Source organism: Fructobacillus sp. EFB-N1, assembly GCF_001038455.1.
Classification (GTDB): domain Bacteria; phylum Bacillota; class Bacilli; order Lactobacillales; family Lactobacillaceae; genus Fructobacillus; species Fructobacillus cardui.
On the sequence record NZ_LDUY01000010.1, the window covers coordinates 1 to 47,578 of the forward strand.

36 protein-coding genes and 1 tRNA gene are annotated in these 47,578 nt (G+C 45.9%); 33 read left to right on the forward strand and 4 right to left on the reverse strand.

The window, feature by feature from the left end:
• The 3 genes from FEFB_RS03240 to FEFB_RS03250 all read left to right on the forward strand — a co-directional run.
• On the forward strand, window positions 1–527 hold a 527-nt coding region (locus FEFB_RS03240), incomplete at its 5' end, for an IS30 family transposase (protein ID WP_047974818.1).
• A gap of 200 nt (window positions 528–727) precedes the next feature.
• Window positions 728–9,874, forward strand: coding sequence for a DUF1542 domain-containing protein (locus FEFB_RS03245; protein ID WP_047974819.1), 9,147 nt, complete (start codon window positions 728–730; stop codon window positions 9,872–9,874).
• A 283-nt stretch (window positions 9,875–10,157) separates the two neighbouring features.
• Complete coding sequence (locus FEFB_RS03250; RefSeq protein ID WP_181014001.1) at window positions 10,158–10,682, forward strand: GNAT family N-acetyltransferase; 525 nt, start codon at window positions 10,158–10,160, stop codon at window positions 10,680–10,682.
• 85 nt (window positions 10,683–10,767) lie between these two features.
• On the opposite strand, the gene FEFB_RS03255 is transcribed toward FEFB_RS03250, so the two are convergent.
• Window positions 10,768–11,154 (reverse strand): RNase H family protein, encoded by a 387-nt coding sequence (locus FEFB_RS03255; protein ID WP_047974821.1) that lies wholly within the window; start codon window positions 11,152–11,154, stop codon window positions 10,768–10,770.
• Window positions 11,155–11,258: 104 nt separating this feature from the next.
• Between FEFB_RS03255 and FEFB_RS03260 the strand changes: the two genes are divergently transcribed.
• The 6 genes from FEFB_RS03260 to FEFB_RS03285 all read left to right on the forward strand — a co-directional run bounded on the left by FEFB_RS03260 (window position 11,259) and on the right by FEFB_RS03285 (window position 17,102).
• Window positions 11,259–11,636, forward strand: coding sequence for an EbsA family protein (locus FEFB_RS03260; protein WP_047974822.1), 378 nt, complete (start codon window positions 11,259–11,261; stop codon window positions 11,634–11,636).
• On the forward strand, window positions 11,637–12,563 hold the full coding sequence (locus FEFB_RS03265; RefSeq protein WP_082131901.1) for an RluA family pseudouridine synthase: 927 nt from the start codon (window positions 11,637–11,639) through the stop codon (window positions 12,561–12,563).
• Window positions 12,564–12,614: 51 nt separating this feature from the next.
• Complete coding sequence (pyrR, locus tag FEFB_RS03270; RefSeq protein ID WP_047974823.1) at window positions 12,615–13,142, forward strand: bifunctional pyr operon transcriptional regulator/uracil phosphoribosyltransferase PyrR; 528 nt, start codon at window positions 12,615–12,617, stop codon at window positions 13,140–13,142.
• Window positions 13,143–13,230: 88 nt separating this feature from the next.
• A complete protein-coding gene (locus tag FEFB_RS03275) occupies window positions 13,231–14,310 on the forward strand; it encodes a carbamoyl phosphate synthase small subunit (RefSeq protein WP_047974824.1) in 1,080 nt (359 codons plus the stop codon).
• Entirely contained in the window at window positions 14,291–16,825 is a 2,535-nt protein-coding gene (locus tag FEFB_RS03280) for an ATP-grasp domain-containing protein (protein ID WP_047974825.1), read from the forward strand. Before FEFB_RS03275 ends, FEFB_RS03280 begins: the two co-directional genes overlap by 20 nt.
• A complete protein-coding gene (locus tag FEFB_RS03285) occupies window positions 16,812–17,102 on the forward strand; it encodes a hypothetical protein (protein ID WP_047974826.1) in 291 nt (96 codons plus the stop codon). The genes FEFB_RS03280 and FEFB_RS03285 overlap by 14 nt, the downstream gene beginning before the upstream one ends.
• Before the next feature lie 68 nt (window positions 17,103–17,170).
• Here the strand turns inward: FEFB_RS03285 and FEFB_RS03290 are convergent, their stop codons facing one another.
• Entirely contained in the window at window positions 17,171–18,397 is a 1,227-nt protein-coding gene (locus FEFB_RS03290) for an MFS transporter (RefSeq protein ID WP_047974827.1), read from the reverse strand.
• Window positions 18,398–18,804: 407 nt separating this feature from the next.
• On the opposite strand from FEFB_RS03290, the gene FEFB_RS03295 reads away from it, so the two are divergent.
• A complete protein-coding gene (locus FEFB_RS03295; RefSeq protein ID WP_047974828.1) occupies window positions 18,805–21,051 on the forward strand; it encodes a bifunctional (p)ppGpp synthetase/guanosine-3',5'-bis(diphosphate) 3'-pyrophosphohydrolase in 2,247 nt (748 codons plus the stop codon).
• Window positions 21,052–21,219: 168 nt separating this feature from the next.
• Here FEFB_RS03295 and plsY read toward each other — a convergent pair whose 3' ends face one another.
• Entirely contained in the window at window positions 21,220–21,834 is a 615-nt protein-coding gene (gene plsY / locus FEFB_RS03300; protein WP_047974829.1) for a glycerol-3-phosphate 1-O-acyltransferase PlsY, read from the reverse strand.
• 274 nt (window positions 21,835–22,108) lie between these two features.
• Between plsY and parE the strand changes: the two genes are divergently transcribed.
• The 19 genes from parE (at window position 22,109) to FEFB_RS03395 (ending at window position 43,385) form a co-directional block, all read left to right on the forward strand.
• Window positions 22,109–24,226 carry a DNA topoisomerase IV subunit B gene (gene parE, locus FEFB_RS03305; protein WP_304413443.1) on the forward strand — a complete coding sequence of 706 codons (2,118 nt, stop codon included), beginning with the start codon at window positions 22,109–22,111 and terminating at the stop codon, window positions 24,224–24,226.
• A 31-nt stretch (window positions 24,227–24,257) separates the two neighbouring features.
• Entirely contained in the window at window positions 24,258–26,690 is a 2,433-nt protein-coding gene (parC, locus tag FEFB_RS03310; protein ID WP_047974830.1) for a DNA topoisomerase IV subunit A, read from the forward strand.
• A gap of 77 nt (window positions 26,691–26,767) precedes the next feature.
• Complete coding sequence (locus FEFB_RS03315) at window positions 26,768–27,673, forward strand: manganese-dependent inorganic pyrophosphatase (protein ID WP_047974831.1); 906 nt, start codon at window positions 26,768–26,770, stop codon at window positions 27,671–27,673.
• Window positions 27,674–27,801: 128 nt separating this feature from the next.
• Window positions 27,802–27,951, forward strand: coding sequence for a 50S ribosomal protein L33 (gene rpmG / locus FEFB_RS03320; RefSeq protein ID WP_002815032.1), 150 nt, complete (start codon window positions 27,802–27,804; stop codon window positions 27,949–27,951).
• Entirely contained in the window at window positions 27,951–28,220 is a 270-nt protein-coding gene (gene rpsN, locus FEFB_RS03325; protein WP_047974832.1) for a 30S ribosomal protein S14, read from the forward strand. Before rpmG ends, rpsN begins: the two co-directional genes overlap by 1 nt.
• A 176-nt stretch (window positions 28,221–28,396) precedes the next feature.
• The gene (rimP, locus tag FEFB_RS03330) at window positions 28,397–28,873 is read left to right on the forward strand and encodes a ribosome maturation factor RimP (protein ID WP_047974851.1); all 477 of its coding nucleotides are present in this window, start codon (window positions 28,397–28,399) and stop codon (window positions 28,871–28,873) included.
• Between the two features lie 24 nt (window positions 28,874–28,897).
• The gene (gene nusA, locus FEFB_RS03335) at window positions 28,898–30,070 is read left to right on the forward strand and encodes a transcription termination factor NusA (protein WP_047974833.1); all 1,173 of its coding nucleotides are present in this window, start codon (window positions 28,898–28,900) and stop codon (window positions 30,068–30,070) included.
• A 20-nt stretch (window positions 30,071–30,090) separates the two neighbouring features.
• Window positions 30,091–30,390 carry an RNase P modulator RnpM gene (rnpM, locus tag FEFB_RS03340; RefSeq protein ID WP_047974834.1) on the forward strand — a complete coding sequence of 100 codons (300 nt, stop codon included), beginning with the start codon at window positions 30,091–30,093 and terminating at the stop codon, window positions 30,388–30,390.
• Window positions 30,380–30,700, forward strand: coding sequence for a ribosomal L7Ae/L30e/S12e/Gadd45 family protein (locus FEFB_RS03345; RefSeq protein WP_047974835.1), 321 nt, complete (start codon window positions 30,380–30,382; stop codon window positions 30,698–30,700). The genes rnpM and FEFB_RS03345 overlap by 11 nt, the downstream gene beginning before the upstream one ends.
• Window positions 30,700–33,165 (forward strand): translation initiation factor IF-2, encoded by a 2,466-nt coding sequence (infB, locus tag FEFB_RS03350; protein ID WP_047974836.1) that lies wholly within the window; start codon window positions 30,700–30,702, stop codon window positions 33,163–33,165. The genes FEFB_RS03345 and infB overlap by 1 nt, the downstream gene beginning before the upstream one ends.
• 22 nt (window positions 33,166–33,187) lie before the next feature.
• Window positions 33,188–33,541 carry a 30S ribosome-binding factor RbfA gene (gene rbfA, locus FEFB_RS03355; RefSeq protein ID WP_047974837.1) on the forward strand — a complete coding sequence of 118 codons (354 nt, stop codon included), beginning with the start codon at window positions 33,188–33,190 and terminating at the stop codon, window positions 33,539–33,541.
• Between the two features lie 314 nt (window positions 33,542–33,855).
• Window positions 33,856–35,079 carry an aminotransferase class I/II-fold pyridoxal phosphate-dependent enzyme gene (locus FEFB_RS03360; RefSeq protein WP_047974838.1) on the forward strand — a complete coding sequence of 408 codons (1,224 nt, stop codon included), beginning with the start codon at window positions 33,856–33,858 and terminating at the stop codon, window positions 35,077–35,079.
• A gap of 278 nt (window positions 35,080–35,357) precedes the next feature.
• Window positions 35,358–36,545: an aminotransferase class I/II-fold pyridoxal phosphate-dependent enzyme gene (locus FEFB_RS03365; RefSeq protein ID WP_047974839.1), complete on the forward strand. Its 1,188-nt coding sequence runs from the start codon at window positions 35,358–35,360 to the stop codon at window positions 36,543–36,545.
• A 117-nt stretch (window positions 36,546–36,662) separates the two neighbouring features.
• Window positions 36,663–37,592, forward strand: a complete 930-nt coding sequence (truB, locus tag FEFB_RS03370) for a tRNA pseudouridine(55) synthase TruB (RefSeq protein ID WP_369795898.1) — start codon at window positions 36,663–36,665, stop codon at window positions 37,590–37,592.
• 47 nt (window positions 37,593–37,639) lie between these two features.
• Window positions 37,640–38,596 carry a riboflavin biosynthesis protein RibF gene (ribF, locus tag FEFB_RS03375; RefSeq protein WP_082131902.1) on the forward strand — a complete coding sequence of 319 codons (957 nt, stop codon included), beginning with the start codon at window positions 37,640–37,642 and terminating at the stop codon, window positions 38,594–38,596.
• A gap of 193 nt (window positions 38,597–38,789) precedes the next feature.
• Entirely contained in the window at window positions 38,790–39,821 is a 1,032-nt protein-coding gene (hrcA, locus tag FEFB_RS03380) for a heat-inducible transcriptional repressor HrcA (RefSeq protein ID WP_047974842.1), read from the forward strand.
• A gap of 45 nt (window positions 39,822–39,866) precedes the next feature.
• Entirely contained in the window at window positions 39,867–40,445 is a 579-nt protein-coding gene (gene grpE / locus FEFB_RS03385) for a nucleotide exchange factor GrpE (protein ID WP_369795899.1), read from the forward strand.
• 99 nt (window positions 40,446–40,544) lie between these two features.
• Window positions 40,545–42,392 (forward strand): molecular chaperone DnaK, encoded by a 1,848-nt coding sequence (gene dnaK, locus FEFB_RS03390; protein ID WP_047974844.1) that lies wholly within the window; start codon window positions 40,545–40,547, stop codon window positions 42,390–42,392.
• Window positions 42,393–42,473: 81 nt separating this feature from the next.
• On the forward strand, window positions 42,474–43,385 hold the full coding sequence (locus FEFB_RS03395; protein ID WP_047974845.1) for a DnaJ C-terminal domain-containing protein: 912 nt from the start codon (window positions 42,474–42,476) through the stop codon (window positions 43,383–43,385).
• Window positions 43,386–43,481: 96 nt separating this feature from the next.
• On the opposite strand, the gene def is transcribed toward FEFB_RS03395, so the two are convergent.
• Window positions 43,482–44,060, reverse strand: a complete 579-nt coding sequence (gene def, locus FEFB_RS03400; RefSeq protein ID WP_047974846.1) for a peptide deformylase — start codon at window positions 44,058–44,060, stop codon at window positions 43,482–43,484.
• 205 nt (window positions 44,061–44,265) lie between these two features.
• Between def and FEFB_RS03405 the strand changes: the two genes are divergently transcribed.
• From FEFB_RS03405 to FEFB_RS03420, 4 genes are all read left to right on the forward strand, one after another.
• The gene (locus FEFB_RS03405; RefSeq protein ID WP_047974852.1) at window positions 44,266–44,541 is read left to right on the forward strand and encodes a UPF0223 family protein; all 276 of its coding nucleotides are present in this window, start codon (window positions 44,266–44,268) and stop codon (window positions 44,539–44,541) included.
• Window positions 44,534–45,325 carry an inositol monophosphatase family protein gene (locus tag FEFB_RS03410; RefSeq protein WP_047974847.1) on the forward strand — a complete coding sequence of 264 codons (792 nt, stop codon included), beginning with the start codon at window positions 44,534–44,536 and terminating at the stop codon, window positions 45,323–45,325. Before FEFB_RS03405 ends, FEFB_RS03410 begins: the two co-directional genes overlap by 8 nt.
• A gap of 54 nt (window positions 45,326–45,379) precedes the next feature.
• Window positions 45,380–47,218, forward strand: coding sequence for a translational GTPase TypA (gene typA / locus FEFB_RS03415; protein WP_047974848.1), 1,839 nt, complete (start codon window positions 45,380–45,382; stop codon window positions 47,216–47,218).
• 76 nt (window positions 47,219–47,294) lie between these two features.
• Window positions 47,295–47,384 (forward strand) — tRNA-Ser (locus tag FEFB_RS03420).
• Window positions 47,385–47,578 lie beyond the last annotated feature (194 nt).

A 47,578-nucleotide genomic window follows, 5' to 3' on the forward strand; every position in this document is an offset into this window, starting at 1 on the left:
CACGTGGAACTTTCAAAGTAGAACAAACCATTGAAAAACGTCCTGAAAAAGTGAATGAACGGAAAGAATTTGGGCACTGGGAAGTTGATACTGTTCTCTCTAGTCGAGGTCAAGATCGAACATGTGTGGTTACCTTTTTAGAGCGCCAAAGTCGTGTCTATTGGGCAATCAAGGTACACAATCGAACTAAGGAGGCCATGGCAACTGCCTTTCAACGTTTCATGAACTCGTTTGGCAGCACTGTAAAAAGTATCACTGTTGATCATGGAAAAGAGTTCTCAGGATATCGTGAGTTAAGAGATACGTACAAGATATCGGTATATTTCTGCCATGCGTACTCCCCATGGGAACGAGCCAGTAATGAACTATTCAACCGTAAATTACGATACTTCTTTCCGAAGAAGTCTAACTTTCGAGATGTTGATGAGCAGCGACTTTATGAGGCAATTGAGTTGATCAACAATCGACCCATGAAGTTACATAACTACCAGACGCCACTAGAAGTTTTTCGGGGTTGTTCGAATTAAACTTGTAATCTGCCAAATTAATAAAAATTAAAAAGTGAGAGGGATTTTTTCTTGAAGAAGATTGAAAGCATTATCGTTACAAAAGTGAGTATTTTAAAATAGTAAAAGAAATCGTTTTCTTTTTAAATTTGTCTTTTTATAAAGATGCCTTTATAATAAAATTAAAATAAACGAAAATAAAATAAAGGAATGTAAAAATAATGGATACAAATATCAGGAAAAAGTATACGATTTACCAATCACGCCGCGCTTGGCTGGTTGCATCGAGCGTCTTAGTTTCAGGTGGTTTGACTTTAGTGGATGGTGATCAACAGATTAGTGGTCATGCTGCTCAAGTTCAGAGGACAGAAAATGTTCGAGCTAATGACGGCCAATTGTCTGCCAGGATGAACCTCGACCAGGCTGATTTTGGTATTGATGTCGACATCGAGGATAACGACAAGAGGGAAAATGAGGCGGATGACGATTTCACTGTTGATAGTCCGCGCCCTGAGCGGCGTCATCAGAGACTTGGAACGGTTGTGGTCGTACCAGAAAATCCAAAGGACAGTGGAGATAAGCAAAAGGGACCGGATAAAGAGGGTTCGCAGCCAAAGCAAGAGCAAGAGCAAAAGCCGGCTGACAAGGGTGGCCAGTCAAAAAATCCGGGAGAAACTGATTTAGCCAGGCAGCCATTGCCTTCGTTGTATGAGCAAACGACTGATGCTTATGAAAAATTAGTCAAGTCCTTGCAGATCAGTGAACCGAATGTAAATGGCAGTGGGGACGCTGTGTTAGACAGTGATCAGCGCCATATCGCTAAACCTGGACAGATGATTTTTGGTGAGCCAGATAAGCCGTTGCTTGGCTTAATCGGCACTAAAAATGATTATTCCAACGTTTCTCAAATGCGCTTAATGGTTGATGAATCATTCACTCAAAAAATAATGGACCAATTTAAAGGGATTCTTGGTGAAAATCAGAAAGGAACAAAAACAAGTTACTTCCCAAGTCAAAATACTCTCGTTTTGGGTGGGGGAATGCCCTTAACAGCAGGTATTTATTCCTCGAATAATGCTCCATTAAATCCAGAAAGTTATTATAAGATGTTCCAGGCAACACTGAGTTCCGTTGCTAATGTGTTGAGCATCGGGATGGTTAATGATAAGCTAACGAACAATTATGACCAAGGTCAATACGGAATTTATCTCCGTGTCGCCGTACCGCACGGAGTTGACCCAAATGAATTTGTTAAGACGCTTAACTTAGATAGTACTCGTTTTGCAGCAGAAATGAACTTTAATGTCACACTTGGTATTGACCGACTAATCGAAGCGGTACCAGGCTTGAGTCAAATTTTGTCGCAGGGACTGGGCCTGCCAATTAGTGGTAATGTTGGTTCTCTTGTCGATGCCGTCTTAGGTAGGGTGGTTGATCAGTTAAACCAAAAGTATGGCACTAATTTATCTTTCAAAAATTCAGACAGTCCGTTTTACCCAATCACGATTTATCCAAAAGCAACTAAGGTTAACAATCAGGATGACCCAGCTGCGTTGTACTTGCTGGTTCGTGGAGATGAGTTAAACCGCTATAGCGGTGTAGTGACAGAGGCTAAGATTATACTGACGAAGTTCTTTATGGAGGCGCTGTCTTGGGGCGGGAACATCAAGGGTGGTGCTTATGGCTACTTGAACTTTGATTTAAGCCGATACCAAGGCAATATGAGTAGCCAAGAAATGCAAAAGTATTACAATGCCGATGGTCAGCATCCAGAACGTCTGGCAGATTTGAAGGTTTACGCTGATGATAGCCCATACAAGGTTTTGACTCGGTACCAGTTACCACCGCAGCAATACGGTCAGGCCTTCTTGTCTTTGAACCTGATGGATAGCAATGATATGTTGTCGCGGTCGAGCCATGATTATGGTGAAAATGGAGATTTGGGTCGTGACGTTGTGCTTAAGAGGGCGGACCAAAAGACAGTCCACCCATTACCAGTATCAAAAGTGCCAACGTGGCGGGCTTACATTTCGCTCTTTGACCAAGAAAAAGTCTTGAATACCAAGGAAGTGGCTGGCCATTCTGAAGAATGGGCCGAAGTTGACCACCAAGACAGAGTACTGCCTGGTCAAGATCTGGACCACCGTATTGTGAAATTAGCTAATGGGCAGAATTTTTATGATCAAGCATCGCGCTTTGACCGAGTAATTGACTACTTTGACCACCAAGTATTGCTTGATGGACAGGGTTTTCACCCAAGTCAAAATGTGCGATCCCTCCGCTTGGAACGTTCTGTTGATCCGGCTGGACAAAAGAATAGCCGTGAGGACTTTGCCATCTATAATCGGCCATTTACGGTTTACTATAATGGTGAAATGACGTTAGCAAATGGTCAGGTTGTGCCACTGCGGCCAACAAAGCTAACGGTCTTCCAGGAAAACCAGACCTTGCAATCACCATTGGATAGCCAGCGGCACTCAGCCTTTGCAACCATCGAAAAGCAGGGGGAGTACCTCTTTAGCTTGATTAGGCATTTGCAGCCAAAATTATTGGATCAAATGATTACCAATTATGGCCAACAAATTCAAGCGGTGGTTAGTGAATCAAATCGGAAGTTGGAGGCTAGTCAAACAACGAATGGTATTCGTTTGGTGCAAAAGGAACAACTTGACCAATTGCTGGCCATTCAGAACCAGGCAACGAAAAATCACCAACTAGCACCAGCAATATTAAACGCAAATCGCGATTTAGCTTACCAACAAATCGACCGAGAGGCGCTTAGGACCAAGGTCGCGATTAATAATGCTGCGGAGCTAAGCAAGGAACAAAAGCAAACATTACTCGACCAAGTGGAGGCAACTGCTCAGACTGGGAAGAACGATGTTGGCCTGGCAACAGAGGTAGAATCAGCTCGTCGTGTCTTAGGTGGAGTTATCGAGGGTCTGCGAACAACTTTCTTAGGTAAGGTTGAGAAGGACGAGGCCCAGGTAGCTGTGGCACAGGCTGGGCAAGAAAAGAAGCAGAAATTTGCTAAAATTGCCCATGTTGACCAAGAAAGCTTACACAAACAAGAAAAAGCAGTGGACCATGAGGTTGTCTTTTATCAGAAACGAATCAAGCAAAGCAAAACGGTGGTTGAGTTGGCCCGGGTACTAGCTGATGGCTTACATGCAATCAATGACGTGGCCAATCCTGATTTACAAACCAATTATCAGCCAGTTAAGCTTGATGAAATAAAGGTTGCGGTTGCTGCCTTTGAAGAACGGGGGCGGTCAACTAAAGAACGTTTTCAAAAAATTGCCCATGTAGAGCCAGCAAGCCTGATTGGGCAGGAACAATTGGTGGATGAGGCAGTCAAGCAAGGAGTAGCGGCTATTCGGATTGCCAAAACAAAGCAAGACCTCAGGCAGGCACTTGACCGAGCATTTGCGTTGGTCGAAGGCGTTGCTAAGCCACAGCTCATTAAAGAATTTCAACCAGTTTCGGCCACTGATCGCAAACAGGCGATTGATAGAGTAATGGCTGCCGGTGAACAAAAAAAACAGCAATTCAAGCAAGTCGAACATGTTGAGCCTGATAGTCTCAACCAGCAAGAAGGCCTTGTAAATCAGTTAGTTCAAAAAGCAACTACGGTTCTTCAGCAGGCCAAAACCAACGGCGATTTAAACAGTTCGCTGGTAAAGGTGGTTAAAGATATCAATGCGGTTGCTAATCCAACCCAGTTGATTGCTTATCAGCCAGTTAGTCAACATGATATTGATCGTGCAGTGGCGATTTTGAAGCAAATTGGGCAAGAAAAAAGTGATTCCTTCAATCAAATTATCGGTGTCGATCCGATGAGCTTGGCTAATCAGCAAGCCAAATTGAATCTGATAATTTCTAATGGTATCGAGAAATTAAATCGAGCGGAAACGAACCGTGAATTTGAGAAAAGCTTCCAAAAGACGTCCCAAGCTATTCGTGCTGTTGAAAATCCAACAATTCAAGAAATGTTGAAGGAGCCAACGGTAGATGAAAAGACCCTGTCGATTAAGTTCTTAGAACAAGCTGCCCAAGACCAACGAGACCTTTTCCAAAAGGTTGCACATGCCGACCAACAGAGCTTGGCGCAGCAACTATCAATCTTAGAAAAAGCTCTCAAAGCCGGAACAAAAGCAATTAACCAGGCAAAGACGAAGGGAGAACTAGCCAAGGTCAGCGACCAGGCGCTAATAAAAATCAGGGCAGTAGCGAAGCCAGTAGTAGAATTTGCTTACCAAGAAGCGACCGTTCATGATGTCAATGTGGCCTACGGCAATCTTTTAGATATTCTTTCGGCCAAGCGTAAGCAGTTTGCAGCAATCTTGCACGTTGATCCAATTAGTTTGTCGAAGCAACTCCAACTTTTAGACTTGATTAAAAAATCCACGACTATCGAACTGAATCAATCGATGATTCAAAAAGATATTCAGGTAGCTTACGACAAAGGAGTTCAGGCTATCAATTTGGTAGCAGCGCCAAAAATTTTAAGCGAATACCAACCGGTCACGGCAGAGGAACGCCACCTGGGTGAACACACCTTGCGAAATGCCGGTGAGGCAAAAAAAGCTGATTTTGCAGCTGTTAGTCATGTCGATCAAGAAAGTTTACGGGCTCAGCAATCAGTTGTTGACTCAGTCCTAGCAACCGGATTGCAGGAATTGCAAAAAGCAAAAGCTGCTGGTGCCTTTCGCAATGCTGTGGCCGACAACCTTGATCGTATTCAACGAATCGAAGCGCCTTCAATTCAAAAGGATTATCAGCCGGTAACCGATATGGACCGTTACTTAGCACGGCAGGCAATTAACCATGCTGGTGAGGCCAAAAAGCAAGCCATTCTTGCTGTCGAACATGGCGAGAAAAAGAGCATCCAGCAGCAAGTTAAAGCGGTTCAGCAAGCGATTACACAGGCACAGCAGGGTGTTGCCCAAGCAGCAGTTCAAGGTGAATTAAAGCGGGCTGTTCAAGCTGGCTTTGATTCGATTGCTAAAATTGTCGGACCAACACTGGAAGTCGATTACCAACCAATCACCAAGGCTGATCAAAATCAGGCACTTGTGACCTTGAATCAAGCAGCAAATGATAAAAAAGCCACTTTTGCCACCATTGATCATGTTGATTCGGTTAGTCTGTCCTTACAGTCAGGTTTGATTGAGAAAACCCGAGTGAATGGACAGCAGCTGCTATTGGCTGCCAAAATCAAGAAAGACCTTCGCCAAAGTTTGGCGGATGCATTAACGCAAATTGACCAGGTGGCTGATCCAATCAAGGAAATTGGTTATCGTCAAGTCGAGGCGAACAATCAAGCAGATGCCAAGGAGCAGTTGAAGGCAGCCAGTGAGGCTCAAAAACAAAAGTTCGCGTCTTTGGTAGGTGTTGATCCCGAAAGCTTGGCCAAGCAACAGCTTTTAGTTGACCAAGCAGCAGATACTGCAAGTCAGGCTGTTGACCAGGCACAAACAGACGGGGAGCTAGTCACTGCTTGTCAACAGGGCCTGACAGCGATTCGTCAAATTGCAGCACCTGTTATTTTGGAAGAACTGAAGCCAGCAACGATAGCTGATAAGAAAGTAGCTAAGGATCGTCTTAGTCAGGTCGTTGCAAAACGTGAGGAATCTTTCCGGCAAATCAGTCATGTGGATCAGGCTAGTTTGGCTCAGCAATTACAGTTATTGAACCAAGCTCTGGCGCAGGGACAAGAAGCCATTGACCGAACGGCAACTAAAGGGGATTTGAACCAATCTGTCACACAGGCTGAGCAGGCGGTCACTAGTATTAGTCAGCCAAGCATATTGCCTCTTTTCCGGCTGGTCAGTCAGGATGAAAAATCAGCTGTCGATGATCTATTGGCACGGCAGGTTAATCTGAAAAAAGGTCACTTTGATGCAGTTACTCATGCTGACCCAGAGAGCCTCAGCCAACAAAAACAGGCCGTTAATCAAGCGTTGACACAGGCACACGATTTAATTGCCAATGCCAAAACAAAGCAGGATTTGAACCAGGCATTAGTAGCTGGCTTGCAGACTATTCAGGATGTTGTCGAACCGGTCGTTCAAACGCAATTCCGTTCAGTTACCCAGGATGACCGCAACCAGGCGCTGGAAATTCTTAACCAGGCCTTTTTGAAAAAGCAAGAGCATTTTTCCGACATTAAACATGTGGATGATCAAAGTCTAAAGACGCAAGTTGCTGCCCTGAAGGCTGCTCGAAAAACAGCAATCGCGATTCTTTCAGCTGCTGAAAATCAAGGACAGTTGCAAACTGCCTTGCAAGCAGGACTAAGTGGCTTGAACCAAGTGACCGACCCAGAAGTACAGTTGGCTTATCGACCAGTGACTCTCGCTGATAAAATCGGCATCGAAACGATGTTGACTCAGTATGGTCATGCAAAGCAAGAGCAATTTTCTAAGATGACTCATGTTGACTTGGAGAGCCTCAAACAGCAACAGCAACAAATTGATTGGATTCTGAAACAAGCTCAGGAGGCGCTTGCTCAAGTAAAGTTGAATCAAGATTTAACTGCTGTCCAAAAGCAGGCAGTGGCCCAGATTGACTTAGTGGCTGATCCGGTTCTGATTTTTGCTTATCAAGCAGTTACCGACCAAGAGAAAACACAAGCAGAACAACAACTTAGTACCGCCGGCCAGGCAAAGAAGGCGACTTTCTTGGTCATTAATCATGTGGATCAGGCTAGTTTGGAAAATCAGTTGGCCCAGTTGGCATATGTTTTGCAAACCGGCCATCATTCAATTAAAAAAGCAACGGTTCACCATGAACTTGATTCAGCAATTAAGCAAAGCTTAGCTGATGTACAGGCAGTGGCGAAGCCAAGTCTAGCGCCAGAATATCGCCAAGCGACAGCCGACCAGAAGGTAGATGGTCAGCAGACGTTATCGGTGGTTGCTAAAGAAAAGATAGGACGTTTTGAAGCCCTTGATGGTGTCAATCAAGCAAGTCTGTTGGAACAGAAGACACTGTTGACAGGTGTTGTGAAGCACTATTTTGCTTTGATTGATCAGGCAGAAACTATTCATGATGTGCATGAGCTTGTCAATAAGGGCCTGCAAGACATTAACCAAGTTGCACAGCCAAAACAAAATTGGCAGGATCAAGTGGTTAACAAAGAAGAAATGCAAGCTGCTATCCAGGATGTGACGTCAGCGGGTCAAAATCGAATCCAAGACTTTGGAAAAATTACCGGAGTTGACCCTGATGAGCTGGCACAGCAACAGCAAGCCGTGAATAAAGTCGTCAAGGAAGGGCTGGTTACGATTAGTTTGGTCAAGAACCATGGCCAATTAAAGACTGCGGTTATTAAAATTAGGGAAGCCATTCAGGCGGTTCAATCACCGCAAATTCAATGGATTTTCCGACAACCGACTGATGCGGATCGGCAAAAAGCCAAGGGGGAAGTTCAACAAAAGGCGATTGAACAAAAGGAAATTTTCGAAAAAGAACCAGGGGTTGATACTGAATCACTAGCAAAGCAAGAAGCTGCTATTGATCAAATTGTTCAGCGGGCCTATCAAAAACTTGACGAAGCCACAGTGAATGCCAGCCTATTAACCATTGAACAAGAAGCAATAGATGCCATCGAAGCGGTTGGTCAGCCAGATATGATGCGTTCTTTCCAGCCAGTTGATATTGATGAAGCTAACCGTGCTAAGGGTGTGATTCAAACCGCAGGGGATGAACTGAAGCAACGGTTTAATGCGCTTGAAAATGTTGACCCAGTTAGCCTCCACCAACAAGTGGAACGGATTGATCAGTTAATGGCAGCTGCAAATAAACGGATTAATGATGCCAATACGAATGCCGATGTTGACCAGGTTCAAGCAGAGACTTTGGATGATTTTGCCATGGTTCCAGAACCAAGTACTTTGACGCCTAAGCGCGAAGAACGGACACAAGCACATCGGGCAATCGACTGGGCTGGTGCTAAGAAACAAGCGGAAATTGATCAGGTATCAAATCCTGATTTGTCAATCTATCAAGCGACTATTAATCAATTACGAGAAGCAATGGACCAAGCGCACCAAGCAGTTGACCAAGCAAAAACTGGTCAAGATCTAACAGAGCAATTAACAAAATTTGTGAAGGCGATTAATACTATTACGTTGCCAGAAGCGAACCAAGAACAGCCTAACCAAGAAGTTATTCAGGCGGCTCAGCAGCAAATTGACTGGGCCGGTGCTAAAAAGCAGGCAGAAATCGAGCAAGTACTAAATCCTGATGTATCAGCATATCAGGCTACTATGAATCAATTACGAGGTGCAATGCTCCAAGCGCACCAAGCAGTTTCTCAAGCAAAGACCAGTCAAGACTTAACGAATCAATTAACAAAATTCTTGAAGACCATTAACATTCTAACAGTACCGGTCGCTAACCAAGCTCAGCCTAGCTATGCTGAAATTCAGACAGCTAACCAACAGGTAAATCAGGCTGTCGAAAAGAAGCGAACAGCGATAGAGGCCGTAAGAAATGCTGACAAGCAGTCTTATGAAACGGCTATTGATCGTTTGCAAAAGGCTTTTGAACAGGCTCATCATGCAATTAGTCATGCAAAGACTTTGCAAATTCTTGATGGGGATGTCAAGACAGCGTTGAAGACAATCGAAGCGATTGCTGAACCAATTGTTACTCCAAGTAATTCAGCTACTTTGCCTGTTAATTCAGCTACTAAGTCTGGTACTGATGACAAGTCAGCTGTTATTCCTACTAATTCAAATACTAAGTCTGGTGTTCAATCATCTACTAGTAATTTAGAGGTGGAAGAGAAAACAGCCGTGCCAGCAAATTCATCTACGCAATCAAATACAGATAAGGAGAAAGCAGTAACACCAGTTACTCCAGCTGTTGCACCGGGGACAGATAGGAAGGAAACGGCGGTCCCAGCTACTCCAGCTGTTGAACCGAAGGCGGATAAGAAGGAGACAGCGGTACCAGTCAATCAAGCCAAAGCATTACACATCGATGACAAGCAAGTGGCCACATCAGTGAAAATTAGTGATAACAAGCTGGCGCAACTTGTAGTCCGGCAAGCTGAAATAACGAAGTCAAATGTAGGAGCACAAGAGTTATTAACCCATTTGTCGGGAAATAGTTCCGCGACAGCAAAGGATAGTCAAATTCAGCAAAAACAGGAAACAACGATTAATCAAAATGGCACTGGTCAGCACCATCAAAATGGTGACAATTCAAATCAAGCCAATTCAATTAGTGCTCTGCCAAAGACGGATTATGGTCATACAAAGAATCAAACATCAGTGAAAACGACTCTCTTGACAGCTTGGTTAGTGGTTCTGACAGGACTGGGTTTGATTAAGAAAAAGTATGATGATATTAATTGATTTTAACTGTTCTTAATAAAAATTAAAAAAATCACGAAGTTAGGTTGCGGTTGTTGTTTTTGAATAAAAAAACTTCTTTAACAGCCTGGCAGAAAAGCTTGATTAGTCACAGATTAATCGGGCTTTTTTGTTTGGAAATGTTCATGCAAAAATTCTTGAAAAAATGTGTTTTTAGAGACTTTATTTCCAAATTCGTTGTGCTATAATTGGTGCTTGATGACATTTGGAAAGGAGTAGCGTACTGATATTAGTGCGCGATATTACGCATATGCCAGCAGTATTTATGCGACGAGCACAGGCTCGTGATGTCTCTGAAATCGTTGCGATTTTGCAGACCGCCAAAGGTTATTTAAAGGAGCAGGGGATTGACCAGTGGCAATCCGATTACCCAAATGAAGCGACAGTCCAAGCTGATTTGGATGCGCAACAGGGTTTTGTCTTAGTTGTTGGTGACGAGGTGGCGGGATACGCTGCTGCCTTTGAAGGGGAAGACCCACTCTACACGGACATCAAAGACGGTAGTTGGGCTGATAGTGGTCACCCACATGACTATGCCTCACTCCATCGGGTAGCGATGTCGGACAAGTTCCGCGGCCAGCGGCTAACGCCACGTTTCTTTACGGCGTTAATTTCATTTTTCTATGCACGGGGTGCACGCGATTTTCGAATCGATACCCATCCAGGGAACATGCCCATGCAAAAGGTGATTGCCAATAATGGTTTTGAAAAGCGTGGTTCAGTTGATATGCTCGAAGCGGACCATATCTCAACCAAGCGTTTTGCCTACCAACTAATTATTAATGATTAAAGAAAAAACCGCTAATCAATTGATTGGCGGTTTTTTCTGAGCTATAATCTTGGCTTAAATTCACTTTTTTAAACTAATAGTGTCCCTAATCTTGTAGGGCCTGCATGGCTAGATGGTGGGGACCCTGATTTTTTCGATCGGATACCCAAGTGTAAAAGGTTAAATCAGGATTAGGTAAGAGGGCTAAAATTAAATCAACTTCCTTTTGGTAGTGCTTGGCATAGCCTTTTTGCATGGAGCTGACTAAGATTTTGGAGTCTGAGACAATCTCGACGAGTTGGCTGGTTTTTAGGATTGCTAATTCTGATTTAATCGCCCAAAGCAAAGCTAAAAATTCGGCTTTGTGGTTATCCTCACAGTCCGCCAAGTGAACTTTTTTTTGGTATTGCTGACCCTCTTGAACGAGAACAAGACCGGCACTGGCATGGTGGCTATCCTTTTGGAAAGCCGCATCGATTGCTAAACGAATCACATTTTTATCCTTTCTTGGACTTTTCTTCAGTTCTAACAATACCAGAATGCACCAGTAAATGGTAAAATAATAGATGTTTAGATACGGAACAAGGAGAACGTTTCATGCGTGTTATTCACGGTTTGTACCAACCGAAGGCGGACTGGTCCAATATTGCTTGGATTATGTGGTTATCTGTTTTAATCATTAGTCCTATTTGGGCTAGTGAGCTTTTCTATAATATTAATTGGTGGTGGACAACCTATACCATTTGTATGATTTTGATTGGTCTGTGGAATTTCTTTGGCCGGAAAATCATGCTTGAAAATCAAACTTTAACGATTAGTAGTGCCTGGATGATGAAGAAGCAAGTGATTGACTTGAATGACTCAGCAGTTAATTGGTTTTTTGACCAAAAGGCACTCATTATTGTCATTGGCGGTCGGCCGCGAGCCTACCACCTTTCGAAGAAAATGGCGCAAGCGCTGAAAGGAATGGCCTAAATGGCTGAAACAACACTGGTCACAATGACAATTGACCAAGAACAGGGGCGGTTAGATGCCGTTCTAGGACAGGCAAAATTACCTTATTCGCGGTCAACACTGGCTAACTGGATTAAAGAAGGATTAGTGTTAGTCAATGACCAAGCAGTGAAACGGTCTTATATGGTCAAAAAGGGTGATATTGTTAGTATTAATTCACCAGCAGTGAAAGAAACGGCACTCGAGGCTGAAAATATTCCCCTTGATGTTGTGTATGAAGATGATGATTTATTGGTTGTGAATAAACCGCAGGGGATGGTTGTCCATCCTGCGCCGGGCCATTCAGGTGGCACATTAGTCAACGCTTTGCTTTATCATGCTCCTCTATCAACGATTAATGGCGAATTCCGTCCTGGAATTGTCCATCGGATTGACCGGGATACTTCCGGTTTGTTGATGGTGGCCAAAAATGACCAAGCCCATCATGCTTTAGCAGCCGAATTAAAGGCTCATAAAACGCAAAGAATTTACTATGCATTGGTAAAGGGCAACTTTGAGGAAAATGAGGGGACCATCGATGCACCAATCGGTCGTCATCCTAAGGACCGCAAGAAACAGGCGGTGGCTGAGGACGGCCGTGAGGCCGTGACTCATTTCAAGGTGGTTGAACGTTTTGCCGGTTATACATTGTTAGAATTAGCATTAGAAACCGGTCGGACGCATCAAATTCGGGTGCATTTGGCTTATATCGGTCACCCGGTCGTTGGTGATAGCGTTTATGGTCATCAGGACAAGATTTTTAATATCAAATTGCCAGGTCAGCTTCTTCACGCAAAAACGCTTGTGCTGACCCAACCAAAGACACAAGAAGAACTTCGCTTTGATTCAGCATTACCACCTCTGTTTGAACAGGTATTGCAGGAATTACGTGAAAACCAGGGTTCATAATTGGTGGAAATCAGTTAGTAATGTCAACAGGCCCGACAGAAAGGACGAAACATGGCAAATAAAGTAGTGTTAGACCAAGATTCGATGCAACGAGCATTGACTCGAATCACTTATGAAATTTTGGAACGGAATAAGGGTGGCCAAAACCTCATTTTGGTAGGAATTAAGACCCGCGGTGAGTATTTGGCCCACCGGATTGCTGACCGTTTGGAACAACTCGAACAGGTTCAAATTCCAGTGATGGCGATTGATGTGACGAACTATCGTGACGACCATCTGGACAGCGGTGATGATTTGGGCTTGGACCCAGCTGAAAAGCTCAACATTGCCAACCAAAACATTGTCTTGGTTGATGACGTGTTGTTTACCGGTCGGACGACCCGGGCCGCCTTGGATGCTTTGATTCAAATTGGTCGGCCTCAGGCGATTGCTTTGGCCGTCTTGGTTGATCGTGGTCACCGTGAATTACCAATTCGAGCAGATTTTGTTGGAAAGAACATTCCAACGGCTCAAAATGAAAAAATTAAGGTCAAAGTCAAGGAATTTGACGGGGAAGACTCGGTTGAAATTGTCCACTAGGACAAGTTAATAAGTCTTACCCTGGAAAAATCAGGACTGGAGGGAATCCGATTTTTTCCGAAAATAGTAGATAATGAGAGAAAAAAGTATGGAACGGCACCTAATTTTAGAGGATGGCACGGTTTTTTCTGGCCAGGGATTTGGCGCACCAGCGACAACCTTTGGCGAGATTATTTTTGACACCGCTACCTCCGGCTATCAAGAAACAATTACAAATCCAATTTATGATGGGCAGATGATTGTCTTTGCGATGCCTGTTGTTGGCGCTGATGGCATCCATGCGGAGGCCTATGAGTCGACTACACCAAAAATTCGTGGTGTGGTTGTTCACGATTTAGCGGAAGTTTCCACTAACCGGCAGCGGCGGATGAACCTGGACCGCTTTTTGCAGCATCATAATATTCCGGGTCTATACGAGGTGGATACGCGCAAGTTAATTCGCCACCTTCGTGAAACGGGTCCTCAAAAGGCGACAATCGTTGATGTTGTCGACGATCACGCAGTTGACCAATTGGTGGCCACCGTGTTGACGAATAAACAGGTTCAAAACACGGCCACTCCGAAGGCCTATGCTAACCCTGGTCATGGTTTTCATATTATCGTGATTGATTTTGGTTTAAAGCACGGGATTCTGCGAGTCCTTGGTGACTATGATGCCAACGTGACGGTTCTGCCGTATACAACAACGGTGGATGAGGTGTTGACCCTGGACCCCGATGGCATTATTTTATCGACTGGTCCCGGTAACCCTGAGGACTTGCCCGATTCGGTTTTGACCTTGATTCGGGTGTTGCAGACGAAGATGCCATTGTTAGGCCTTGGCCTTGGGCACGAGCTATTGGCTTTGGCCAATGGGGCTGAAATTCAAGCCCTGCCGGCTGAGTACCATGGTATGAACCATCCAATCCAAGAAATCATCTCGCAACAGCTTTTTTATGCCCGGCAGGGGCGTGGCTATGTGATTGATGAGGATTCACTAGATGGCAAAAAACTCTTTGTAACCCACCGCGACTTGGTTGATGGCTCAATCCAAGGAATTCGTTTGCGAGACAACCCAGCCTTTTCGGTACAATTCTTTCCGGATGGGGCCCCCGGTCCTCTTGAAGCAAACGGAATCTTTGCGGACTTTTTTGAAACGGTAGCAGATTATGTACAAAAAAATAGTTGAAACGCCGGTTAAAAAAGTACTCTTTATCGGTGGTGGCGAAACAGATTTTGGCCTCCAGGGCGAAAGTGATGCCGCAATTTACCAAGTTTTGCCAATTTTAAATGGTCTTGGTTATACAGTGACAGTTTTGGATGATAATCCCTATTCGTTGGCCCTGGAATCACCGGCAGCCACCGGATTTTTGCGGACTCTGACTGTTCAAAACGTCAAAAAAATTATTAAGTCTCAAAAAGTTGACGGCGTGATGCCACTTTTTGGTGGCGTGCGGGCGTTGCGTTTATGGGATCAGGTTATTTCGGAGTGGCGTGAAGCGGATGGCGTTTTGCCACAAACACTTGGTTTATCGGCTAGTGAGCTGCACGAGGTTAATGATGGGACTTTACTTTTTGACCGAATTGAGGAGATTGGCCTAAGTGTCACCGCCTCGGCCGTGGTGCACAACCAAGAAGAAGCGAACGAAATGTTGCGCGATTTGGAATTGCCTTTGGTCATTCGGGCTCACAACCCAGTTCAGGGAACGACGAGGCAAATTGTTGATCGCTTGGATGATTTTGACCATGTTGTTAATCGGGTCATGGGCCAATCATTAACCAACGAGGTGTTGATTGCCAAGGCGATTAATGGCTTGAAGGAAGTCTCTGTTTTGGTTGTTCGTGACCGTGATGGCAACTGCCTGCAGGTCGGAGCTTCTGAAGATATGGATCCAATTGGCATCCATACGGCTGACTCGCTGTCAGTGGCGCCGGTTTTGACGGTTTCTGATCAAATTTTGCAGCAGATGCGGATTCAGGCCTTTGCGATTGCTGATTTGATTGGCCTCCGTGGTGTTTTACACGTTCAATTTGCCTTTGATGAAAAGACAGGTGAGATTTACGTGATTAAGGTTTCACCATATCTTGATCATCTAGCTAATCGAATGGCTGTGATGACCGGGTATCCAGTAATGTTGGTGGCTGCGCAGTTAGCAATGGGTAAGAAAATTACCGAAGTTTACTTGCCAAATGCCTTTCATGAAAAAACGGCGATTATGGAACCGGTGATGGACCACATTGTCGTCAAGTTGCCCGTTTTCTCTTTCGGCGACTTGGAAGCAATGGGTATTAAAGTTAATCGCCAGTTGAATTCCGTGCAAAAATCAGTTGGTTCCGCTTTGGGATTTGGTCGAACGTTTGTGGAAGCCATGGAAAAGGCTATTCGTTCAGCCCACTTCAATAACCGGTCGTTCTCACCCAAGTATATGGCTGATGTTTCAGATGACGAGCTGATTCAACAGTTGATTCATCCGCAAGATAACCGAGTTTTGCTCTTAATTGAGGCCCTGCGCCGTGGTTATGAAGTCGATGAGCTGGCCGAGTTAACCAATATCGATGAATTTTACTTTTATCAACTGAATCGGCTAATTGAAATTGAGCAGTCGGTTGACCGAGATAACATTGATGCAGATGCACTGCGACAGGCGAAGAAGTTTGGTCTTTCGGATGGTCTGATTGCCCGCTTTTGGCAAACTAATTTTCAAGCAATTCGTACCTTAGCTCGGCAGAATAATATCCAACCGACTTATAAGGCCTTAGAACCGTCGGCTGGTGAATTTCCCGAGCATGCTCGGCAATTCTTTGCAACCTTTGAAGAAGAAAATGAGTCGGAACCAATTTGTGCCCAGTCCGTTTTGATTATTGGTCCAGGGGCCTTTCGCATGGGGGACGGGGCTTCAGCTGGTTATATGACGAGCGTAACACTGTCCGAACTGCATCGACTCGATTATCAAACGATTATTATGAACAACAATGCGGCGGATCCGACCTTATTGCCACATCTGTCAGATAAACAGTATTTGGAGCCCCTTGAAGTTTCGGATGTGATGTCGGTGGTCGATAAAGAACAACCACATGCTATTTTGGTTCCGGGCAACCGTAAGAAATTGATTGAAGCGTTGCAGGAAATGGGTCAACACGTGATTGTTTTCCCAAAAGAAAAGCACCATCCGAGCGGACCCGAAAAACATCAATCAGAGTTTAGCTTGAACTTCTTCTATGATGGCGAAGAGAAGCACCCACTGGTCGTCACCCAGCACCGCCCTGGTGAAGTTCGTATTCTCGACCAAGCAATCGACCCAGCTCTTTTGGATGATTTGACGTTGGCCAGTCCAGGCCTGTATCAAATTATCTGGCGTGTCGATTTGGACGCCTGGGTCAGTAAGATTCCTTTGCCTGATTTACGCGTGGATACTTGGCTGCGGCCAATGCCATATGGACACATTGCTTACCTAACTAAGGTTTTGGACATTCCGTTGGGCCGGATGATTGTGCGAGCTTGGGTTGGTCAGCTAAATGAGGCTGACCGCCAATACCTAGCCGCTATTAAAGGTCAGCACGAAACGGCTAAATTAGCGATGGTAGCGAAAAATACAGACTTTGATTTACACTTGCAGCCTGATAAAGCCATTGATTTGACTCGCTTTGAAATGGGGGCCAAGGTGGTACCGTACGAAAGCGAGAATAGCGATGGGCAAGAGTAATCAATATCCAACTGAAATTTTATATGGGGTAATGGTCAGTGAAGGGAAGTCCGGCGACTATAAGGTCAAGGACGGCCAAAAGCTGCACCCCTGGCGAATTGGTAAACACACCAAGGGCAAGGTTGTTGGTCCTGGACAAATCTTTTTGACCGAACAAAATCAGAAGGTCGTGTTAATCAAAACGGCACCGTTACCCTTTAAGAACCGCCACCACTATCAGCCGATGGGGCGGTTTACTAGTGAGACGATGGTTGTTCCAGCTGATTTTCAAGAATAAAATGAAGAACAATCAAAAGGCTGCTGAATCAAAAACGATTCGGCAGCCTTTTTTGCTGGTTGAAAAATTTAATTTAAGTCGTATTTACGATTGACGTTAAAGAAGAAGAGCAAGCCGTTAATTGCGATGATGCCGGCTGAAACAATAAAGATAGCACGATAGTCAAAGACATTGGCGATAGCAGCTCCTAACATGGGGCCCATCACGGATCCGACCGCTTGGAAGGATTGATTATAGGAGAAGACCCGAGAAACCATGCCGGCCGGTGAGTTCTTGGTTAACAGGGTTTGAATAGCTGGCAACATGGTCGAATCCGAAATTCCAACCGCAAAACGTAAGAGAATCAATGTGACGACGGAAGTAACAAAAGCTGTTGGGACAAAGGCAAAGACGGCCATGACGAATCCAGCTTGAATCAGGTACTTGGTACCAATTTTATCACCCAAGCGACCAAAGACTGGCGCAAAAATCACCGTTGCCAAACCAGGCATGGCGGCCACAATCCCAGCAATGAAGGTCACGCTACCATGGTTGTGCAAGACTTCGCGGACGAAAAGGGAGACGATTGGGTTAATCGACATATTGACGGTTTGAATCAACATGGTGGTCAAGAAGAGTGAGACCATCAGTGATTTCTTTGGCAGTGTCTTCCAAGTCACCTTAGCGACAGGATTTTCTTCCTTACCCGCAGCAACTGGTCGTTCCTCGACCAAGAACCAAATAAAGAAGAAAACGATTAGAAGGATTAAACCAGTAATATGGAAGAGTGTTTGGTAAGAAACGACTGCAGCCATGGCGCCACCGAAGAGTGGGCCGATTAACTGGCCACCTGTAAAGCCGGTTACGATAATGCCCAATGAGCGACCCACTTTTTCCTTGGGCGTCTGGGTGGCAATAAGGGCATTGGCATTGGAAACGAAGCCACCTAAGGCACCTTGTAAAGCCCGTAAGGCCAGTAGTTCAAAGACGTTTTGGGCAAAGCCCATCAAAAAGAGGGAAATTGCCAACCCAAGGGCGGCGCGCATCATCATTAATTTGCGACCTTTTTTATCAGCCACCTTTCCCCAAATGGGTGAGACGACAGCGGTCACTAAAAAGTTGATGGCGAAAGCCACACCGGAATAAAAGGTTAATTCCGATTTGGAAAAGCGGCCCAACGTATCGATGTACAGGGGCATAAATGGCAAGATTTCAGAAAAGGCGACACCAGTCATAAAGACGGCGAGCCAAACAATCCAAACGTTTCGTTGCCAGTTAATCGCTCGATCAGGTGTTTCTCGATCAGGTTCAGTCATAAATTACCTCCTTGACTGCGAAAATTGATAATCTGCTAATCTAGTAGTTTACTCCTTTTTAAAAGGACTTGCACGAAAGGAAGATGACGATTGCGTGAAAAATGCAATCAAACTGATAGATAATTTTTAAAAAATCAGTGAAGTGATGGTCACTGAATAGGGACAATACCTGTCTTCATGGGCTTTATCTGCAATCATGATGCTGCTGATTTTAATTGGTGATAGTAATTGGGCTAACTGTTTGGATTCCTGATTTTTAAAAGGCTTGTTTGCCAGGTTAAAGTATTTTATAATAGGAAATACCTAAACACGTTTCCAAAAAAAGAAGGACAGCTATTGTTCTTTTTTTCATTTAGCTAACTCAGGCCGCTGCTGGGTAATCTTCATTTAAAGGAAGGTCTTTTTCAATGACCAAGTACAAGGAATACACTGCCAATGATGTAATGGAAATGGTCAAGGCCTACATGCCTGATGACCAGGTTGTCCAAGTGCAAGCGGCCTATGATTGGGCTAAGAATTTGCATGCCCAACAAAGGCGCCATTCGGGTGAGCCTTACATTGTTCATCCGATTCAAGTTGCTGGCATTTTGGCTGAATTAAAGATGGATGAAGCAACGATTGTTGCTGGCTTTTTGCATGATATTGTGGAAGACACCCCAGTCAGTCTGGAAGACGTGACGGAACATTTTGACCCCGTTGTCGGTCGGATTGTTGACGGCGTGACCAAAATCTCGAAAATTAAGTACCAGGATTCCAAGGTGCAACTTGCCGAAAACCATCGCAAGTTGCTTTTGGCGATGGCCAAGGATATTCGGGTTATTATCGTCAAATTAGCCGACCGGTTGCACAATATGCGCACGCTTGATGCTTTGCGCCCTGATAAGCAACGCCGGATTGCCCATGAAACCCTTTCAATTTATGCGCCCTTGGCGGATCGACTTGGAATTTCGGCCATTAAGTGGGAATTAGAAGACCTTTCCTTGGCAGTTTTGGAACCAGATGCCTACCACCAAATTGCTGGTCAAATGGACATGAAGCGTGAGGAACGGCTAAAGGCTATCCAAATTGCTGTTGATAAGATTGAAGACAGTATTCATGACCTTGGCTTGAAAAATGTTGTCGTTTATGGGCGACCAAAGCATATTTATTCCATTTACCGCAAGTTAGTTGATAAGCATAAGTCTTTTGGTGAAATTTATGACCTTTCGGCTATTCGAGTCTTAACGAATTCGATTCCCGATACCTACGCCGTTTTGGGTGCCATTCATGCACACTGGACACCAATTCCAGGACGATTTAAGGATTATATTGCCTTACCAAAGCCAAACGGCTATCAATCGTTGCATACAACGGTGATCGGTCCTTCTGGCAGACCTTTGGAAGTGCAAATCAGAACCCATGCGATGCACCAAGTCGCTGAATTCGGGGTTGCGGCCCACTGGGCCTATAAGCAACATGGTGGCACGTCTAACCAATCAGCCGACGTCAAGGATCAAAGTGAACGCGCTTTGAACGTGATTCAGGGAATTTTGGAATTGCAGGAATCGGCAACGGATGCCCAGGACTTTATGGATTCGGTCCAAGCTGACCTGTTCGTTGACCGGGTTTACGCCTTTTCACCAGCAGGCGATGTTTATGAATTGCCAAAGGGAGCTGGTCCTTTGGATATGGCCTTTGCCATCCATTCTAATTTAGGAACCAAAACGACCGGGGCCAAGGCCAACGGCCGGATTGTGCCACTGGATTATAAGATTCAAAATGGCGATATTATGGAAATTTTGACCGGCCCCAATGCGAGTCCCTCCAGAGACTGGTTGGATTTGGTTTCAACGCGTAAGGCTCGACACAAGATTAAGCATTTCTTGAAGTCTCAAGACCGGGCCGATAACATCGAAAACGGTCTGGAAGCTATCTCGCGTGCACTCTTTGAAATGCATTTTAACCCGGTTGAATTCCTCACGGATGAACAAATTACTGCCGTTGCGGAAGCCATGCAGGCCGGCACTCGCGAGGATTTGTTAGCCGCTGTTGGCTATGGTGATATTTCAAGATTAGCGGTTGCCAAGGAATTAACCCGCCAGGTTCGGGAAGAGCGTGAGGCGGCGGATGCCGAAGAGTTGCAAAAAAGCTTGCTGGAAGATGGCCAGGCCATTAAGAAGGAGCCTCAGGTACCGAAGCAAAAAAGCCGTGACCGCGATAAGCAGTCTGACGTTGTGATTGCTGGAGTTGATAACTTGTTGGTTCGTTTGTCTGGTTGTTGTACCCCTGTGCCGGGTGATCCCGTGATGGGCTATATTTCTCAAGGACGAGGCATTGCTGTTCACCGTTTTGATTGCCCAAATATCCACGCAGCCCAACAAAAGGGCCAGCGATTGGTGGATGTGATTTGGGCGGATGTCAACGGTCAACGACCAGATTACACCGCTGATTTAACCATCCATGCCGAAAATGAACCAGGTATTTTGAATGCTATTTTGCGGTCATTAAACGCTAAGACTCGCTTTATCAAGGAAATTAACGGCCATGTCACCAAAGGTGGTATGGTCCAGGTTCAAGCTTCAATTGGGGTAGCTAACTTAGCCCAATTGAATGGCATTATTGATGCCTTGTTGGCGGATCACTCGGTTTATGATGTAAAGCGGACAATTCATTGAAGTGCTGCTGATTGTCATGGCTGGTTGGCCAGACCCCTTGTTCTCGGTTAACCATGCCTGCAAGTCAGCTATTTACAAATCAGATAATGAGACGTTAAAAGGACGTCCTGTCAGTGTTGGTGCACTGGGCAGGGCGTCCTTTTTAGTTGCTTTGGTCAAGCTGATTTTTTAATGGGCCTTCAACCAGTAGACAAGGCCGAAGGGAATCGTTGATTCGGTTCCCGTAAAGATGCGACCGATATTTTTACGGTGCCGGTAAAAGACAAAAATCGTCAAGGTAATGGCAACAATCGATAAAATCCAGTCGTGATAGTAAAAGACTGACATGCAAGTGGCGAAAGTAAAGCCAACCATTGAGGCCATCGAAACCATGGAGAAGAGAATCAGGCATAGAATAAAGGTGGCACAAACCATCAAAAAGAGTGGGGTATTATAGACGGATAAGACACCGGCCGAAACTGCCACGGCCTTGCCCCCCTTGAAGCCAATCCAAATTGAGAAGGTGTGTCCCAAAATAGCAAAGAGGCCGACAAGCATCACGTTGACATGGTGCCAACCGAAGAGTGCTGGCAAAGAGGCGGCCAAAGAGCCCTTGAGAATATCCAAGCAAAGAACAATCGTTCCCGGAACAGGGCCCAAAATGCGAAAGGCATTGGTGGTCCCAATGTTACCAGAGCCCTCGGTCCGGATGTCCTTATGATAAAAGACCTTACCTAACCAGTATCCTGGGACCATTGACCCTAAGAGATAGGCCAAGCCCAGGATGAAAGCGATTTTTAACATAGTTTTTAAAACTCCTTTTTTCTAAAAAGAAACAGCACGGTACATTTTACCATAGGATTTTATTTTCCCTGGTTAAATTTTTCTGAGAAGCCCTGATGAAAGAGGGCGGATTGGCCGCTAACTGATTTGACGACTTAGAACTTTTCTTTTTCCCTATTGTCAGTTTGTAAATTTTAATCTATGATAATTATTGATTGTCTAAGATAGTAGCACCACTTGTTTTAACTAACAAGAGCGCGTTATCCTAGACGAAATGACGAGAAGGAAGAAGACCGTGGCAAAGCAAACACACTACGACTCAGATTCAATTAAAATTTTAGAAGGATTGGAGGCGGTCCGAAAACGCCCCGGTATGTATATCGGATCGACTGATGGACGTGGACTCCACCATTTAGTTTATGAAATTGTCGACAATGCCGTTGATGAAGCCTTAGGAGACTTCGGTAATGATATTGCGGTAACCATTGAAGAAAATAATGCCATTACTGTTCGCGATTTTGGTCGTGGTATGCCGGTGGGGATGCACTCTTCTGGAAAACCAACGCCTGAAGTCATTTTGACGGTCCTCCATGCCGGTGGGAAGTTTGGCCAGGGTGGTTATGCCACTTCTGGTGGTCTGCACGGTGTTGGTTCATCCGTTGTCAACGCCTTGTCGGAACACCTGAAGGTGACAATCGTTCGCGATGGTCACCGCTTTGAAGAAACTTTCGAAAATGGGGGCCACCCAGTTGGCACTCTGATTGATTTAGGTCCAACCAAGGATCATACCGGGACAACGGTCACGTTTAAACCGGATGCAAGCATTTTTTCAACCACTGTCTTTAAGTTTGATACTTTGGCTGAACGCTTACGCGAGTCGGCCTTTTTGATGTCAGGGGTCAAGTTTACCTTGACGGATAAGCGGGTTACCCCCGTTCGTGAAGAGGTTTACCACTATGACCACGGTCTACAATCCTTTGTTCAATTCTTGAATGAGGAAAAAGAGGGCTTGGGCCCAGTGATGACCTTTGAGGGAATGGCCGACGGCATTTTGGTTGACGTTGCCGCCCAATACAACGACGGCTACTCCGAGACCTTGCTATCCTTTGTTAACAACGTCCGGACACAAGACGGTGGTACTCACGAAGTTGGTTTCCGCTCGGCATGGACAAAGGCCTTTAATGAATACGCTCGACGAGTTAACCTCTTAAAGGAAAAGGATAAGAACCTTGAAGGGTCAGACGTTCGAGAAGGATTGTCGGCCGTCATTTCTTTGCGTGTCCCAGAAGAAATTTTGCAATTCGAAGGACAGACAAAGGATAAATTAGGAACGACCGAGGCCCGTGCGGCTGTGGATGGGGTTGTTAATGAAACTTTGTCTCGCTTCTTGCTAGAAAACGGTGACTTTGGTCAAAAGATTGTCCGTAAGGCACTTCGCGCTCGTGAAGCCCGTGAGGCTGCCCGTAAGGCCCGTGAGGAATCCCGAACTGGCAAGTCAAAGGGCAAGCGTGACCGCTTGTTGTCTGGAAAGTTAGCGCCAGCCCAGTCGAAGAACGCCGATAAGAATGAATTGTTCTTGGTCGAGGGTGATTCAGCCGGCGGTTCCGCTAAGCAGGGCCGAGACCGGAAGTTCCAGGCAATTTTGCCGTTGCGTGGGAAGGTCTTAAATACCCAAAAGGCAAAATTAGCGGACATCCTAAAAAATGAGGAGCTTTCGACGCTGATTTACGCTATTGGTGGCGGGGTTGGTCCTGATTTTAATATTAAAAATGCGGCCTTTGATAAGATCATTATCATGACCGATGCCGATGATGATGGGGCCCACATTCAAACCCTGTTGTTGACTTTCTTTTATAAGTACATGCGGCCATTGATTGAAGCCGGTCGTGTCTACATTGCTTTACCACCACTTTACCGGGTGAAGTACCGTGGCAAGAAGGAAGATTCTTTTGCGTGGACAAATGATGAACTAGCAACGATTACGTCAGCGGCTAAGGTGAAGTACGAATTAACGCGTTTTAAGGGCTTGGGCGAGATGAATGCGCCACTTCTTTGGGAAACCACGATGGACCCTGAATCGCGGACGCTGATTCGGGTTAAGATTGATGATGCCGTTTTGGCCGAAAAGCGGGTAACAACGTTGATGGGTGATAAGGTTGATCCTCGCCGTCAGTGGATTGAAAACAACGTTCAGTTTACCCTGGAGGAAGACGGTTCGATTTTGGATAACGTTGCCGGGGGTGACGAAGCCAATGCCCAGGTCTTTGAACAGGCGATGGCTGGTCACAATGTCGATGATGACGACGACCAAGAGGCCCAGGTGATCGTTGCTAAGGGAAAATCAGCTAAGCAAAAGGCGGATGACCCAGCAGGCAAAGCTTCAGACCACGTTGAGAACTTAGACTTGTTTTAATAATTAATTTAGAAAGGTGGGGATTGTCAGTATGGCAGACCGCATTACTGAGCTTTCATTGGAAGCCGTGATGGGTGAGCGCTTTGGTCGATATTCAAAATATATCATCCAAGAACGTGCCCTTCCGGATATCCGTGATGGTCTCAAGCCGGTTCAGCGGCGGATTTTGTACGCCATGGACCAGGATTCAAATACCTATGACCACCCATATCGTAAGTCGGCTAAATCAGTCGGAAACGTGATGGGAAACTTCCACCCCCACGGGGATTCCTCAATTTATGAGGCCATGGTTCGCTTGTCCCAGGATTGGAAGGTCCGCGAACCATTAATTGATATGAACGGGAACAACGGGTCAATTGATAACGACCCGGCCGCTGCGATGCGGTATACCGAGTCGCGGTTGACGAAGTTATCCGGGGAAATCTTAAAGGACTTAGCCCAGGATACGGTTGAAATGGTCTTGAATTTCGATGATACGACCTACGAACCAACGGTGCTCCCATCTCGCGTACCAAACCTCTTTGTTAACGGGGCAACCGGGATTTCAGCTGGTTATGCCACTGATATTCCGCCCCATAACTTAAAGGAAATTAACCAAGCGTTGGTTTATCTGCTTGACCATCCCGATGCACCGTTGTCAGCCTTGATGAAGTACGTCAAGGGACCTGATTTTCCAACGGGTGGCATCATTCAGGGAATCGATGGTATTAAGCAGGCCTACAAGACCGGTCGCGGCCGGGTTGTTGTCCGTGCGAAGACGACGGTTTCTGATCTGAAGAGCGGCAAGAAAAAGATTGAAGTGACGGAGTTGCCATACGAGGTCGTGAAATCAAACTTGGTTGCTAAGATTGATGCGATTCGGGCCAACAAAGAAGTTGCCGGCATTATTGAAGTTCGTGACGAATCCGACCGTGAGGGAATGTCGATTGTGATTGAATTGGCCAAGGATGCCTCGGCCGATGGGATTTTGACTTACCTCTTTAAGAAGACGGATTTGCAGATTTCATACAATTTCAACATGGTGGCCATCCATGACCAACGTCCTGTTTTGGTTACCTTGAAGGACGGTTTGACCGCCTTCTTGGACTTCCGTAAGGAAGTTGTTCGCAAGCGGTCAGCTTATGACTTAAAGAAGGCGAAAGCTCGCCAACACATCGTTGAGGGGCTGATTCGGATGTTGTCCATCCTTGATGAAGTGGTGGCAACGATTCGTTCCTCAAAGAACCGCAAGGATGCAACGGAGAACTTGGTGAAGGAATATCAATTCACTAAGGAACAGGCCGAAGCCATCGTGGCTTTGCAGCTGTACCGGTTGACCAATACCGATGTGACGCAGCTGGAAGAGGAACACAAGGCATTAGCTGAAAAGATTGCCATGCTCGAGAAAATTCTGAATGAAGAGGAAGCCCTTCATGATGTGATTCGGACCGAATTGAAGGCCATCACGAAGGAATATGCGAGCCCACGCTTGACGGAAATCGAAGAAGAAATCCAATCGTTGGTAATCGACACGGCAGTGACGGTACCAGACGAAGATGTTCGTATCTTGGTTTCAAAGAATGGTTATGCCAAGCGGTCATCATTGCGCTCTTACAAGGCCTCTGCTGCCGAAAACGGCTTAGCTGAGGATGATGCCGTTGTCTTGAATCAAACGGCGAACACGACCCAGCATTTGCTGATGTTTACAAATCTTGGGAACCTGATTTACCGGCCAATTTATGAGTTGGCGGAGTACAAGTGGAAGGAACCAGGGGAACACTTCTCGCAGGCGCTCTCGAACTGGGATAGCCAGGAAAGTATTATTCAGGCTTACGTGGTTGCCGAAACCGACAGCAACCAGGCCTTCCTGCTCGCTTCCAATGATGGCTTTATCAAGCAAAGTTTGCTCAAGGACATTGTGCCAAAGTCCTACAAAAAGAAATCAGCAATCGTGATGAAGCTCAAGACAGAGGATTCACGGGTGGTCACGGCAACGCTGGTAACTAAGCAGGAAGAAGTTTTGGTTTTGGCGAAGACTGGTTTGGCCTTGCGCTTCGAATTGGCTGATGTGCTAGTTGTTGGTGCGCGGACTGCTGGCGTGAAGGCGATTAAGCTGACCGAGGGCGATACCGTGGTTGCGGTATTAGCTTTGGCACCAAGTGCTAAGTTCCTGGCCTTGGTGACTAACCAAGGAACCTTTAAGTACAGCTTGTTAGAGGACATTACACTTGGTCACCGAGCCAACAAGGGCTTGCAAGTCCTTAGTCCACGAAAGACCGTTTCCTATGAGATTGCTGCCGCGACAGCCGTTGACCCTGATCAGGGTGCTTTGCGGATTGAAACGGACCACTTAAAGGACTTTGATATCCAGTTGGCCGACCATTCATTAGCAAGCCGGACAAGCAACGGCCAGGCACTATTGGATGTGAAGAGCGATGGGCAAGCAACGGCCATTTTCCCGTTGAATTTAACGGAAAATGACTAGGCAAAGTAGACCCATTCGGGTTACAATCTAAGTATTGACAGTTGCCAAAAAAATTGGCACTAGAGGAGTGAAAAGACATGGCGAAGATTCAAGTTTTTGGACACAAGAACCCAGATAGTGACACCGTTGCTTCTGCAATGGGTGCCGCTGATTTGTTGGCACAACAAGGTTTGGAAACCCAAGCCGTTGCGCAAGGAAAGCCAAACGCCGAAACGCAATTTGCGTTGGATCACTTTGGCTTAGAAGCCTTGCCAATTATTGACAAGGCCGAAACAGCAGAAGTTGTTTTGGTTGACCACAACGAAGCCGCACAGTCAGTTGATAATTTGGCTGATGTCCAAGTTTATGGCATCTACGATCACCACAAGTTTGCTTTTGAAAATGCAACCCCTTTGTATATCACGGCGAAGCCATGGGGTTCTGTCTCAACAATTTTGTACTATGAATACTTGCAAGCTGGTTTGACAATTCCTGCTAAGGTCGCAGGAATGTTGGCTTCTGGTTTGATTTCAGATACTTTGTTGTTGAAGAGCCCAACGACAACGGATGTTGACCGTAAGGCCTTGCCTGAACTAGCTAAAATTGCTGGTATCGAAGACTTGGATGGCTATGGTTTGGCCATGTTGAAGGCCGGAACTGATTTGTCAACGCGGACAGATGAAGAATTGTTGGCAGGGGATGCTAAGTCCTTTACCATGGGTTCACACGAATTCCGGATTGGCCAAGTGAACACGGTTGATATTGATGATGTTTTGGCTCGTAAGGAAGGCTTGGAAAAGGCAATCAAGGCCGCTGGTTATGAGGACTTCTTGTTTGTGATTACAGACATTTTGAACTCAAACTCAAAGGGTCTTTATATTGGCGATGCCCCAGAAGCAATCGAAGCTGCCTTTGGTGCCAAGCTTGAAAATGATGTGATTGACTTGCCAGGGGTTGTTTCCCGGAAGAAGCAAGTGGTCCCACCATTGCAGGGTCAATTCTAAGCTCAGAATTATTTCGATAAATCTGAGAAATGGGCTTTACAGCCGTCTAAAATCTATGTATAATATTATTTTGTATTGACAAGCAAATAATTTTTATAAAAAAATCTAACATTCGAGGAGCAGGGAATATGCGTATTCATGTCGTATTAGGCAATGATGAAACTGGAGAGCGTATTTACTTGACGTCAAAGAACCGTCGTAATACGCCTGACCGTTTGGAGTTGAAGAAGTACTCACCAAAACTTCGTAAAGTGGTAACATTCAAGGAGATCAAGTAATGGCTAAGAAATCAAAGATTGCAAAGGCAAAGCAACGTGAAGCTTTGGTAGCAAAGTACGCTGACAAGCGTGCCGCTTTGAAGGCTGCTGGTGATTACATCGGATTGGCAGCTTTGCCAAAGGATTCATCACCTGTTCGTCTTCACAACCGTGACCAAATCGATGGTCGCCCACACGGTTACATGCGTGAATTTGGTATGTCACGTTTGAACTTCCGTCAATTAGCACACAAGGGCCAGATTCCTGGTGTTCGTAAGGCTTCTTGGTAAGAATTTAATACCTTTTAAACCACAGCCTTGCTGTGGTTTTTTTGTGCCTGCCTTGCTTTTTCTAGTAAAATCAGCTATGATAAAAGTAAGTTAATTTACATAGAGGTTGTAAATGAGCGGGTCAGGGGGATTTGACCGGCTCATTTTTTATGGCAGAAAACCAAAAAGGAGTTTGGATGGCACAGGCAAAGAATCAAGCCTTGCTTGAGATTTTAAATCCAATCATTGAAAAACAGGGGCTTTTGCTCTGGGATTTAAACATCAAGAAAGTTGGTGGACAGAAAACAGTCGAAGTGTTAGTTGATTTACCAGACCACCAAAACATTTCCATGGCGCAGATTACTGAGTTTACTCAGTTGGTCAATGAGGCCTTGGATGATGCAGCAGTTGATCCGGTTCCAGGTGAGTATATGTTAGACATTGCTTCTCCTGGGATGGACCGTAGCCTGGCCGAACCTTGGCACTTTGCCTGGGCGAAGGCTGGCGATTTGGCAGTGACCGTTGCTTTATTTGCGGCCAAGGATGGTCAAAAGCAATGGACCGGTCAAATCACTGATTTAAATGAAAACGGTTTGTCACTACAAAGTGATCAAGAGCAGTTGGATGTTACCTTTGATGAAATTGCCAAAGCCATTGTGGCCGTTCAATTTTAAACTAATTGAAAGTGGAGAAAGCAAATGAGTAAAGAATTAGTACAAGCCTTAGATGCCTTAGAGCAAGAACGTGGAATTGACCGCGAAGTTGTTGTAGAAGCTTTGGAAAATGCTTTGAAGGCCGCTTATAAGAAGCAGTACAACGCGGCTCAAAATGTTGAAGCAACTTTTGATGATAAGAAGGGTCAAATGACCATTAAGCAGGTCAAGCTGGTTGTCTTGGATGATGACTTGGTTGACCCTGATACTGAAATTCCTTTGACGGAAGCCTTGGAAATTAACAAGGCCTACGAACCGGGTGACGAAATTCGTTTCGATGTCACACCAAAGGATTTCGGTCGGATGGCTGCGCAGGCAGCTAAGCAGGTGATCGTGCAGAAGATGCGCGAAGCAACTCGTCAAGCAATCTATGACAAGTATCAAGATTACCAAGATGAAATCATCACTGGTGAAGTTGAACGTCAGGACAACCGCTTCTTGTACGTGATGTTGCCAGGCAAGCAGGAAGCTGTGATGACACAGGGCGACCAAATGCCAAATGAAACCTACCGCATGCGCGATCGCATCAAGGTTTTGGTGAACAAGGTTGACAATTCCTTGAAGGGACCACAAATCTTTGTTTCACGGACGGCACCTGATTTGGTCAAGCGTTTGTTTGAACAAGAAGTGCCAGAAGTTTACGATGGTACAGTGGAAATTGTTTCCATCGCCCGTGAAGCTGGTGATCGGTCAAAGATTGCGGTTTACACGCACGATGCTGATTTGGACCCCGTTGGTGCCTTAGTTGGACAACGTGGTGCCCGTGTTCAAGCTGTTGTGACGGAATTGGGCGGCGAGCATATGGATATCGTGGAATGGGTGGAAGATGAAGCCCAGTACATCGCCAATGCATTGAACCCAGCCGAAGTAACGGACGTGATTTTTGATGCCAATAACGAGCAATCTGTCACTGTGATTGTACCGGACGACCAATTGTCATTGGCAATTGGTAAGAAGGGCCAAAACGCCCGTTTGGCAGCCCGTTTGACCGGTTTTAAGATTGATATCAAGGCCGAAAGCGAAGCCCGCGACTTAGCGGTTGAAAAGGCTGAAGCAAACGAAACGGCTGATACTGCTGACCAAGTAGTGATTGAGGAAGCTCAGGCACCTGTTGAACTAGCAGATGATAACCAAGCAGCAACAGACCAAGAAGACTAAGTATTAGAGGAGGTTCTTTCATGAAAACACGGAAGGTTCCCTTAAGAAAAGATATCGTGACTGGCGAAATGTTTGCCAAAAAGGACCTGGTCCGGGTCGTTAAAAATAAGGAAGGGGAGGTCTTCTTAGATCCCTCTGGTAAACAAAACGGTCGCGGTGCCTATATTTCCTTAAACCGTGAGGTTGCCAAGGAAGCAAAGGAAAAGCGCGTCTTTGAAAAGGCCTTTTCAATGCCAATTGATCCGGCTTTTTATGAAGAACTCTTTGCTTATGTTGACCATCAGCAAGCCCGAAAAGAGTTATTTGAAAATGAAAAGTGAAGAAGAACAAATCTTACACTTACTTGGTTTGGCGCGCATGTCTAAAAGCCTCGTTTACGGGACCAACGACACGCTAACTGCTATTCAAGGTCAAAAGGCGAAAGTTGCCTTTTTCCCAAAAGATGGTGGTGCCAGCCAGCAAAAGAAATTTCGGGACAAAACCAGCTTTTATCAGGTGACCTTGGTTGAAGATTTTACCAAGGATGAATTGAGTCAAGCAATTGGCTTAAATCGGTCGATTATGGCCATCATCAATAATGGCTTTGCGAAAAAAATCAAACAATTACTCGAAGAAAAGGAGCGGAATTAATGGCAGAAGAAAAAAAGTTTTCAGGTTCCAACCGGCCGACCCGCAAACAGGCAGTACCAGAAAGAAAAGAATTGCCTGCTTCTCAGCGTCGACACGCCGCTAAATTATCAGATGAAGCCAAGCCACAAAATTCAAACCGGCCTCGTCCAAAGACACAAGAAGGTGGTCAACAAAACCGCCGCAACAACAATAACAACCGCCCAGGTAACGGCCAACGGGGTCAAGGCGGTAACCGTCGACACAATAACAACAATCGGAGTAACAATGCCGGTCGACCAATGATTCGTGAAAAGAAGTCATGGTCAACAAAGCCACGGGAAGGGCAGATTAACTATTCTGCTCAAAAAGATGACAGTTTGAAGGAATACGTTTCTGAAAACAAGAAGGCCCAAGAAGCAAAGCAACAGGCCAAGAAGAAGCCAGCTGCTAAGAAGCCGGCCGAAGCAAAGAAGCCTGCAGCAGCCGCTGCTAAGCCAGCTGCTTCAGGGGTTAAGACAGAAGCTAATTCTGGTCAAGGTCGCTTTGGTGGCTCACTTGCTTCAGGCAACAATTCTGCTCGGAATAACACTCGCAAGCGCAATACCAACGGTACTGGTCAGCAAACACCACGCCGTAACGACAAGCCACACGGCTCAAAGAAGGCTCGTCGCATTGCAGCTAAGCAAGCGCCAAAGAAGCCAGTGACGGTTCGTAAGGAACAGCCATTGCCAGAAGTTTTGGAATACAAGGTCGGCATGAACGTGCAGGACTTGGCTAAGCTTTTGCACCGTGATGCCACTGAAATCATTAAGAAGTTGTTCTTACTTGGTGTTGTGACCAACCAAAACCAGTCATTGGATGAAGATACCATTGAGGTTTTGGCAGCTGATTATGGTATTGAAGCAAAGCAAAAAGAAGAAGAAGATGTGGCCGATATCGACCGCTTCTTCGATGATGAAACGATTAACGAAGAGGCCTTGGAACCACGTGCCCCTGTTGTGACCATCATGGGACACGTCGACCACGGTAAGACAACGCTGTTGGATTACTTGCGTAAGACGAACGTGACCGCTGGCGAAGCTGGTGGAATCACACAGCATATCGGTGCCTACCAAGCACGCTTGAACGATAAGTTGATTACTTTCTTGGATACTCCTGGTCACGCGGCCTTTACGGAAATGCGTGCCCGTGGTGCCAACGTGACGGATATCACGGTTTTGGTTGTTGCTGCCGATGATGGTGTGCAGCCACAGACAATCGAAGCGATTAACCATGCTAAGGCCGCTGGTACGCCAGTAATCGTTGCTGTTAACAAGATTGATAAGGAAGGGGCTAACCCTGAACAAGTCATGAACGAGTTGATGGCCCATGATTTGGTTCCTGAAGAATATGGTGGTGACACGATCTTCGTTCAAATTTCAGCTAAGTTTGGAAAGAACGTTGACCAGTTGCTGGAAATGATTTTGTTGGAAGCTGACGTTCTGGAATTGAAGGCTGACCCAACACAACCTGCTCGTGGTTCTGTTATCGAAGCTCGTTTGGATAAGGGTCGCGGTCCTGTTTCAACTGTTTTGATTCAACAGGGAACGCTCCATGTTGGTGATCCAATCGTTGTTGGAAACACTTATGGTCGTGTCCGGACGATGACCAACGAAAAGGGACAAGACATCGATGCAGCTAAGCCAGCTACACCTGTTCAAATCACTGGTTTGAACGAAGTGCCTTTGGCTGGTGACCGCTTTATCGTCATGGCAGACGAAAAGACTGCTCGTGCAGCTGGTGAAGAACGTGCAAAGCGTGCTCGTGAAGAAGTTCGTAACGCCGGTTCTGTTGTCACATTGGATACTTTGTTCAACACGATGGCTGAAAAGGCCATGAAGACAGTGCCAGTTATTGTCAAGGCCGATGTTCAGGGTTCTGTTGAAGCTTTGACTGGTTCGTTGAAGAAGATTGAAGTTGATGGCGTTCGAGTTGATGTTGTTCACTCTGCTGTTGGTGCCATTAACGAATCCGATGTTTCTTTGGCGGAAGCTTCTGGTGCGATTATCTTAGGATTCAACGTTCGCCCAACACCATTTGCAAAGTCACAAGCGAATAACGACAAGATTGACATGCGTTTCTACTCAGTCATCTATGACGCGATTGACGATGTGACGGCCGCAATGAAGGGTCAACTTGAACCCGTTTATGAAGAAAAGGTTATTGGCCAAATCGTTGTTAAGGAACTCTTCAAGTTCTCTAAGGTTGGAACCATTGCTGGTGCCAGCGTTGAAGAAGGTAAGATTACCAAGGATTCAAAGGTTCGTATTATCCGCAATGGTACGGTCATTTATGATGGTCAATTAGCTTCCTTGCAACGTGGTAAGGATGCGGTTAACGAAGTGAAGTTCGGCTACGAATTTGGTTTCACCGTTAACAAGTTCAACGATATTCAACCAGGTGATGCAGTCGAAGCTTACATCATGGAAGAAGTAAAGCCTAAGTAAGCTTTACTGATGGGAGGTCTTGATGGCAAATGCACAACGCGCTGGGCGTTTGGCCCAGGAAATTCAAAAAGACGTGACTGACCTGATTTTAAAGCGAGTGAATGATCCGCGAGTTCAGGACGTAACGGTGACTTCTGTGGAAGTTTCCGGTGACCTGCAAATCGCTACGATTTACTACTCGATTTTGTCAGACTATGCTTCTGACCGAAAGAAGGCTCAAGCCGGCTTAGAAGCCGCTTCAGGCTTGATTCGTCGCGAATTAGGGGCACGGTTAACAGTTTATAAGATTCCGGAATTGCATTTCGTCTTGGATAATTCAATTCAGTATGGTGACCATATTGAAGAATTGATTCGCGGTTTGCACAAGAAGGATTAAGGTCAAGGCAACTTGACTGAAAAAGGGACTTGCGATGAGCAGGTCCCTTTTTGTTTCCTTTGAGAAATCAGCTGCTACCGGGCGCCCAGGCACCGCCATAATGTTGATTGCAATCGAATAGCGGCGCTTTTATTTTCCTTTTACCCCTTTTTGTTATGATAGATAGTAGTAAAGTGATTAAAAATCACGATAACTTACAATAGTTTCATGTTTATCACCTATGAAAAGCCAAGCACTTTGTGTAGACTAAGAAACTAAGAAGAAGGGCCGTTGTTGGTCCACTTACAGAACGAATCAGTCGAAAGGATTTCATCATGCCAAAACCATTAAACAATGCAGTTGTCAGCTTGACACCCGACAAGCTGTTAGACTTCCAACACTCCGTTGCCAATATTGAAGGGCTGGTCTCATTGACCTTTGGAGAACCTGGTTTTGCGACGCCCGCGCCGGTGAAAAAAGCGACGATTCAAGCAATCGAGGAAGATCGGTCCCACTATGGTGACTCTCAAGGAGAACCAAAGCTCCGCTCAGCCATTTTAGACTATATGGCCGACCGTTATGACCTTCACTATCCAAGTATTGATAATGTGATTGTGACTGTCGGGGTCACAGAAGCAATGCAATCAATTTTTAAGACCTTGCTCGCACCTGGTCAGGGACTCTTAATCCCAGACCCAGCCTATGGTTCTTATTTCTCAGCTTTGAGTTTGGCTGGAGGCACGGCTGTTCCAATTGATACGGGCAAGAACGCTTATAAGCTGACGCCCGCCTTGATTGATGAGACGATGGCCGAAACGACAGAAGACGTGCATGCCATTCTCTTTAATTATCCCAATAACCCAACTGGTGTTACTTACACGAAGGAAGAGCTTGAAGAACTGGCAGAAGCCTTTAAGCGCCATGATCTCTGGGTGATTTCAGACGAAATTTATTCTGAATTGACTTATGAGGGTGACCACTATTCAATGGGTAAGCTCTTGCCTGACCAAACGGTTGTCGTTAACGGTTTGTCAAAATCACACGCCATGACGGGCTACCGCCTCGGCTTTATCCTGGGACCAATCGCATTAATCCAGCAAATTCAAAAGGTGCATGGTCCCTTGGTCTTTGCCGTACCAACCTTTATCCAAGATGGGGCAGTCGCTGCTTTGCAGATTCCAAAGGAAGACTTAGCCTTCATGAAGGTTGAATACCAAAAACGCCGTGACTATGCTAAGAAGTTTTTGGAAGACTTGGGCTTTGAACTGGTTTCGCCAAAGGGGGCCTTTTACCTCTTTGCCAAGTTACCAGCTGATTTGGGCGAAGATGGCTGGGCATTTGCTACAGACTTGGCTCACCAGGCCAAGGTTTCTGTGATTCCTGGCGCTGGCTTCTCTTTCTTCGATGAAGTAAAGAAGTTTATTCGGATTTCTTACGCGGCCGATATGGCGCAATTGCAGGAAGGCCTGAAGCGCTTGAAAACATTTGTAGACAAACAACGTGCAGCCCAAGAGACTGCTGAGGCACTGTCAGAGGATATGACGGCCTTGGCTGACTAGTCCTTGGCTTTCATTAAAAAATCAGTTTTGCCATGGGTGGCCGCAACGACCATGATGAAGCACGACAAAATGAACCCGCTGTGAGATGAGCCCCCAAATTGGGACATGTCATTGAGCAGGTTCCTTTTTTGCGCTAATTTATAAAAGATAAATGAGGATGAATCTCATAAAAATGCCATAAATCCTTTCAAAAAAGTTCATTTTCGTGTAGACTGGATTGTGCGATGGATGCCATGAGAATGGCTGCTTTCACCAGCAAGACGAAAGGAACCAGGAAAATGACAGAACCACTTTTACCAGTTAACCAGGCGGTTGTTTCAATCGCCCCCGATAAGTTGTTGGGCTTCCAACGACAGGTCTCAAGAATTGAGGACTTAACCTTTTTGACCTTTGGAGAGCCGGGCTTTGATACGCCAGCCGTTGTCAAGGAGGCGACGATTGCCGCCATTAATAATAACCGTTCCCATTATGGAAACTCTCAGGGGGAACCAGGTGTTCGTCAGGCAATTCTAGGTTATATGAAGGATCGTTATGACCTTGACTATCCAAGTATTGATAACGTTGTTGTGACCGTTGGTGTAACGGAAGCTATGCAGTCAATCTTTAAGACCTTGATTGCTAAGGGTGAGGGACTTTTGATCCCAGAGCCTGCTTATGGTTCGTACTTTGCTTCACTGAGCTTGGCCGATGGCGTTGCCGTGCCAATCGATACGGCAAAGAATAAATTTAAGTTGACCCCGGCACTCGTTGACGAAGCTTTGGCCCAAGCAACGGTACCGGTTCGCGCCATTCTCTTGAACTATCCTAATAACCCAACTGGGGTAACTTACTCAAAGGAGGAGTTGGAAGAACTGGCTGTTTGCTTTAAGAAACACCGAATTTGGGTCATCTCAGATGAAATTTATTCCGAATTGACTTATGCCCATGACCACTATTCAATTGGCAAGCTGTTGCCAGAACAGACATTGGTTGTTAATGGTCTTTCAAAGTCTCATGCCATGACGGGTTACCGCTTTGGCTTTATCTTGGGCCCAGCAAGTGTGATGCAGTACATTCAAAAGATTCATGGCTCTTTGACTTACACCGTTCCAACCTTTATCGAAGACGGGGCAGAGACGGCCTTGCAGATGACGCGAGCAGAGCTGGACTACATGAAGGAAAGTTACCAAGATCGACGAGACTTTGCTAAGCAGACCTTAGAAGACCTTGGCTTTGACGTTGTTGATCCCGAAGGGGCCTTTTACCTCTTTGCCAAGATTCCGGCTGATTTTGGCACAGATGGCTGGACTTTTGCTGAAAAATTAGCAGAAGAGGGCAAGGTTGCAGTCATTCCTGGAGCAGCTTTCTCCCACTTTAAAGAGGCGAACGCTTATATCCGAATTTCTTATGCAACTGCTCAAGACCAATTAGAAATTGGCTTTGCAAAATTGCGGGACTACATTGAAAAGGCCCGTGCAAATCGGTAAAATAAGAACCGACTAAAAGACGCTTTTGATTATCAACCCTGCAATTTGGACAAATTTTAGGGCTGGAATCATTTCGCACTTTGGTCGGTTTTTTAATTGCACAGATGGAGGCCGATGATGGCAACAGAAAAGCACCCCGAACTATCCGGCCTGCTGGTCGTGAATAAGCCAAAGGAAATGACTTCCTTTGGTGTGGTTGCACGACTACGGCGGGTAACCGGACAGAAGAAGATTGGCCATGCAGGGACTTTAGACCCAAATGTCGAGGGCGTCTTGGTTGTCGCCTTGGGGAAGGCCACCAAGTTGATTGACCTTTTGCAGAGTCGGCCAAAAACCTACACGGGGACGGTGACTTTTGGCTATGCAACGGAAAGTCAGGATGCTGATGGAGTAGTTGTTGAAGAAAAACCTTTAACAGCAGCCATTGACCAGGGTCAGCTCGACGCAGCTCGAGCTGATTTGACCGGTGATATTATCCAAATTCCGCCAATTTATTCGGCCGTTAAGGTCAACGGCAAGCGCCTCTATGAATATGCGCGAGCGGGGGGAGAGGTTGAACTGCCCAAGCGAGAGGCGACTATTTATCGCTTCGACCAGACCAGTCCGTTAACCTGGGTTGAGGGGCAACCTTACCAGCAAATGGACTTCTTAGCCCAAGTTTCCAAGGGAACCTATATTCGGACTCTGGCCTATGACCTTGGTCAAAAATTAGGACTGCCCGCGACGATGACTGCTTTGAAGCGGACAGCTGGCTCTGGCTTTACCATCGATCAAGCCGTCCCACTCGATGACTTGTTGGCGATGGATTATTCTGAAATTTTAACGCACGTGCATTCCATTGAGTCCGTGTTGACTTGGCCAAAGAAGGTCTTGACCCAAGACGAGGTCTTTGCGGTCAAGAACGGGCAAAAGATTCCAGTTAGCACCTGGTCACAAAATGATGCGGGTTACTATCAGGTGTATGACCAAGACCAGTTGTTGGCGGTCTACGCCTTTGATGTCGACCAGAATCTCTGGCGGTCGCGGTATTTTTTTGCCCAAAATTGAAAGAAGCTAAGTGATTGAATTTGCAGAAACTCTGCTATAATATGCCCATGACTGAATTAATATCTTTGCATTATCCATTAAAAGAATTGCCCCAGTTGACTAGCAAGCAAGTGCTAGCAATGGGCTTTTTTGACGGGGTCCACCTGGGCCACCAGAAGGTAATCCAGGAAGCAGCACGGGTGGCGCATGAAAATGGCTTGCCACTGGCCGTTTTGACTTATAGCCCTTATCCGGGCTTGGTGTTTAAAAAGCTGCCCCAACCCTGGCATGATTTAACACCCTTGGACCAAAAGGTTCAGCTCTTAGGGAAACTTGGCGTTGAGCGGGTGTACTGCCTCCAATTGACATCACACCTTTCGGCTCTGCATCCAGAAGAATTTATTAAAGAAATTCTCTTGCCTCTCCAAGTTCATACCGTTGTCGCGGGCTTTGACCACCGCTACGGCAAGAAGGAGTACCAAGCTGACATGGCTCACCTGCCTGAATATGCTGCTGGTCGCTTTGATGTCCTGACGGTTGCTAAGAAGACCCTCGGTAAATCAGCTGCCAAGGTGGCCTCAAGGCAGATCCGCCAGGACCTAGCCACCGGTGACTTGGCTGCCGTAACGGAAAGTCTTGGTCGCGTCCACGAGACCACTGGGCTGATTGTCCATGGAGATGCTCGGGGTCGGACGCTGGGCTTCCCAACGATTAATATTTGGACGCCGGAAGTTGAGTTTCTGCCTGGTATCGGTGTTTACGCTGTGAGCGCCTATGTCGATGGCCGCTGGGTTGATGGAATGGCCTCGATTGGTCGCAATGTGACTTTTGAAGCGAACCGACCGGTGACAGTTGAAATCAACCTCTTTGACTTCGCTGATGAGGTTTATGGCGAGCCAGTGAAGGTTCAGTGGTACGCGAAGTTACGCAATGAAGTGAAGTTCGATTCCGCAGAAGCCCTGGTTGACCAGTTGCTGATTGACCAACAAAAGACACGTGAATACTTTCAAGAAAAAGCAGATTAATTTTAATCTGCTTTTTTCATTGCCATGACATAATCGCTGATAAGGTTGATAGATGGGTATTTTTTCATAAAATTAGCACTCGTTTATAAAGAGTGCTAAAAATAGTTTGCATTTTTCTCAATCTTTTGTATAATATAGTTGTTAGCAGTTAAGAGTTTTGAGTGCTAAATAAAATTAAAGGGGGTTTGGGTTGATGCTAACTGATCGACAGCAATTAATTTTGGCGGCGATTATTTATGAATATACCCAGACCGCCCGAGCGGTCGGGTCAAAGACCTTACATGACCAGTTAAATTTGGAGTTTTCACCGGCAACGATTCGCAATGAGATGAGTTTCTTGGAGGAAGCCGAGCTGATTAAAAAGCTCCACACCTCTGCCGGTCGAATTCCTTCAAAAGCTGGTTACCGCTACTACCTTGACCACTTAATGGTGGCCGACCAGGTTTCTGACCAAGATGTTGTGCTGATTGCCCAACGGATTCGTGGTAACTTCCATGAATTGGATGATTTGCTTGGCCAAACGGCCCGGCAATTAGCAGACATGACGGGGTTAACGGCATTGGTGTTAAAGCCAAAGGCCGTTAACCTAAAAATCTCGTCTTTCCAATTGATTCAGCTGGAACGGCAACAGGTTTTGGCCGTCCTAGCAACTTCTGATGGGAAGGTAACCTCACAAACTTTCCGCCTACCAAAAGAAATGACCGTCTCGTCCTTAACGGACATGGTGGCTTATATCAATGCACAGATGGTTGGCAGACCGGTTCAAGAGGTTCTTTCACTGATGAATTCAGAAGAGTTGCCCGTCACGCTTTCACGCAATGTTGAAAGCCCGGCAGCTTTCCTACAGCTCTTCGGTGAAGTGTTGGCTCGATCGGTTGAAGAGCAGGTCCACATTGGTGGTCGGCTCAACCTCTTAGAGGTGGCCGACGACGCCTACTTAAACCTGAAGGAAGCCCGGTCGGTCTTGGAGTTGTTTGACTCGCCTGGGGTGGTGCGCCAATTGGCTGTGACACAAAAACAGTCGGTGACGATTCGCTTGGGTCAGGAGTTACCAACGTCGCTTTTGCAGGATTACGCCATTCTGGCCGCACCGTTTTCGGTCGGTGGCGATGATGGCGGTGTGATCGCATTAGTGGGTCCCATTCGGATGCCATATGCTAAGGTTGCCCGATTATTATCAACCTTTGCCAAAGCACTAGATACAAAATTACTCGAATATGTTTAACCAAAAGGAGGAACGCCCGTGGCGAAGTCTGAAGATGAAAAAGATTTGAAGCAAGCTGATATTGAGGAAGAAACAGAGGCAAAGGAATTTGCTGATGCAGACCAAACTCAAGAAGAAGCTAAGGACAAATCAGAAGAGACACAAGCAGAATCAGTGGAGGAACCAGCAGTGGATCCACTAGCTGATTTGCAAGCAGCCCTTGAGAAGAAGGATGACGCATTACTTCGTGCTCAGGCTGAAATTCAAAACATCCAAAGTCGTAATGCTCGTGAAATTCAAAATATTCGCAAGTATGACGGCCAGAAATTAGCCGAAGCCATCTTACCGGTGGTTGATAACTTGGAACGCGCCCTTGCCGTTGAAGTGGGGGATGACGACCAGGTGGCACAAATCCACAAGGGTGTTGAAATCACGTTGAAGACTTTGAAGCAGGCGTTGACAACCAACGGTATTCAAGAAGTCGGTCAAGTTGGTGATGACTTTGATCCAAATACCATGCAGGGTGTTCAATCCGTGCCGGCAGAAGGCAAAATTAAGGCCGACCAAGTGGCAACGGTCTTTCAAAAGGGCTATGTCCTTCAAGATCGCGTCATTCGCTCAGCGATGGTCGCGGTTGCACAATAACATTTGCAAAATAGCAAATATCTGGTGACTCAGCCCTCTGGCACCACACCTTAAAAAGCTTAAGAATATGATTTAAAAAATAGGAAGGGTCGATATACTATGTCAAAGATTATCGGAATTGATTTAGGAACTACTAACTCAGCTGTTGCCGTTTTGGAAGGTGGCAAGCCAAAGATTATTACAAACCCTGATGGTGGTCGGACGACACCTTCAGTTGTGTCATTTAAGAGTGGGGAGACCCAGGTTGGTGACGTTGCAAAGCGTCAAGCAATCACAAACCCAGACACGATTTCATCAATCAAGTCTCACATGGGCGAAGAAGGTTACAAGGTAACCGTTGATGGTAAGGACTACACACCACAAGAAATTTCAGCCATGATTTTGCAGTACATCAAGGGCTATGCAGAAGACTACTTGGGAGAAAAGGTTGACAAGGCCGTAATTACGGTTCCTGCATACTTTAACGATGCCCAACGTCAAGCTACCAAGGATGCCGGTAAGATTGCTGGTTTGGAAGTAGAACGTATCATCAACGAACCAACGGCTGCTTCATTGGCTTATGGAATGGACAAGTTGGATAAGGATGAAAAGATCTTGGTCTATGACCTTGGTGGAGGAACATTTGATGTTTCTGTCCTTGAATTAGGCGACGGTGTCTTCGAAGTTTTGTCAACAAACGGTGATACTCACCTTGGTGGTGATGACTTCGATGCTAAGATTATCGACTACTTGGCTGATGAATTTAAGAAGGAAAACGGCATCGACTTGAAGCAAGACAAGTTGGCCTTGCAGCGTTTGAAGGATGCCGCTGAAACTGCTAAGAAGACTTTGTCTTCGGCTACTGAAGCACAAATCGACTTGCCATTTATCGCTTCTGGCGACCAAGGACCTTTGCACTTGCAAACTTCTTTGACTCGCGCAAAGTTCAACGAATTGACAGCTGATTTGGTCAAGAAGGCCGAAGCACCTGTAATGAACGCCTTGAAGGATGCTGGCTTGTCATTTAACGACATCGATGAAGTGATTTTGAACGGTGGTTCAACTCGTATCCCTGCTGTCCAAGAATCAGTGAAGAAGATGACTGGTAAGGAACCAAACCACTCAATCAACCCTGATGAAGCCGTTGCCTTGGGTGCCGCTGTTCAAGGTGGTGTGATTACTGGGGATGTGAAGGACGTTGTCTTGTTGGATGTTACGCCTTTGTCACTTGGTATCGAAACCATGGGTGGTGTCTTCACGAAGTTGATTGATCGTAACACGACAATCCCAACTTCAAAGTCACAAGTCTTCTCAACTGCAGAAGACAACCAGCCAGCCGTTGATATTCACGTTTTGCAAGGTGAACGTTCAATGGCGGCTGATAACAAGACTTTGGGTCGTTTCCAATTGTCTGACATCCCTGCTGCAAAGCGTGGTGTCCCACAAATCGAAGTGACGTTTGATATCGACCGTAACGGTATCGTGAACGTTTCTGCTAAGGATTTGGGAACGCAAAAGGAACAAAAGATTACCATCCAAGCTGCCGGTGGTTTGTCTGACGAAGAAATCGAAAAGATGATGAACGACGCCAAGGCAAACGAAGAAGCCGACAACAAGAAGAAGGAAGCAGTTGAAACGCGCAACAACGCCGACCAATTGATTTTCCAGACTGAAAAGACGTTGGAAGAAGTTGGCGACAAGTTGTCAGATGACGACAAGAAGCCAACACAAGATGCCTTGGATGCTTTGAAGAAGGCTAAGGAAGATGCTGCTGCCGAAGACGCTGACTTGACTGATTTGAAGGCCAAGACAGACGACTTGCAAAAGGTAGCTACTGAATTGGCAACGAAGTTGTACCAGCAAGCACAACAAGCCCAAGAAGCACAGGGCGGTGCCGAAGGTGCTAAGAAGGATGACAACACCGTTGATGGTGACTTCGAAGAAGTTAACCCAGATGACAAGAAGTAATCTTTTCTTTGCCAGTGAAAATTGATACAATGGACCAGCTGCGGCTCGGTCCGTACATATTTGAATCAAAGGAGTCCGCTTGTGAATAACACTGAATTTTACGACCGTCTTGGAGTTTCTAAGACAGCTAGTCAAGATGAAATTAAAAAAGCATATCGCAAACTTTCAAAGAAGTACCACCCTGATTTGAACCATGAACCAGGGGCAGAGGACAAGTATAAGGAAGTTCAGGAAGCCTTTGAAACGCTTGGTGACCCACAAAAGCGCCAGCAGTATGACCAATTTGGTGCTGCAGGTGCCCAGGGTGGCTTTGGAGGTCAAGGCGGCTTCGGCGGTGCTCAGGGTGGTTTCGGCGACTTTTCTGATTTGGGCGATATCTTCTCTCAAATGTTTGGTGGCGGGTTCCAGGATCCAAATGCACCACGTAAGGGTCGTGACCTCCAGTACCGGATGCATTTGACTTTTGAGGAAGCCATTTTCGGAACTGAAAAGAACGTTAAGTATACGCGTTCACAGGCCGACCGTTCACAGCACGAGGTTAAGGTGAAGGTACCTGCTGGTGTTGAAACTGGCCAGCAGATGCGCTTGTCTGGCCAAGGTGAAGACGGTGTTAATGGTGGTCCACAGGGTGACTTGTACGTGGTCTTCTCCGTTGCGGCTTCAAAGGATGGCTTTGAGCGTGACGGTGCTGATATCTACCTTCAGCAAGACATCGACTTTATCACGGCGGCTTTGGGGGCTGAAATCCCCGTTAAAACGGTTCACGGTGAAGTGAAGTTGAAGATTCCGGCAGGGACGCAAAATGGTCGTCGCTTCCGCTTAGGTGGCAAGGGTGCTGCTCGTTTGCATGGTAACGGCTATGGCGACCAATTCGTTGTGTTGAACGTTGTTGTGCCAACAAAGCTTAACAAGGACCAGAAGGCTGCCTTAGAGGCCTTTGCGACCGCTTCAGGTGCTAAGGTTGCTAAGAAGAAGTCAATCTTCGATAAGTAAGACAATTTAAAATCAGTTAAGACGTCTTTAGTCTTCATCTGTTCAATCAAAAAAGCCGGCTCAGACGAGTCGGCTTTTTGTGTTTGATTATGATTTTTAAAGGTACTTGGTTGAATCATCCACGTGCCATGGATCTTGGCGGTTGATGTGGTCATAGTACAACTTGCCATGCAAGTGGTCAATTTCGTGTTGGAAGACGATGGCAGGGTAGTTGCGCAAAGTCTTTGTCAGAGTCTGACCGGATTCGTCTTGGTAGCGAACCGTAATCTTCTTTGACCGAGGGACAAAGCCAGGAACGTCTTCGTCAACCGAGAGGCAACCCTCACCGGTTTCCAATGCGGCCCGTCCAACCGTTTCAGACACGATGACGGGGTTAAAGACAACACCCTTGAAGAATGGCTTGTCTTCGGCATCTTCGGCTGGGTCAGCAGAGGGAATCAAGATGGCTGTCATCTGCAAAGATTCTCCAACCTGTGGGGCAGCGAGGCCAACGCCGGGGCGTAGACCGTACTTTTCATTTTCTTCCTCGTCTTGTGAGACTTCTAAGTAAGTCATCATATCCTTGGCGAGTTGTTGGTGCTCAGCACTAAGAGGGAAGGGAACTTCCTTAGCCTGGTCACGCAGAACAGGGTCACCGTCGCGCGTGATTTTATCCATGGTGAAACGAATTGTCATGTTGGTTAACTCCTACTTACAATTTATCAACTCTAAGTATAGCAGAAATCAGTTAGCAACGGGCTTTTGCTCTTTGACTTTCCTGATTTTTTCGTGGATTGGTACGGGGATTTAACTGTTAAATCAGCTGGCTTTTCTGGAAAGGGGAGTGAAAGCTTGTTAAAATAGAGGTGATATGTTCATTGTGCATTTGAAAGGATTTTCTATGGCAGAGCAATACCAGCTTCCGATTGACGGTAATTGGAATCAGGACGATATTATTGCGGTTTCAAATTTGATTGATGCCGTTTTGCAGGTTTATGAGGGCGGCTGTGACCGTGAATATCTCTTAACGACTTACCGGCGGTTCTTGACCGTAATCCCATCCAAGTCGGAGCAAAAGGCCTTTGACCGTGATTTTGAGCAACAAACTGGTCGGTCAATCTATCAGACGATGAAGTTGACAGACAAGCCAGTTAAGCGGGTTTTAGTCAATGACTGAGTGGACGAGCAATCAATTAATCCAGGTTGATCAAACGGTGCGACGCTGGTTGGTCGAGCTCGGTCGTGAGGCTTGGGGAACCAAGAACCAAGATTTACAGGTTGGTCAAAAAGAGGGGGATTTCCGCAACATCGTGACCAACCTCGATACCACCAACCAGGCATGGCTTGTTGACCATATTCGGTCAATCGACCCGGATGCCCATATCGTTGCCGAAGAAGGTGACTTGCAGCGCCCCGAAACCATGGCAGGTCATGTCTGGTTTATCGACCCGATTGACGGCACGCTAAATTTTGTACATGAAAAAACTGATTTTGCCATTATGGTGGCCCTCTATGTTGATGGAAAGCCAACATTAGGTTGGATTGCCAAAGTGATGACAAATCAGGTCTTCCATGGTGGCCCTGAAATTGGGGCCTTTATGAACGACCAAAAATTGGCACCAGTGGCCGACCTTGGCCTGACAGAATCGATTTTAATCGTGTCCGGCCGCCGTCTGATTAGTGGCGAAAAGCCCTACGCGACGCTTGCCGCTGCCGCTTTGGCTTATCGGGTTTTGGGATCGGCTGGCATTTCCTTTAGTCGCTTGTTCTTACAACAAGCAACGGGGTATTTCTCAAAGCTTTCCCCATGGGATTTAGCGGCCGGTCGTGTCTTGGCCGAAACGCTCGGCTACGTGGTCAAATCACTTGACGGAAGTCCGTTAAATATGCTATCATCAAACACAGTATTAATCGCTACAACCAAGACGTATCGCGAGTCAGTCAAGATAGTGAAAGACTAGGGAGAGAAGCCCTAGTCTTTCTTGTGAGTAGCAAAGACAAAGGAGCACATAAAATTGGCAAATCTTCGCGAAGATATTCGTAATATCGCTATTATTGCCCACGTCGATCACGGAAAGACGACGTTGGTTAACGAACTGTTAAAGCAGTCTGACACATTGGACGCCCGTAAGGAAGAATCCTTGGGTGACCGTGTGATGGATACCAACGATATTGAAAAAGAACGTGGAATCACGATCTTGTCAAAGAACACTGCTGTTCGTGTTGGCGACAAACAGATCAACATCTTGGATACCCCAGGTCACGCCGATTTCGGTGGAGAAGTTGAACGAATCATGGGAATGGTTGACGGGGTTTTGCTCGTCGTTGATGCCTTTGAAGGTACCATGCCTCAGACTCGTTTCGTTTTGAAGAAGGCCTTTGAACAACACTTGACACCAATCGTGATTGTCAACAAGGTTGACCGTCCAGGTGCTCGCCCAGAAGAAGTCGTTGATGAAGTTTTGGACTTGTTCATCGAATTGGGCGCTGATGAAGATGATTTGGACTTCCCAGTTATCTATGCTTCAGCTATGAACGGAACATCATCATTTGATCCTGATATCGACAAGCAAGAACATACGATGGACCCAATCTTTAAGACGGTCTTCGAAACGATTCCTGCACCAGTTGACAACTCTGACGAACCATTGCAGTTCCAAGTTGCTATGTTGGACTATAATGATTTTGTTGGTCGTATTGGTATCGGTCGTGTCAAGCGTGGAACAATCAAGGTTGGTGACAATGTTGATGTTTTGAAACTTGATGGCTCATCACAAAACTTCCGTGTTACAAAGCTTTCTGGTTTCATCGCTTTGGACCAAGTTGAAATCCAAGAAGCCAAGGCCGGTGATTTGATTGCCGTTTCTGGTATGGAAGACATCTCAGTTGGTGAAACAGTCGTTGATCCAGCTCATCACGATGAATTGCCATTGCTTCGTATCGATGAACCAACGTTGCAAATGACTTTCCGTCAAAACGACAGCCCCTTTGCTGGTCGTGAAGGAAAGTTTGTGACTGCTCGCCAAATCGAAGATCGTTTGTTGCGCGAATTGCACACTGATGTTTCTTTGCGTGTTGAAGACACTGACCAAGCTGGTGCTTGGTTGGTCTCAGGACGTGGTGAATTGCACCTTTCAATCTTGATTGAAAATATGCGTCGTGAAGGCTTCGAATTGCAAGCTTCACGTCCACAAGTTATCTTCCGCGAGGAAGACGGTCAAACCACTGAACCTTACGAATCAATCCAAATCGATACACCAGATGAATATTCATCAACTGTTATCGATTCATTGAACCAACGTAAGGGTGAAATGCAAAACATGGAAGCTGTCGGAAACGGTCAAACTCGTTTGACTTATATGGCACCTTCACGTGGTTTGATTGGTTACGCCACTGAATTTATGACAGCAACTCACGGTTATGGTATCTATAACCACACATTTGCTGAATACCGTCCAATGGTTAAGAATTGGGAACCAGGACGTCGTAATGGTGCCTTGGTTTCAATCAACCAAGGACAAACAACAAACTACGCAATCATGGGTGTTGAAGATCGTGGCCAAATGTTTGTCGGCGCCGGTGTTGACGTGTATGAAGGAATGGTTGTTGGTATGAACGCTCGTGACAATGACATCTCTGTTAACGTTACAAAGATGAAACCGCAGTCCAACGTTCGTTCATCAAACAAGGACCAAACTGCTTCAATCAAGACCCCACGTGAGATGAACTTGGAAGCGTCAATGGAATTCTTGAACGATGATGAATACGTTGAAGTAACGCCAGAAAATGTTCGTATCCGTAAGGCTATTTTGAACACTGCTGAGCGTGAAAAGGCTGCTAAGCGTCGTAAGTAAGCGTTTAAGCATCATCCTATCTGAAACAAACAACTAGTCATAGTGGCATGGACCAACTTCATGTTACTATTATTTTGGAGCTATGGCACAATCTGGTACTGCAGCGGACTCGAAATCCGTCGAGCCGTCTTATGGCGGTGTGCGGGTTCAAATCCCGCTAGCTCCTTGGGACATTTCAAGAGACCTAAAAAACCTAGTCTTAAGCTAATTTTGTTTTTTAGGGTTGCTATAGCTTTCAAGCAAAATAACACATTTTTTATAGCGGGGATGCTATCGAGGACGGCTCTTGTGCCGTCTTTTTATTTTTGGCAGATTCTATAATTAATTCGAACGAGAAAATTTAAAATAAAAACCCAAAGA

Coding starts and splice junctions, on each gene's coding strand:
- infB (WP_047974836.1), top strand. CDS start 30,700: ATGGCAGAAGAAAAAAAGTTTTCAGGTTCCAACCGGCCGACCCGCAAA.
- FEFB_RS03315 (WP_047974831.1), top strand. CDS start 26,768: ATGGCGAAGATTCAAGTTTTTGGACACAAGAACCCAGATAGTGACACC.
- ribF (WP_082131902.1), top strand. CDS start 37,640: ATGACTGAATTAATATCTTTGCATTATCCATTAAAAGAATTGCCCCAG.
- FEFB_RS03360 (WP_047974838.1), top strand. CDS start 33,856: ATGCCAAAACCATTAAACAATGCAGTTGTCAGCTTGACACCCGACAAG.
- rnpM (WP_047974834.1), top strand. CDS start 30,091: ATGAAAACACGGAAGGTTCCCTTAAGAAAAGATATCGTGACTGGCGAA.
- rimP (WP_047974851.1), top strand. CDS start 28,397: ATGGCACAGGCAAAGAATCAAGCCTTGCTTGAGATTTTAAATCCAATC.
- FEFB_RS03245 (WP_047974819.1), top strand. CDS start 728: ATGGATACAAATATCAGGAAAAAGTATACGATTTACCAATCACGCCGC.
- FEFB_RS03405 (WP_047974852.1), top strand. CDS start 44,266: ATGGCAGAGCAATACCAGCTTCCGATTGACGGTAATTGGAATCAGGAC.
- FEFB_RS03280 (WP_047974825.1), top strand. CDS start 14,291: ATGTACAAAAAAATAGTTGAAACGCCGGTTAAAAAAGTACTCTTTATC.
- truB (WP_369795898.1), top strand. CDS start 36,663: ATGGCAACAGAAAAGCACCCCGAACTATCCGGCCTGCTGGTCGTGAAT.
- FEFB_RS03265 (WP_082131901.1), top strand. CDS start 11,637: ATGGCTGAAACAACACTGGTCACAATGACAATTGACCAAGAACAGGGG.
- nusA (WP_047974833.1), top strand. CDS start 28,898: ATGAGTAAAGAATTAGTACAAGCCTTAGATGCCTTAGAGCAAGAACGT.
- dnaK (WP_047974844.1), top strand. CDS start 40,545: ATGTCAAAGATTATCGGAATTGATTTAGGAACTACTAACTCAGCTGTT.
- FEFB_RS03250 (WP_181014001.1), top strand. CDS start 10,158: ATGCGACGAGCACAGGCTCGTGATGTCTCTGAAATCGTTGCGATTTTG.
- FEFB_RS03410 (WP_047974847.1), top strand. CDS start 44,534: ATGACTGAGTGGACGAGCAATCAATTAATCCAGGTTGATCAAACGGTG.
- rpmG (WP_002815032.1), top strand. CDS start 27,802: ATGCGTATTCATGTCGTATTAGGCAATGATGAAACTGGAGAGCGTATT.
- rpsN (WP_047974832.1), top strand. CDS start 27,951: ATGGCTAAGAAATCAAAGATTGCAAAGGCAAAGCAACGTGAAGCTTTG.
- FEFB_RS03275 (WP_047974824.1), top strand. CDS start 13,231: ATGGAACGGCACCTAATTTTAGAGGATGGCACGGTTTTTTCTGGCCAG.
- pyrR (WP_047974823.1), top strand. CDS start 12,615: ATGGCAAATAAAGTAGTGTTAGACCAAGATTCGATGCAACGAGCATTG.
- parC (WP_047974830.1), top strand. CDS start 24,258: ATGGCAGACCGCATTACTGAGCTTTCATTGGAAGCCGTGATGGGTGAG.
- FEFB_RS03290 (WP_047974827.1), bottom strand. CDS start 18,397: ATGACTGAACCTGATCGAGAAACACCTGATCGAGCGATTAACTGGCAA.
- rbfA (WP_047974837.1), top strand. CDS start 33,188: ATGGCAAATGCACAACGCGCTGGGCGTTTGGCCCAGGAAATTCAAAAA.
- FEFB_RS03345 (WP_047974835.1), top strand. CDS start 30,380: ATGAAAAGTGAAGAAGAACAAATCTTACACTTACTTGGTTTGGCGCGC.
- def (WP_047974846.1), bottom strand. CDS start 44,060: ATGACAATTCGTTTCACCATGGATAAAATCACGCGCGACGGTGACCCT.
- FEFB_RS03295 (WP_047974828.1), top strand. CDS start 18,805: ATGACCAAGTACAAGGAATACACTGCCAATGATGTAATGGAAATGGTC.
- hrcA (WP_047974842.1), top strand. CDS start 38,790: ATGCTAACTGATCGACAGCAATTAATTTTGGCGGCGATTATTTATGAA.
- FEFB_RS03285 (WP_047974826.1), top strand. CDS start 16,812: ATGGGCAAGAGTAATCAATATCCAACTGAAATTTTATATGGGGTAATG.
- plsY (WP_047974829.1), bottom strand. CDS start 21,834: ATGTTAAAAATCGCTTTCATCCTGGGCTTGGCCTATCTCTTAGGGTCA.
- FEFB_RS03260 (WP_047974822.1), top strand. CDS start 11,259: ATGCGTGTTATTCACGGTTTGTACCAACCGAAGGCGGACTGGTCCAAT.
- FEFB_RS03365 (WP_047974839.1), top strand. CDS start 35,358: ATGACAGAACCACTTTTACCAGTTAACCAGGCGGTTGTTTCAATCGCC.